Below are 53,401 nucleotides of genomic sequence, written 5' to 3'. Positions count from 1 at the left end.
CGAATGGACACGGGCCGCAATCGTCACCGTGACATAAGGGCCTGGGGTGATCCCTAGTCGCTTGATCGTGCCCGATTTGCCGCTTCCGGCGACATGAGCGAGATGATCCGCTCCAGGTCGTCCACGGAGCCGAACTCGACCACGATCCGGCCCTTCCGCTGCCCCAGTTCGACCTTCACGCGCGTGTCGAAGTTGTCCGACAACCGCTCGGCCAACTCCTGGAGGCCCGGCGCCTGCATCGGCTTGCGCCGCGCCTGCTTCGCCTTGGCCGGCTCGGCGCCCTTGGCCAGGGTCACCGCCTCCTCGGTCGCGCGGACCGACATGCCCTCCGCGACGATCCGGGTCGCCAGCTCCTCCTGCACGCCCGGGTCGTCCAGGCCGAGCAGCGCGCGGGCGTGCCCGGCGGACAGCACGCCCGCCGCCACCCGCCGCTGCACGGGGAGGGGGAGCTTGAGCAGCCGGATGGTGTTGGTGACCACCGGGCGGCTGCGGCCGATGCGGTCGGCCAGCTCCTCGTGCGTGACGCCGAACTCCTGCAGGAGCTGCTGGTAGGCCGCCGCCTCTTCGAGGGGGTTCAGCTGGACGCGGTGGATGTTCTCCAGCAGCGCGTCGCGCAGCATCACGTCGTCGGCCGTCTGCCGGACGATCGCCGGGATCGTCTTCAGCCCCGCGAGCTGCGTCGCCCGCCACCGCCGCTCGCCCATGACGAGCTCGTAGGTGTCCGGCCCGGTGGACCGCACCACGATCGGCTGCATGAGCCCGAACTCGCGGATGGAGTGCTCCAGCTCGCGCAGCGCCTCGTCGTCGAAGACCTGCCGCGGCTGCTTCGGGTTCGTGCGGATCGCGGTGACCGGCAGCTCCTGGTACACCGCCCCGGCCACCTCCCCGCTGGGCGCCGCGGGCTTGGCGGGCCAGGTGGTGTCGAGCACAGGGGTGGCCCCGCCGTTGGACGCCGACCGGGCCGGCGCCGGTGTGCCGGGCGGGGGACCGCTCGGGATCAGGGCCGCGAGACCTCGACCGAGGCCACCCTTGCGCTGTTCCGTCATGCCGACCTCATCTCCGCGCCGTACTCGGCGATCTCCCGTGCCGCGTCGAGGTAGCTCATCGCGCCCCGCGAACCGGGGTCGTAGGTGAGCACCGTCTGGCCGAACCCCGGCGCCTCGGACACCTTCACGCTGCGCGGGATGACCGTCTTGAGGACCGTGTCGCCGAAGTGGCCGCGCACCTCGCTGGTCACCTGGTCGGCCAGCTTCGTGCGGCCGTCGTACATGGTGAGCAGGATGGTGGACACGTTCAGCGTCGGGTTCAGGTGCGCCTGGACCAGCTCGATGTTGCGCAGCAGCTGCCCCAGGCCCTCCAGCGCGTAGTACTCGCACTGGATCGGGATCAGCACCTCCTGCGCCGCGACCATCGCGTTGACGGTCAGCAGGCCGAGCGACGGCGGGCAGTCGATGAACACGTAGTCCGGCTTGATCGGGTCCAGCGCCTCGGGGCTCAGCGCCTCCTTCAGGCGGGACTCGCGGGCCACCATCGACACCAGCTCGATCTCCGCGCCGGCGAGGTCGATCGTGGCCGGCACGCAGAAGAGGTTGGGGGACTGGTTGCTGACCTGGGCCGCCTCGGCGACGGACATCTCGCCGATGAGCACCTCGTAGACCGAGGGCGTGCCGGAGCGGTGTTCGATCGCCAGCGCGGTGCTCGCGTTGCCCTGCGGGTCGAGGTCGATGACGAGGACCTTGAGCCCGTGGATGGCGAGCGCGGCGGCCAGGTTCACCGTGCTGGTGGTCTTGCCCACGCCGCCCTTCTGGTTGGCGACGGTGAAGACGCGGCGACGCGCTGGGCGGGGGAGTTGGAGCGAGTCGGGGTGGAGGACGCGAGTCGCGCGTGCCGCTTCTTCCGCGATGGGAGTCCACACGGTGCTGTCTCCTGCCGGGTCCACGTTGTTTACCGGGTTCACGTTGCTCGCAGAGCGGAGCACTTCGCCTGCCCCCACCGTGCCGCCCGACTCGGTTTCACGTGGAACACCAGCCGCTCGGAACACCGGTTGCAGGGGGTCGGGGTACACGTTCACCGATCCTTCCTTCTGCGACGCGAGCCGTCACGGCCGCTCGCCTGGTCGTCGCGCTCCACGAGTACGACTGTCGTCGGCAGTTCGAGTACGTCGCCGCCGCAGGTGATGACGCGGGGGCGGACGCCTCCGGCCCTGCGCACCGCCTCGGCGTCGCGGGTCAGCTCCTCCTCGGCGCTCTCGCCCTTGAGAGCCACCAGGCGGCCGCCCGGCCGCAGCAGCGGCAGGCACCACCCGGCGAGCCGGTCGAGCGGGGCCACCGCGCGGGCCGTCACGACATCGCTGCCGGACAGCCGGTCGCGCACCGGCTTCTCCTCGGCCCGCCCCCGGAGCACGGTGACGTCCAGCCCGAGCGCCCCGACGCACTCGGTCAGCCACGCCACCCGGCGGGCCATCGGCTCCAGGAGGGTGAGGTCGAGGTCCGGCCGCGCGATCGCCAGGGGGAGGCCCGGCAGTCCCGCGCCCGAGCCCACGTCCACGACGCGGCTCCCCTGGGGGAGCAGCTCCGCGATGACGGCCGAGTTGAGGAGGTGGCGCTCCCAGAGGCGGTCGACCTCGCGAGGACCGATCAAGCCGCGCTCGACGCCGTGCTCGGTGAGCAGGTCCGCGAAAGCGGCGGCCTTCTCGTAGTGGTCACCGAACACCCGCTTCGCGCGGTCTTCCACCTCTTCGGCCATGACTCCGTCCGGGGCGTTTCACGTGAAACCGCACGCGCCTTCGGTGCGGTTGATGGGGGTCGGCATCTCGTCAGCGGGCGGCGCGCCCCGCGAGATGTGCCGGTGCCCACTATGACGGATCAACCCGGCGACACGCCAAACCGCCACGGCGAGTCCGCCGCGTTTCACGTGAAACCCGTCCTCGGCCGCCCTGTTCCACGTGAAACCGATGGCGCGTTTCACGTGGAACTGGCGATCCGCCCGTCGGCGGGTGACGACCGCAGGAGGGCGAGGGCGTAGTGGACGGACTCGACCGGATCCAGGCCGGGCACCTCGTCGAGCGGGAACCACGCCGCCTGGTCGGTCGAGCCGCCCACCTCGTAGGTCAGCTCGCCACCGACCACGTGCGCCTCGTACATGATCCGGATGCGGTGGTAGTCGTACTCGACGTCCTCGACCGCCAGCGGGCCGTGGATGTTCTGGATGCCCAGCAGCCGGTCCACCTCCGCGTGGTAGCCGGTCTCCTCGAAGACCTCCCGGATCACCGCGTCGTACGGGTCCTCACCGTGGTCGAGCCCGCCGCCGGGCAGGATCCACCGGGGACCGTTCGGACCGAGCCAGCGGGACAGCAGCATGCGGTCGTCCTCGATGATCACGGCGTAGGCGGCGACGCGGAGCCGGCGGATGATCTCGCTCATGCCGCGACCGTTTCACGTGAAACGCGCCGAGGGGAAGGGGTGTGCGATGTACGCGATCCGACCGGGGGTGCTGAGCACGATGGGGCACCCGCACGACCCAGGGCATCTCCACCGCCTGGCCGCCGCCGGGGTGGAGGTGATCGTCTGCGCGCTGACGCCGGACGAGCCGGCGGACCTGGACCTGGTCGACGCGGAGGAGGAGGCGCGTGACGCCGGCATGGCGTTCCACCGGGTGCCGATCCCGGACTTCGGCGTGCCCGGGGCGGAACCGGAACTGGACGAGGTGCTGGCCGCCATGCGGGCCGGGCGGCACGTGCTCGTGCACTGCCGGGGAGGGATCGGGCGGTCGTCGTTGTTGGCCGGCGCGCTGCTCGTGCTGGACGGCGCATCGCCGGAGGCGGCGTGGCAGGCGATCGCGCGGGCGTGCGGGCGGGACGTGCCGGAGACGGACGAGCAGCGGGCGTGGCTGAGCACGTTCGCCGCGCGGCGGTTCTGGGACGAGCAGGCGGCGGCGTTCGACGAGGAACCGGACCACGGCCTGCGCTCACCGACCGTGCGCCGGGCGTGGTCGGACCTGCTCCTGCCACTGCTGCCACCCGCGCCCGCGTCGGTGGCCGACCTCGGCTGCGGCACCGGCAGCCTGTCGGCCCTCGTCGCCGGGGCGGGGTACGAGGTGCGCGGGCTGGACCTGTCCGAGCGGATGGTCGAGGCGGCACGGGCGAAGGCGCCCGGCGTCGAGTTCCGCCAAGGGGACGCGTCGGCGCCGCCGTGGCCGCCGGGGACGTTCGACGTGGTGCTGGCGCGGCACGTGCTGTGGGCGCTGCCCGACCCGGCCGCCGCGCTGGAGCGGTGGCGGGCGCTGCTGAAGCCGGGCGGGCGGCTGCTGCTCGTCGAGGGCCGCTGGTCGACGGGCGCCGGGCTGACGGCGGACGAGTGCCTGGCGCTGGTGGGGGAGCGGCAGGCGGGGGAGCAGGGGAGGGCGGAGCGGGAGGTCGAGGTGCGGCGGTTGGTCGACCCGGCGCTGTGGGGCCGTGAGGTGACGGACGAGCGCTACCTGGTGGTCGCGCGCTGACGGCACCGGCGTCGCGGCAGCCACAGGAGCACCACCGACCGGACGGCAAAAACCACTCCTCCAGGTGAACTCCCACCGCCGCTCACCTGACCGCCGCCATCCGCCGCCCGCCCGGCCTGCCGCCTCCCGTGGCTGCCCGCCGGCTGCCCCGTCGCCGCCGCCCGGCCTGCGCGGCCACCGCCCCGCTTGCCGCGTCTGCCCGGCCCCCGGTCGCCTGTCCTCGCTCTGCCGGCCACCGCCCAGCCCGCCGTCACCCAGCCGGCCATCACCCCGCCGGCCATCACCCCGCCCACCGCCGGCCCCGAACGCCCGAAGGCCCCGGTTCCCAACCGGGAACCGGGGCCTTCCGGACCTCTGGCGCGTGAGCCCGCTCAGGACTTGAGCAGCACCACCACGCGGCGCTGCGGCTCCTCGCCCTCGCTCTCGCTGTGCACGCCCGCCACCGCGGCGACGGCGTCGTGGACGACCTTGCGCTCGAACGGCGTCATCGGCTGCAACCGCACCTTCTCACCGGTCGCCGCCACCTTCTCGGCCGTGGTGCGGCCCAGCTCGGCCAGCTCGGCCCGACGACCCGCGCGCCACCCGGCGATGTCCAGCATGAGCCGGCTGCGCACGCCCGTCTCCTGCTGCACGGCGAGCCGGGTCAGCTCCTGCAGCGACTCCAGCACGGTGCCGCGCGGGCCGACCAGCTTCTCCAGGTCGTCACCGCCGTCGATGCTGACGATCGCCCGACCGGCCTCGACGTCGAGGTCGATGTCGCCGTCGTAGTCGAGCAGGTCGAGCAGGCGCTCGAGGTAGTCCCCCGCGATGTCGCCCTCCTGGACGAGCAGGTCCTCCGAGTTCCCCGACCGACCCGCCGGTGCTTGCCCGGCTTCCGGCGCGTCCACGTCGGCCGCCTGCAACGTCTCCGACACGATGTCTCCTCTCCAGGGTCAACGACGCTTCTTGTTGCCCTGCTTCTTGCCCGCGGATCGGCCTGGGCTCAGGCCGGGAACTTCGGTGGACGGCTTGACGGCCCCGGTGGACCCGTTCGGCGCGTCCTGCTGGGTCGGCGGCTCGACGGCGGCCTGCTCGTCCGGCTTCTGCTTGGCGCCGGGCTGCGGCTTCGCGCCGGGCTGGGGCTTGGCGCCCGGCTTCGGCTTCTGCCCCGGCTTGGGGGCGAGCGCCTGGCGCTGCGCGGTCGCCGCGACCTTCTTGGCCTCTTCCTCGCGGTCGATGCGGTGGTACACCAGGTACTGCTGGCCCAGCGTCCACGCGTTGTTGCTCAGCCAGTACAGCAGGATCGCGACGGGGAAGAACAGACCACCGACGAGGACGCCCAGCGGGAAGATGTAGAGCGTCAGCTTGTTCATGATGGCGGTCTGCGGGTTGTCCGCGGCGGCCTGCGTCTGCCGCCGCACCGAGTGCCGCGCGGTGAAGTGCGTGGCGATCGACGCGATGATCATCAGCGGGATCGAGACCAGCAGCACCGCGTTGCGGTCGGTCGCGAACTTCGCCAGCTCCTCGGTGGGCATGGTGATGAACGTCGACAGGTTGGCGCCGAACAGCTTGGCCTCGACGAAGGACTTCACGCCGTCCGCGTCGAAGAAGTAGACCTCGCCCCAGCCGGGCCGGAACGAGCGCAGCACGTGGAACAGGCCGATGAACACCGGGATCTGCACCAGCATCGGCAGGCAGCCGCCCAGCGGGTTCACGCCGTGCTCGGCCTGGAGCTTCTGCATCTCCTGGGCCTGGCGCTGGCGGTCGTTCCCGTACTTCTTCTTGATCTTCTGGAGCTCGGGGGCGAACTCCTGCATCTTCCGCATCGACCGCACCTGGCCGACGAACGGCTTGAACAGCAGGGCGCGCAGGGTGAAGACCAGGAACACCACGGCCAGCGCCCACGCGAACCCGCTCGACTCGCCGAAGATGTGGCCGAACACCCAGTGCCAACACCACAGGATGAAGGACACCGGGTAGTAGATGAAGTTGAGCACTAGCTACTCCTCGGCAGGAAGGTCGGGGACCGCGTCCCGTCTGGGCGGAACCGGGTCCAGGCCACCAGGGTGCCAGGGGCCGCAGCGGCCCAGCCGGCGCAGGGTCAGCCAGGAACCGCGCAGCGCGCCGTGGACGGTCAGCGCCTCCACCGCGTACGCGCTGCAGGTGGGGTGGAAGCGGCAGGTCGGGGGCAGCGCGGGCGAGATGATCTTCCGGTAGAAGCGGACCGGGAGCAGCAGGACTCGCGCGGCGGGGCCCGCCTGGGAGGTCGTCATCGCAGCACCTTGCGCAGCGCCGCGTCGAGGTCGCGGCCGAGCTCGGCGCTGTCCGCGTCGGCCGACGGTGCCAACGCTCGGACCACCAGCGAAGTTCCGGGCGGGAGGAGGTTCAACCGATCGCGCACCACGTGGCGCAAACGGCGGCTCACCCGGTGTCGCACCACGGAGTTGCCCACGGCCTTGCTCACGACGAAGCCCACCTTGGAGGGTTCCAAGGTGGGCTGCGCCGACGTGCTCGTGCCCGCCGGGACCTGGGCGGGTGTCAGGACGTGCACCACCAGCCGGGGCCTGCCGGCCCGGCGGCCCCGGCGGACCACCAGGCCGAAGTCCTGGCTGCGGGTCAGCCGGTTGGCCGCGGGCAGCACGGCTCTGCGGCGATCAGGCGGACAGCTGCTTGCGGCCCTTGCTGCGGCGCGCGGCCAGGATGGCGCGACCGGCACGGGTGCGCATGCGCAGCCGGAAGCCGTGGGTCTTGGCACGGCGGCGGTTGTTGGGCTGGAAGGTGCGCTTACCCTTGCTCACGGTCGGACTCCCGGTGCTTAACTGCCAAGCAGGTCTGTGGTCGTCCCCTGCCTATCTTCAAGGCGCGCGAAGCAGCGCTCCGCGCGAGCGGGAGACGAGTACGAGGGTACGCAGCCCCGGGGGCGGGCTCCAAATCGGGGTCGCACCCGGGTGCGCCGCGCCACGGCAACGGGTGCCGGCCGAGCGGTGCGCGGGCGGTGGACCGGGGCCGAACCGGCGCTGAACGAGCACGTAAAACACTTGCGGCGCAGTACGTCTTGTGGCAGGGGCCGCACCCTTGTTAGCGTGCTGCCTTCGCTGGGAGGTGCGGGCCGGCGCGAAGGCCACCGCACACCACAAGGTGCTCGGAAAGCAACGGGGGGAGCCGCTGCGCTCCGACGCGCGTTCGTGCACAGTTGTGGATAACTCTGTGGATGCCTCTATTCTCCGTGTCCACGTCGTGGAAGTCCCCGGGGACTGACCGCGGGGGTAGTCACCGAGGGGAGGGGAGCGCGGAGGTGTCCGACCACCAGACCGATCTGGGTCTCGTGTGGGAGCAGGTCGTGCAGGAGTTGGCCGCCAGCACGCTGTCCCCGCAGCAACGCGCCTGGATGCGCGTGACAAGACCGATCGGGCTGCTCGACGGCACCGCGCTGCTGGCCGCGCCGAGCGACTTCGCCAAGGAGGCGATCGAGCGCGCGCTGCGCGAACCCATCACCGCCGCCCTGTCCCGCCGCCTCGGCCGGGCCGTGTCGCTGGCGGTGAAGGTGGACTCGCCGGACCCCGTGACCGCGCCGATCCCCGTGCACACCCCGACCCGCGTGCCCGGCGTCCTGCCGGGCGTCGGCCCGGTGCCCGGCGTGGTGCCGGGTCCGCCCGTGCCCGTGAGCGCCATGCCGGGCGGGGGCATGCCGGGCGGTGCCATGCCCGGGAGCCCCATGCCGGGGAACCCGGTGCCCGTCACCAACGGCGCGCCGCTGGTCGGCGCCGAGGGCGAGGCCGACGGTGAGACCGAGGGCGAGGGCGAGGAGGTCGACGAGCAGGCCGAGGCCCTGGCCGCCGTCACCGAGATCTGGCCCACGTTCGGCGGCGGTCAGCCGTCCGCGCCGAGCGGCACCCCGTACACCAGGCCCGCCAACCCGGTGGCCTCGCAGACCAGGCTGAACGAGAAGTACAACTTCGACACCTTCGTCATCGGCGCGTCCAACCGCTTCGCCCACGCGGCGGCGGTGGCCGTGGCCGAGGCGCCCGCCCGCGCGTACAACCCGCTGTTCATCTGGGGCGAGTCCGGGCTGGGCAAGACGCACCTGCTGCACGCCGTCGGGCACTACGCGCAGCGGCTGTTCCCCGGCATGCGCGTGCGGTACGTGTCGACGGAGGAGTTCACCAACGACTTCATCAACTCCCTGCGCGACGACCGCAAGGTCGCCTTCCAGCGCCGCTACCGGGACATCGACGTGCTCCTGGTCGACGACATCCAGTTCCTGGAGGGCAAGGAAGGCACGCAGGAGGAGTTCTTCCACACGTTCAACACGCTGCACAACTCCAACAAGCAGATCGTGGTGTCCTCCGACCGGCCGCCGAAGCGGCTGGAGACCCTGGAGGACCGGCTGCGCACCCGGTTCGAGTGGGGCCTGATCACCGACATCCAGCCGCCCGAGCTGGAGACGCGGATCGCGATCCTGCGGAAGAAGGCCGCCCAGGACCGGCTCGCCGCGCCCGCCGAGGTGCTGGAGTTCATCGCGGCGCGGATCGAGCGGAACATCCGGGAGCTGGAGGGCGCGCTGATCCGCGTGACGGCGTTCGCCTCCCTCAACCGGCAGCCGGTGGACGTGCAGCTGGCCGAGATAGTGCTCCGCGACCTGATCCCGGACTCGCACGCGCCGGAGATCACCGCGCCGACGATCATGGCGGTCACCGCCGAGTTCTTCAGCGTGTCGATCGACGACCTGTGCGGGCCGGGCAAGACCAAGGTGCTGGCGCAGGCGCGGCAGATCTCCATGTACCTGTGCCGCGAGCTGACGGACCTGTCGCTGCCGAAGATCGGCCAGACGTTCGGCGGGCGCGACCACACGACGGTCATGCACGCCGACAAGAAGATCCGCAAGGAGATGGCCGAGCGGCGGCGCGTGTACGAGCAGGTGCAGGAGCTGACCTCGCGCATCAAGCAGCGGGCGCGCCACACCCCCTGACCGGGGTCCCGCTCCCGACCCCCGACCCAGCGCCCCCTGGCGCAGCGCCTCCCGAGCCCGCCGGCAACGGCGGGCTCTTCGCTTGCCGGGCACCTCCTCGCCCGGCCCACCCCGGCCCGGCCCACCCCGGCCCGGCCGCCTCGGCCCAACCCAACCTCGCCCGGCCCGACCTACCCTCGTGCGGCCCCTCCCGGCCCGCCTCGGCCTGACCCCGGCCCTCTCGTCCGGCACGCCGCCCCCGGCCCCCTCCGCTGAAACCCCCGCGCCCGCCGGCCGGCACCGCGCTTCGCAGGGGTCCCCGCCCCCAGGGGGTCCCCTGGAATCAAGCCAACCACGCACCACCGACATTTCCCGGCGGGGAAGAGCCGGTCCCCCTCGCACCCCGCCCTCGCACCCCGCCCTCGCACCCACCCGTGCCGTCACTCGCACCCGTGCTCTCGCCCGACCCCACCCGCGCCCTCGCTCGCACCCGCACCCCCGCCCGAGCGCCGCCCGACCCTCCGCTCACACCTGGGTGCCGCCCGCCGCACCCGGGTGCCGCCCGCCGCACCTGGGGAACCGCCGCCCCGCACCCGGGGGCGCGCCGACCCGGCCGCCGGCGCGCCGTCCACACCCGGGTGCGGGCGCCGCGAACCCCTCCCGGCCCCCTCCGCACCCGGGTGCCCCGGCCGTTCGAGGGCCGTCCGGCGACAACCACCCGATCGGGACGGACGTGCCCGTTCGCCAAGGTCCTCAAGCCCGTCCGCCCAGGTCGGCACCCGGGGCCGCGGCGGCGAACAGCGGGTGAACCAGCGGGTTCGAGTTGTCCACAGGCCTGGTCACCTGCCCCGCGGGGGGAGATCCGCGCCACGATCACCCTGTGCAGCACCCGGGGAGAACTCGGCCCACACCCGGGGATTAACCCGGGGACAACTCGGCCTCCCTGTGGACCGAACGGAGCACGCCGGTAGTTCTCCCCAGGTGCGCCGACTTGTCCCCGGGTGACGACCCGTGTTCGTCCACACCTCCAAGTGGGCGACGAGCAGCGAGAACGGACGTTGTCCACACAATCCACAGCCCTTACTGCTGTTGCGGTTGTCTTCCCTTGAAGAAGTGAACAAACCAAAAACAGGCCCCGGGGACACCGGCTCCGCCCCGGGGCGGACCCGAGGTGACGAACCGCGCCCCGACGCTCTACGGTGGGACCTCCGCACCGAGGGTCGGAGACCGGTTCGGCACCGACCCGCGAGGGACGCGGCTCCCCAACCCCACCGCAACACGTGCTGTTGCCGCTCATGCCGACCTGAGGAAGGACCCCCTCATGAAGATCCGCGTCGAGCGCGACGGGCTGGCCGACGCCGTCGCCTGGGTCGCCCGCAGCCTGCCGTCGCGGCCGCCGGTGCCTGTGCTCGGTGGCGTGCTGCTCGACGCCGGGGCGGAGGACGGCTCGGGGGACGCGCTGACCGTCTCCGGGTTCGACTACGAGGTGTCCGCTCAGTGCGGTGTCCCGGCGACCATCGCGGACGGCGGCAGGGCGCTCGTGTCCGGTCGGCTCCTGGCCGACATCACCAAGGCGCTGCCGAACCACCCGGTGGAGATCGCGGTGGACGGCGCGCGGATGACGATCTCGTGCGGCAGCGCCCGGTTCTCCCTGCCGACCATGCCGGTCGAGGACTACCCGCAGCTGCCGACCATGCCCCAGCTCGCGGGCGAGCTGCCGGGCGAGGTGTTCGGCGAGGCCGTCTCCCAGGTCGCGGTCGCGGCGGGCAAGGACGACACGCTGCCGATGCTGACCGGCGTCCGCCTGGAGATCGGCGAGGGCAAGCTGACGCTGGTCGCGACCGACCGCTTCCGGCTGGCCATGCGCGAGTTCCCCTGGGAGCCGAACGAGTCGCTGGGCGAGGTCGCCGTCCTGGTCCCGGCCAAGACGCTCAACGACGCCGCGAAGACGCTGGGCGCGTCCGGCGCGAAGGTCGAGCTGTCGCTGGGCAACGACGGGCTGCTGGGCCTGTCCGGCGCCAACCGCCGCACGACCACGCGCCTGCTCGACGCCGACTTCCCCAAGTACCGCCAGCTGCTGCCCACCGAGCACTCGGCCGCCGCCGTCATCGAGGTCGACGCCCTGGTGCAGGCGATCAAGCGCGTGTCGCTGGTCGCCGAGCGCGGCACGCAGGTCCGGCTGGAGTTCGTGGACGCGGGCCTGCGCCTGTCCGCGGGTGGCGACGACGAGGGCAGCGCCGAGGAGGAGCTGCCGGTCGAGTACACCGGCGACGCGGTGACCATCGCGTTCAACCCCTCGTACCTGCTGGAGGGGCTCCAGGCGGTGCGCACGCCGCGGGCGCACTTGTCCTTCACCACACCCAGCCGGCCCGCGCTCCTCAAGCCGGTGGACGAAGATGGGAACGTGGCGCCCGGCTACCTCTACCTGCTGATGCCCGTGCGCCTGCCCGGCTGATCACCAAACAGACGTAGGGGAGACAACGACCGTGCAGCTCGGACTCGTGGGCCTCGGCAAGATGGGCTTCAACATGCGCGAGCGGATCCGCCGCGCCGGGCACGAGGTGGTCGGCTACGACCGCAACCCCGAAGTCACCGACGCCGACTCGCTCGCCGACATGGTCGGCAGGCTCAGCGCGCCGCGCGTGGTGTGGGTCATGGTGCCCGCCGGCGACATCACCCGGCAGACCATCGCCGACCTGGGCGACCTGCTGGAGCCCGGTGACCTCGTGATCGACGGCGGCAACTCGCGGTTCACCGACGACAAGCACAACGCCGAGGCGCTGGGCGCCAAGGGCGTCGGCTACCTGGACTGCGGCGTGTCCGGTGGCGTGTGGGGCCTGGAGAACGGCTACGGCCTGATGGTCGGCGGCGAGCCCGAGCACGTGGAGCGGGCCATGCCGATCTTCGACGCGCTGCGCCCGGAGGGGCCGCGCGAGCAGGGCTTCGCGCACGCGGGCCCGGTCGGCGCGGGCCACTTCGCGAAGATGGTGCACAACGGCATCGAGTACGGCCTGATGCAGGCGTACGCGGAGGGCTTCGAGCTGCTGGAGGCCTCCGAGCTGGTGCAGGACGTGCCGGCCACGATCAAGGCGTGGCAGCGCGGCACGGTCGTCCGCTCCTGGCTGCTGGACCTGCTGGTCCGCGCGCTGGAGTCGGACCCCGAGCTGGACGACCTGCGCGGGCACGTCGAGGACTCCGGCGAGGGCCGGTGGACCGTGGAGGAGGCGATCAACCACGCGGTGCCCGCGCCGGTGATCTCCGCCGCGCTGTTCGCCCGGTTCGCGTCGCGCCAGGAGGACTCGCCCGCGATGCGGGCCGTGGCGGCGCTGCGCAACCAGTTCGGCGGGCACGCCGTGCAGGTCGCCGGTCCCTCCTCCGGTTCCGGCTCCACCCAGAGCTGACCGTTGTACGTCCGGCACCTGCAGGTCACCGACTTCAGGTCGTGGGAGCACGCGGACCTGGCGTTCGAACCCGGGGTGAGCGTGCTGGTCGGGCGCAACGGCCAGGGCAAGACCAACCTGGTCGAGGCGCTCGGCTACGTGGCCACCCTGGGTTCGCACCGGGTGGCCACGGACGCGCCGCTGGTCAGGCACGGCGCGTCCCGCGCGGTGGTGCGGGCGGCGGTGGTCAACGAGGGGCGCGAGCTGCTGGTCGAGCTGGAGGTCACGCCGGGTCGGGCCAACCGGGCGCGGATCAACCGCGGTCCGGTGCCCCGCCCGCGCGACGTGCTGGGGATCCTGCGCACGGTGCTGTTCGCGCCGGAGGACCTGGCGCTGGTGCGCGGCGACCCCGGTGAGCGGCGGAGGTTCCTGGACGAGCTGCTCACCACCCGCGCGCCCCGGTACGCCGGTGTGCGCGGCGACTACGAGCGGGTGCTCAAGCAGCGGGGCGCGCTGTTGAAGAGCATGCGCGCGGTGCGCGGCGCGGACGGCACGACGCTGGACGTGTGGGACGGGCACCTGGCGCGGCACGGCGCGGAGCTGCTGGCCGCCCGGCTGGACCTGGTGGCGGACATCGCGCCGCACGTGGCCGCGGCGTACGCGGAGGTGGCGCCGGAGTCGCGGCCCGCGCGGATCGCGTACCGGTCGAGCCTGGGGGAGGCGTTCCCCGGTTCGCACGACCGGGAGGTGCTGGAGGACGCGCTGCTGGCGGAGCTGCACCGGGTGCGGTCGCAGGAGGTGGAGCGGGGCGTGTGCCTGGTCGGGCCGCACCGCGACGACCTGGAGCTGGCGCTCGGCGACCTGCCCGCGAAGGGCTACGCGAGCCACGGCGAGTCGTGGTCGTTCGCGCTGGCGCTGCGGCTGGGCGGGTACGAGCTGCTGCGCGCCGAGGGCGCCGAGCCGGTGCTGGTGCTGGACGACGTGTTCGCCGAGCTGGACCGGGGCCGGCGGCGGCAGCTCGCGAAGGTGGCGGCCGCCGCGGAGCAGGTGCTGATCACCGCCGCGGTCGAGGAGGACGTGCCGGAGGAGCTGGACGGGGTCCGCTTCGCGGTCGGCCACGGGGAGGTGCGTCGTGCCGGATGATGTCACCCGAATGGACGTGAATGGGTACACATCTGGGGACAAACCTGTGGATGGTGTGGATAACTCTGGGGTGGAATCGGACATATCCACAGGCGAGGTCCCTCAAGAGGGTGGCTTGCGGGGGTCCGACCTGGCCCGCGCCGCCCTGGAGGCCGCCCGCGCGTCGGCCAAGGAGCGGGGGGTGCGCGGTGTCCGCAAGGGCACCCGGAACGCCGCCGCCCGCCGTCGCCGCCGCTGGTCGGGCCCCGGCCCGGACGACCGCGACCCGCAGCCGCTGGGCAGGTTGGCGTCCAGGCTCGCCGCCGACCGGGGGTGGGCCGAGCGGCTGGCCGGCGGACAGGTGTTCGGCCGGTGGGCGAAGCTGGTCGGCGAGGACGTCGCCGAGCACGCCCAGCCGGTGGCGTTCCACGACGGCGAGCTGACCGTCCAGGCCGACTCCACGGCGTGGGCCACCCAGTTGCGGCTGCTCCAGCGCGAGCTGCTCAAGCGCATCGCCGCGGGCGTCGGCGACGGCGTGGTCAAGCGGTTGAAGGTGCAGGGCCCGGCGGCACCGAACTGGCGCTTCGGCCCCAGGCACGTGCCCGGCCGCGGGCCACGTGACACCTACGGGTGACCGCCGCCGAGGCCGCAGCGGCGATCCTGTGGCGCGATGAGCGCTCACCAGCCGATTTTCACCCCGCCGGCAGCCGGTCGGTCTCCCGGGCCTCCACTTCGGGCCGTCTGTGAGGAAGCCAGGGGGGTCCTCGACGCGTTTTTGTCGGTCCACCCCGGTAGAATCAAGGGGTAGCGCAAGCACGCGTTCGCCCGGCGACGGTCTCAAGTCGCTTTGAAGTCCTGAGGAGACACCAGGCCCGTGGCAGCCAAGAATGAGTACAGCGCGTCCTCGATCACCGTCCTCGAGGGCTTGGAGGCAGTCCGCAAGCGGCCCGGCATGTACATCGGCTCGACCGGCGAGCGCGGTCTGCACCACCTGATCCAGGAGGTCGTGGACAACTCCGTCGACGAGGCGATGGCCGGCCACGCGACCGTGGTCGACGTGACGCTGCTGGCCGACGGCGGCGTCCGGGTCATCGACGACGGCCGCGGCATCCCGATCGACATGCACCCGGTGGAGAAGCGGCCGACGCTGGAGGTCGTGCTGACCAAGCTGCACGCCGGCGGCAAGTTCGACAGCGACTCCTACGCGGTGTCCGGCGGCCTCCACGGCGTGGGCATCTCGGTGGTGAACGCGCTGTCCACGGCGGTGGACGTCGAGGTCAAGCGCCAGGGTTTCACGTGGAACCAGCGCTTCGAGCGGAGCAAGCCGGCCCACGAGCTGAGCAAGGGCGAGCCGACCTCCGACACCGGCACCTCGATCACGTTCTGGGCGGACCCGGAGATCTTCGAGACCACCGAGTACAACATCGAGACGATCTCCCGCCGCCTCCAGGAGATGGCCTTCCTCAACAAGGGCCTCACGATCATCCTGCGCGACGAGCGGGTGCAGGAGGCCGACGAGGAGGCCGACGCCGAGGGCCACGTGGCCGCCGTGCGCGAGCGCACCTTCCACTACCCGGGCGGCCTGGAGGACTTCGTCCGCCACCTCAACCACACGCGCGAGGCCGTCCACCAGAAGGTCGTCTCGTTCGAGGCGAAGGGCGAGGACCTCGAGGTCGAGGTCGCGATGCAGTGGAACACCGGCTACACGCCGTCGGTCTACACCTTCGCCAACACGATCAACACCCACGAGGGCGGCACCCACGAGGAGGGCTTCCGCGCCGCGCTGACCCGCGTGGTCAACGAGTACGCGCGCGACAAGAAGCTGCTCAAGGAGAAGGACTCCAACCTCACCGGCGACGACATCCGCGAGGGCCTGGCCGCGATCATCTCGGTCAAGCTCAAGGAGCCGCAGTTCGAGGGCCAGACCAAGACCAAGCTGGGCAACAGCGAGGCCAAGTCGTTCGTGCAGAAGTCGACCAACGAGCACCTGGCCGACTGGTTCGAGCGGCACCCCAACGAGGCCAGGACGATCGTCACCAAGGCGGTGTCCTCCGCCCAGGCGCGCATCGCCGCCCGCAAGGCCCGCGAGCTGGTCCGCCGCAAGGGCGCCCTCGACATCGGCGGCCTGCCCGGCAAGCTCAAGGACTGCCGCTCCACCAACCCGGAGGAGTGCGAGCTCTACATCGTGGAGGGCGACTCCGCGGGCGGCTCGGCCAAGGAGGGCCGGGACTCCATGTTCCAGGCGATCCTGCCGATCCGCGGCAAGATCATCAACGTGGAGAAGGCGCGCATCGACCGCGTGCTGAAGAACAACGAGGTCCAGTCGCTGATCACCGCGATGGGCACCGGCATCCACGAGGACTTCGACCTGTCGAAGCTGCGCTACCACAAGATCGTGCTGATGGCCGACGCCGACGTCGACGGCCAGCACATCCGCACCCTGCTGCTCACCCTGCTGTTCCGCTTCATGCGCCCGCTGATCGAGCACGGCCACGTCTACCTGGCGCAGCCGCCGCTCTACAAGATCAAGTGGCAGCGCGCCGAGCCGGAGTACGCCTACTCCGACCGCGAGCGCGACGGCCTGATCGAGCAGGGCCTCGCCGCGGGCAAGAAGATCGGCAAGGACGACAACATCCAGCGCTACAAGGGCCTCGGCGAGATGAACGCCGAGGAGCTGTGGGAGACGACCATGGACCCGGCCAACCGGGTGCTGCTCCAGGTCACGATGGACGACGCCGCGGCGGCCGACGAGCTGTTCAGCGTGCTGATGGGCGAGGACGTCGAAGCCCGCCGGTCGTTCATCACCCGCAACGCCAAGGGCGTGCGGTTCCTCGACGTCTGACCCACCTCCCCGGCTTTCTGAAGGAAGTGCACTGTGAGCGAGACGACGCTGCCCCCTGCCGGTGAGGACCGGACCGAGCCGCGCGACATCCAGCAGGAGATGCAGAACTCGTACATCGATTACGCGATGAGCGTGATCGTCGGCCGAGCCCTGCCCGACGTGCGCGACGGCCTCAAGCCGGTGCACGTGCGCGTGCTGTACTCGATGTTCGACTCGGGCTTCCGCCCGGACCGCAGCTACAACAAGTGCGCCCGCGTCGTCGGCGACGTGATGGGCAACTACCACCCGCACGGCGACTCGGCGATCTACGACGCGCTGGTCCGCCTGGCCCAGCCGTGGGCCCTGCGCTACCCGCTGATCGACGGCCAGGGCAACTTCGGCTCCCAGGGCAACGACCCGGCGGCCGCCATGAGGTACACCGAGTGCCGCCTCACGCCGTTGGCCATGCAGATGCTGGCCGACATCGAGGAAGACACCGTCGACTTCCGCGACAACTACGACGGTCGCATCCAGGAGCCGACGGTCCTGCCGTCACGCGTGCCGAACCTGCTGATCAACGGCAGCTCCGGCATCGCGGTCGGCATGGCGACCAACATCCCGCCGCACAACCTGCGCGAGGTCGCGGACGGCGTGGTGTGGGCGCTGGACAACCCCGACGCCTCCGACGAGGAGACGCTGGAGGCGCTGATCCAGCGGGTCAAGGGCCCCGACTTCCCGACCTACGGCCTGATCCTGGGCACCGCGGGCATCGAGGACGCCTACCGCACCGGTCGCGGCTCGGTGAAGATGCGCGCGGTCGTCGACGTGGACGAGGACGCCAAGGGGCGCACCATCCTGGTCGTCTCCGAGCTGCCCTACCAGGTCAACCCGGACAACCTGGTGGAGAGCATCGCCACGCTCGTCCGCGACGGCAAGCTGACCGGCATCGCCAACATCGCCGACGAGTCGAACCGCCGCGCCGGCATGCGCATCGTGATCACGCTCAAGCGCGACGCGGTGGCCAAGGTGGTGCTGAACAACCTCTACAAGCACACCCAGCTCCAGTACTCGTTCGGCGTGAACATGCTGTCCCTGGTCGACGGCGTGCCGCGCACGCTGCGGCTGGACCAGATGATCCGCCACTACGTGAAGCACCAGATCGAGGTCATCGTCCGGCGCACGCGGTTCCGGCTGCGCAAGGCCGAGGAGCGGGCCCACGTGCTGCGCGGCCTGGTCAAGGCGCTCGACCAGCTCGACGCGGTGATCGCCCTGATCCGCCGGTCGCCCACGCCCGAGGCGGCGCGCACCGGCCTGATGGAGCTGCTGGACGTCGACGAGATCCAGGCCAACGCGATCCTGGAGATGCAGCTCCGCCGCCTGGCGGCCCTGGAGCGGCAGAAGATCATCGACCAGCTGGCCGAGATCGAGGTCGAGATCGCGGACCTCAAGGACATCCTCGAGAAGCCGGAGCGGCAGCGCGCGATCGTGCGCGAAGAGCTGCTGGCGATCGTCGAGAAGCACGGTGACGACCGGCGCACCAAGATCGTGCCGTTCGACGGCGACGTGTCGCTGGAGGACCTGATCGCGGTCGAGGACGTCGTCGTGACGATCACTCGCACGGGTTACGCGAAGCGCACGAAGACCGACCTGTACCGCTCGCAGAAGCGCGGCGGCAAGGGCGTGCAGGGCGCGCAGCTCAAGCAGGACGACATCGTGCAGCACTTCTTCGTGTGCTCCACGCACGACTGGATCCTGTTCTTCACGAACAAGGGCCGGGTGTACCGGGCCAAGGCGTACGAGCTGCCCGAGGCCAACCGCAACGCGCGCGGCCAGCACGTGGCCAACCTCCTGGCGTTCCAGCCGGAGGAGGAGATCGCCCAGGTCATCCAGATCAAGAACTACCAGGTGGCGCCCTACCTGGTGCTGGCGACCAAGAAGGGCCTGGTCAAGAAGTCGAAGCTGTCGGACTTCGACTCGAACCGGTCCGGCGGCCTGATCGGCATCAACCTGCGCGACGACGACGAGCTGGTGGGCGCGGTGCTGTGCTCGGCCGACGACGACCTCCAGCTCATCTCGGCGGACGGCCAGTCGATCCGGTTCCACGCGAGCGACGAGGCGCTGCGGCCGATGGGCCGGGCCACCTCGGGCGTGCTGGGCATGCGCTTCAACACCGGTGACGAGCTGCTTTCGGTGGGCGTCGTCCAAGAGGGTCGGTTTGTTTTGGTGGCCACTGACGGTGGGTACGCCAAGCGCACGCCGATCGAGGACTACCCCGTTCAAGGTCGCGGTGGCAAGGGTGTGCTCACCATCCAGCACGACCGCAGGCGTGGGAGGCTTGTCGGCGCGCTCATCGTCGACGTCGACGACGAGCTGTACGCGATCACCTCTTCGGGTGGGGTCATCAGGACCAGCGCGAAGGAGGTGCGCAAGGCGGGCCGGCAGACGAAGGGCGTGCGGTTGATGAACCTCGGCGAAGGGACCACCCTGATCGCGGTGGCGCGCAACGCCGACGAGCCCACCGACGTCACCACTGGTGACGGCGGTTCGGTCGACCAGGCCGACCCCGCCAACTAGCGCGCGAACGAGAGGTTGAGGACTGCTCGTGACTCCACCCGAGAAGCAAGAGGACAAGACAGCGGTGATCACCCGTCCGGATGACGGGGCGACACCGGCGGACGTCGCCGAGCAGCCGGCGGCCGACGCCTCGGGGGCGTCCGAGCAGCCCACCCCGGCCGGGGACACCAAGGACAAGGCCGGGGACAAGGCGGGGGAGAAGGACGACCACCACACGGCCGCGCCGCCCCCCTGGCAGCGGGTGACCAGCGAGAACCAGTACGGCGAGGCCCAGCAGGTGGGGCCCGCCGACCTGGTGGCCGGTGCGGACGACCAGCCGACGGTGTCGGTGCGGTTGCCGGGGAACCCCGGTTCGCCGCCCGCGTACCCGGACACGGACCCGGACACGGTGTCCGTGGCCCGGCCGGTGGCGCCCGGCGCGTCCGCGCCGCGCACGCAGGTGAACCTGGGCGCGGCCGGCAGCAGGCCGCAGGCGTCGGCGTCGTCGGCGCGCCGCCCCGGCCGCGGGCCCCGGCGGGCGAGCCTCCAGGTGAAGCGGGTCGACCCGTGGTCGGTGCTGAAGCTCGCGCTGGTGCTGAGCGTGGCGCTGTTCTTCGTGTGGCTGGTGGCGGTCGGCGTGCTGTACGGCGTGCTGAACGGCATGGGCGTGTGGGACAAGATCAACAACACCGCCAACGACCTGCTCCAGGGCAACGAGCCCAGCGGTGACCCGTTGATCAGCGCCGGCCGCGTGTTCGGCGTGGCGGCGATCGTGGGCGCGGTGAACATCGTGCTGCTCACGGCCCTGGCGACGGTCGGCTCGTTCGTCTACAACGTGTCCGCCGACCTGGCCGGCGGCCTGGAGGTCACGCTGTCCGAGCGGGAGTGACCACCCGTTTTGGAGCCGCGATGGGGAGTGGGGTAAGGTTCTCGTCGTTGCTCCAAGGGCCTATAGCTCAGACGGTTAGAGCGCTTCGCTGATAACGAAGAGGTCGGAGGTTCGAGTCCTCCTAGGCCCACCGGAAGTGTCACAGGCATGCAGAGGGGAATCGCCGTGAAGAAGATCATCGCGCTCGTTGCGGTTGCCGGTGCGGTCTTGTTCTTCGTCAAGCGGACCCGCTCGGCCAAGGCCGACGCGGACCTGTGGCGCGAGGCCACCGCTCCCACCGTCTGACCCGCGAGGGCGGTCGATCTGCCGCCCCTCGTGAGGGGGACGTAGCTCAATTGGCAGAGCACCGCCTTTGCAAGGCGGGGGTTAGGGGTTCGATTCCCCTCGTCTCCACTCGACGACAGGCGAGGTGTGTTCGCGGAGAGCGCGAACCGCCTCGCCTGGTCGCATTTTGCGGGGGTGCGACCCCCGCACCCCGCCCGGCGGGGCTTCGCCCCCCGGACCCCCGATGCGGTGCTCGCGTTCCGTGCGACCGGTTCGCCCTATGCGGTGCTCGCGTTGGGTGCGGTCGGGTCTGCCCGGTGCGGTGCTCGTGGTGCGCGTGGTCGGGTTGGGATCCCTGGTATCGGTGGCCGCGCCGGCTCGGTGCGTGCGGGTGGCCCAGTGGTGGTGCGGCCGTGTGGGCCCGAGCCGAGTGGGCATTTCGGACACGGGACTTCGGGCGCTTCAGCCGGGTGATGGGGATCACGGGGGTTCTTCGTGTTTTACTGGGGGTGACCCCGTCATCCGTCCCACGTCTTGGACGCTCGGGACGTGGCGGTGACAGGGGTGAGGGCCCGCACCCAATGCCGCTGGGTGCGGGCCCTCGTCATGTGCCTCTGCCTTATGCGTTCGCGCCCACGAGCGGTGCCCGTTCCTGCTTGCGCGCGGCGATCACGTTGTCGACGGCCCAAGAGCCGGGACCGGTGAACGCCAGCAGCAGGAACACCCACGAGTACACCGCGGCCAGCTCGCCCTTGTTCTGGATGGGCAGGAGCCCGGCGGGCTGGTGAACCACGAAGTACGCGTAGGCCATCGCGCCCGAAGAGATCAGCGCGGCGACCCTGGTGCCGAGGCCGATGACGATCAACGCGCCACCGACGAACTCGATCAGACCGGCCGGGCCGGACGGCCAGTCGGTGATCGACACGGCACCCTTGGACCCCAGCACGCCGAACAGCTTCTGCGCTCCGTGGCACATGAACAACACGCCGACGACGATCCGGAAGACGGCGATGGCGTGGTCGCGACCGCGGTCAAGAAGAACGTTCATGCGAACTCAGTCCTTCACAGCAGGGGCGGCCGGCAGGGTATTAACACGCTAACCAACATGACGTTGCGTGCCTAGGTAGTCACCCTGTCGATTCCATGAGGGCCCATCTGGTTGACTTGCGCCCCTATGAACCGACTGCTGCTCACCGCACTGCCGTCCCTGCTGCTCCTCGGCGCGGTCACCGCCTGCGGCACGGACGAGCCCGTCGCCACCTCGACGACCACGAGCACCGCCACCACCACGGTGAACGCACCCGCCGGGCCGCCGCCCGCGCCGGAGCCGACCGTCGACGGCCAGTGCCCCTACCTGGGTACCTCGTTCGTGCAGGAGGCGAACGGGCAGCTCGTGCGGAAGGTTCGGTTGTCCGCCGACCAGCCCGACCCGGCGTGCTTCTTCTACGCGAACGCGACCGAGGTGCAGCTGTCCGTCTGGGTGTTCGACGGCGACCCGGAGACGGCGGAGGCCGTGGTCGACCGGGCCGCGCCGGTCGCCGACTCCAACCCGGCGACGGAACCCGCCGGCTGGGAGGGCGGGTCGCTCACGACCGACGGCGGCGCGGTCTACGCGGTGGCCAAGGGCGGCAGCGCCGTGGTGGTGACCAGCAACCAGAAGCAGACGATCAAGGCTCGCGAGGTCGTCAAGCAGGTCGTGGCCAACCTCGGCCTCTGAGCACGGCTTCGCGCCCGCCTGACGGGCAGGCGGGCGCGAGAACCCGGTCGGTCAGCTGCGGCTGTGGTCGGAGACCTGGCCGTTGCGGGCCGCGTGCGGCTGCACGGGCTCGGCGGGGGTGGTCCTGGTGGTGTCGGTCGTGGGCTCCACGACCTCCTCCTCCAGGTGCACCTCCTGCGGGCGCTTGGTCAGGGCGAGGTAGCCCGCCACCGCGGCGGCGGCGAGCACGCCCAGCACCCACGGCCAGCGACGCGGCCGGGGCGCGTTGGCCGCGGCCAGCTCCTTGCGCGCCTGCTTGGCGGCCTTGCGCACGTCCTTCGCGCGCACCTTGGCCTCCTTGCGGGCCCGCTCGGCGGCCTTGGCCAGGTCCTTGCGGACCACCTTCGCGCGCTTGGCGAGCTGCTTGCGGCTCCGGCGGGTCGACTTCTCGACCTCCTCGGCCTTCTCCACCAGCGCGCCCGCCTTGTCGGCGACGACAACGCGGACGTAGTCCCTGGTCACACCGCGCTCGGCGAGGGCGCCCTCGGCTCGTTCCGCGAGCTGGGCAGCGGCGCCCGCACCGGCGTGACCTGCGCGGACCGCACCGCGGCGGACCGCGCGCACCGCTTTGCCGACCGACTCCCCGGCTCGCTCCCCTGCCCGGGTCATGGCGTCCACCTCATCCATATCGCGCTCCAGAAGCTGTCGGTCAGTTCCCGTCGAGGCAATACCCATCCTGCCCCTTCCCCAACCACCTCGCCCGGTGATGGCACGATGGGTGCGTGGCTGACAGCAACGAATCGTTCGTCGGGACCAAGGTGACGGCGACCCTGCACACGTCGCAGGGAGACATCCGCATCAACCTGTTCCCCGACCACGCACCCAAGACGGTGGCCAACTTCGTCGGTCTGGCGGAGGGCACCAGGAACTACACCGAGCCGAACGCCAAGGGCGAGGCGTCGGGCCCGTTCTACGACGGTGCGATCTTCCACCGGGTGATCTCCGGCTTCATGCTCCAGGGCGGCGACCCGACCGGCACCGGCCGCGGCGGCCCCGGCTACAAGTTCGCCGACGAGTTCCACCCGGAGCTCCAGTTCAACAAGCCGTACCTGCTGGCCATGGCCAACGCCGGCCCCAACTCCAACGGCTCCCAGTTCTTCATCACGGTCGCGCCGACCACGTGGCTGAACTTCAAGCACACGATCTTCGGCGAGGTGGCCGACCAGGAGTCCCGCAACGTCGTGGACGCGATCGGCAGCACCCCGACCGGCGCCGGCGACCGCCCGGTGACCGACGTGGTGATCCAGAAGGTCTCGATCGAGCGAGGCTGAGTGGCCGACTCGCCGATCACCCCGCCGCCCGGTGACCCGATCGGGGTACCGCCCGGACCTCAGGTCTGCGCGCGCCACCCCGACCGGGCCACCGGCCTGCGGTGCACCCGCTGCGACCGGCCGGCGTGCCCGGAGTGCCTGCGCGAGGCGTCCGTCGGCTACCAGTGCGTCGACTGCGTGAACGAGGGCAGCCGCACCGTGCGCGCGCCGCGCACGTTCGCCGGCGCCGAGGTCACCGGCCGCAAGCTCGTCGTCACCCCGGTGCTGATCGCGGTCAACGTGCTGATGTACCTGCTCACGGCGTGGCAGGCGGGCAGCCTGGCGGCCAACAGCGGCGCGCGGCTGTTCGGCGACCTGGTGATGTGGACGCCGGGCGTCGCCGTCTACGACGAGTGGTGGCGGCTGGTGACGTCCGGGTTCCTGCACTACGGGCCCGCGCACCTCGGCCCGAACATGATCGCGCTGTACGTGCTCGGGCGTGACCTGGAACCCGCGTTCGGCAGGCTGCGGTACACCGCCGTGTACCTGGTGTCCCTGCTCGGCGGCGGCGTCGCGGTCTACCTGTTCGGGGCGATCAACACGCTCGTGGCGGGCGCCTCGGGCGCGGTGTACGGCCTGATGGGCGCGATGCTGGTGGCCGTCCTGCGGCTCCGGCTCAACGCCGGGCCCGCCCTCGGCGTGATCGGCCTGAACGTCGTCCTCAGCTTCACCCTCCCGGGTATTTCCCTGCTGGGGCACCTCGGCGGCCTGGTCGTGGGCGCGGCGGTGGCCGCGGGCCTGGTCTACGCGCCCCGGCAGAACCGGAACACCTACCAGCTCGTCGCGGTGGCGGGCGCGGTCCTGCTGCTGGTCGTCCTCACCGCCGTGCGCACCGGGCAGCTCCTCTGACCGGGACCGGCGGGCGAACCGCCCGGCTAGGGCCGCAGCGCGTGCAGGACGTCCGCGACGTCACGCGGGTCGGCGCCCAGGTCCACCCAGGTCAGCACGAACAGCCGCTCGTCCTCGCCGCGCTCCCAGTCCAGCTCCAGCGCCACGCTCTCCCGCCCCAACCGGCGGGTGTGCTCCAGCCGCACCTTGACCTCGTGCCACGGCAGCAGCCGGGCGCCGGCGAGCGTGCGCACCGTCAGCCCGGCGTCGTCCGCGGTCAGCCGGGGCCGCACGTGCGCGCCGTGCGCACCCAGCCCGACCAGCAACAACGTGGCCAGGCCCAGCAGCAGCCGGGTGGTCGCCTCCGAGCTGAGGACCGTGACCAGCAGCGATGCCGCGGCCAAGCCCCAGGCGAGGCCGACCAGGCCGGGTCGGGGCGACCAGGAACGGGGTTGGTTCACGCTGTCGGGCCTCCCGCGCTTGTGGACAACTGGAGCCCCGGACCGGCGCTTGTGCATTTTGTCGCAAAGTTGTCCACAGGAGTTGTCCCCATTGGGGATGACTTACAACGCTGTGCTTCGGTGACCGCGAGGTGAACGCGGTGAACGACCGGGTAACGCGGAACGGCCCGGACGTGGTGAACGTCCGGGCCGTCGGCCACGTGGCGTAGCGCGGTCAGCGCCACTTCATGGTCATCAGCAGGCCCACGATCATCAGGGCGAAGCCGATGGCGAAGTTCCAGGGACCGAGGTCCATCATGACGGGCACCTGCTCGCCCGCGATGTAGTTGACCACCAGCCACGCGAGCCCCAACAGCATCATGCCGAGCATCACGGCTACGTAGACGGGGTGCGACGGCCCCGCGGCCTTGACCTTCACCGGGGTGCGGCGATCGGCAGGCGCCGTGTAGGCGGCCTTCTTGCGGACCTTGGACTTGGGCATGACGTCCTCGCCTGACGGGTGGGTAGGTCTTCAGCGGGGTGAGTTCACGCCCACTGCTGGATGAACACGTTAACGTAACCAAGCAGGCTGCTAAAGCGCTGTGTAGTCCTGGAACGTTCGGCTTGGGAGGTCACCCGGTGAGCTACGACCCGCCTCCGCCGCAAGGCGGCCCGTCGGGCCGGCCGCCACGACCCGGACCGCAGCCGCCGCAGGCACCGGGCGAACAGGTCCCGCCGGGCGCCCGGCCGCCCACCCCGCCGGGCGGTTTCGACCGCCCGCGACCCGCGCCGCGCCACCTCGACCGCCCGCCCACGCCGCCGGGCGGCGTGCCCCGTCCGGCCACGCCACCAGCGGGTTTCCCCCCTCCCGGCGGTGTCGAGCGCCCCGGCGGTCCACCTCGGCCGGCCGGCGCGCCCCCCTTCCGCGGCGAGGCCGTCGACCGCTTCGGCGAGCCGGCGGGAGGCGTCGCGGGCGGCCGCCCGGCGACCCCGCCCGGCGGCTTCGACCGGCCCGGCCCGGCGGGCGGCGCGCCCGAGCGCCCGGCGACCCCACCCCGGGGATTCGGCCGACCGGGTGATCTTGTCACCGGTGAGCCGGGACCCGGCGCGGGGAGGCCCTTCGACGCGGACCCGCCGCCCGGTCGACGCGCGCCCCGGGAGGACGCCGACCCCTCGCACCGAGGTGCGTTCGAGGACCCGACCCCCGGTCGACGGGCGTTCGAGGACCAGCCCGGCCGACGCGCCTTCGAGGACCCGGCCGCCGGCCGGCGCGCCTTCGAGGACGCCGAACCCGGCGGCAGGCGTCGCGCCCCGGAGGCGCCGGAGCCCACCGGCCGCCGCCGCGCGCCCGAAGACCCGGAACCCGTCGGTCGCCGCCGCGCGCCCGAGCCCCCTCACGCCCCTGTGAGCACCCCTCAGGTCCCCGCGGGCGCCCGGGCCGAGCACAACCCCCGGACGGACCTCGGTGCCCGCCTGGGCGGCTCACCGCCCGGCGGCAGGCGTCCCCGCCCCGCGCCGGACCCCGACGCCACCCGGTACACCGCCCCGGTCCAGCCGAACGCGGACACCACCTACACCAACGCCTTCTCGGGCAGCCTCCAACCGGCGCCCGGCGCCCACCCCCGGGCGCCGCACCCGCAGCCGCCCGCGCCACCGGCGCACCACGCCCCGGCGCCTCACCCGCAGGCGCCTCACCCGCAGGCACCCCACCCGCAGGCACTCCGCCCCGGCGCGCCCCGCCCACCGCACCGCCCCCGTCCCGCGGACCCGCCCACGGAGGTCATCCCGGCCGTCGAGGACGACCTCCACGACCACGACGACCGCTACGAGGACGACGAGTACTACGACGAGGACGACGCCTACGAGCACGAGGGCCGGGACCGGGACGACGACGAGCACGAGGACGACCGCCCCGCCCTCCTCCCGGACACCCCGGGCCGCAAGGCCGTCCGCGCCTTCGGCGAGACGCTGATCACCCTGGGCCTGGTCATCCTCCTGTTCGTCGTCTACGAGGTCTACGTCACCGACCTCATCTCGGCGGGCAAGCAGGACGACGCCACCCAGGCCCTCGACGATCAGTGGGGCGCCAACACCGTCGAGGCGCCCGACCAGCAGCGCCAGGCCAAGTACGACCTGCTCGACGGCCAGGCGTTCGCCAAGATGTACATCCCGGCCTTCGGCCCGGACTACCGGTTCTCGATCGTCGAGGGCACCACGGACAAGGACCTGGAGATCGGTCCCGGCCACTACAAGAACACCGCGCTGCCGGGTGAGCCGGGCAACTTCTCCGTGGCCGGCCACCGCGTCGGCAAGGGCGCGCCGTTCAACGACCTGGACCTGCTCGGCTCGTGCGACGCCATCGTGGTCGAGACGCAGATCCAGTGGTTCGTCTACCGGGTGCTGCCGATGTCCGACGAACTGGGCGGCTGGGCGGAGAAGCAGGCCAACCCGAAGTGCCAGAAGGTCTCGCCGCTGGGCGCGCCCTACGACAGGACCTTCGGCCAGGAGATCGTGCTGCCCACCCAGGGCGAGGTGATCGCCCCGGTGCCCTACTTCGAGGGCGAGCTCGCCGCGGCGCAGCAGGCGTCGCTGATGACGCTGACGACCTGCCACCCGCGCTTCTCGGACAAGCAGCGGCTGATCGTGCACGCGGTGCTCACCGACAGCTACCCCAAGGCGCCCGACTTCGTGCCCGACGCGATGAAGGAGAGTTGATGTACGGCTGGATCTGGCGCCACCTGCCCGGCCCCCTGCCGGTGCGGGTCCTGGAGGCGCTGGTGCTCGTGTCCGGCGTGGTGGCGCTGCTGATGTTCGTCGTGTTCCCGTGGGCCGAGCCGAAGCTGCCGTTCAACAACGTCACGACGCCGCAGTGACGGGACGGGCCCCGGTGACCGGTCCGCGGTGACCGGCCACCGGGGCCCGCCCGGCGCGCTCAGCCCCGGCAGATGCCGGTCATCTCGTCGCGGCCCACGACCTTGACCCGCTGCCGGCCCCGCTCCGCGCCGAGCGCCACCTCGTGCGCGTCGAGCCGGAGCCAGCCCTCGTTCGTGGTGAACGGCACGGCCCGCTGCTCCAGGAACCGCACCACGGCCTCGGGCGCGGGCGCCGGCGCGGCCGGCAGCAGCGGCGCGTCGGCGAGCAGGCTGGTCACCGTCTCCAGCGCGTCGCCCTTGGTGTGCCCGATCAGCCCGATCGGCCCGCGCTTGACCCACCCGGTGACGTAGACGCCGGTCATCGGCTGCTCGTCCAGGTCGAGCACGCGGCCCGCCTGGTGCGGCACGGTGCCGGACGAGTGGTCGAACGGCAGGTCGGCCAGGTGCTCGGACAGGTAGCCCACCGCCCGGTACACGGCCTGCACGGGCCAGTCGGTGTGCTCGCCGGTGCCGCGCACCCCGCCGGAGCCGTCCAGCTCCATGCGCTCGGTGCGCAGCCCGGTCACCGAGCCGTCGGCGCCGAGCACCTCGACCGGCGCCTGGAGGAAGTGCAGGTGCAGCCGCCGGGGCCGGGAGCCGACGTCCCGGATCGCCCACTCCTGGAGCGTCCTGACCACCATCTCGACCTGCTTGTTGGACCGGATCAGCTCCACGCTCGCGGCGTCGAAGTCGATGCCCTCGGGGTGCACGACCACCTCGACGTTGGGCGAGTGGTCGAGTTCGCGCAGCTCCAGCGGGGTGAACTTGGCCTGCGCCGGGCCGCGCCTGCCGAACACGTGCACGTCGGTGACCGGGCTCGCCGCCAGGCCCTGGTGCACGTTGTCCGGGATCTCGGTGGTCAGCAGCTCGTCGGCGGTCTTGGCCAGGACGCGGGCCACGTCGAGCGCGACGTTGCCGACGCCGAGCACAGCCACCTCGCGGGCCCGCAGCGGCCAGGTGCGCGGCACGTCGGGGTGCCCGTCGTACCAGGAGACGAAGTCGGCCGCGCCGTACGAGCCGTCCAGGTCGATGCCGGGCACGTCCAGCGGCCGGTCCTTGTCGGCGCCGGTGGCGAAGACCACCGCGTCGTAGAACTGCCGCAGCTCGTCCAGCTTCACGTCGACGCCGTACTCGACGTTGCCGAAGAACCGCACCTCCGGCCGGTCCAGGACGCGCTGGAGCGCGGTGACGATGCCCTTGATGCGCGGGTGGTCCGGCGCGACGCCGTACCTGATCAGGCCGTACGGCGCGGGCAGCCGGTCGAGCAGGTCGACGCTGACCTCCACGTCGGACTTGAGCAGGGTGTCGGCGGCGTAGATGCCGGCGGGACCGGCGCCGACGACGGCGACGCGCAGAGAACGACTCATGCGTTCAAGATTAGGTTAGGCTAATCTCACTTAGCTGGAGAGGTTCGTCACGGCTACGCTGGCGGCATGCGCGTGCTCGTGGTCGACAACTACGACAGCTTCGTCTACAACCTCGTCCAGTACCTGGCCCAGCTCGGCGTCGAGTGCGTGGTCCGGCGCAACGACGTGGTCGAGCTGGACGAGGTCGACGACGTCGGCGGCGTCCTCGTCAGCCCCGGCCCCAGCACGCCCGAGAAGGCGGGCCGGAGCATGGACGTCATCCGCCACTGCGCGGACCGCGGCGTCCCGGTGCTCGGCGTGTGCCTCGGCCACCAGGCCATCGGCGCGGTGTGGGGCGGCACGGTCGACCTCGCCCCCGAGCTGCTGCACGGCAAGACCAGCGTCGTGCACCACCAGGGCGCGGGCGTGCTGGAGGGCGTGCCCAGCCCGTTCACCGCCACCCGCTACCACTCGCTGACCGTGCTGCCGGACACCATCCCGGCCGAGTTCGAGGTCACCGGCCTCACCGAGACCGGCGTGGTGATGGCGATGCGCCACCGCGAGCTGCCGGTGGAGGGCGTCCAGTTCCACCCCGAGTCCGTGCTCACCGAGGGCGGCCACCGGATGCTCGCCAACTGGCTCAGGACCTGCGGCCACGAGGTGCCCGAGACGACCGTCGCGCAGCTGGAGAACGGGATGCGGCAGCTCGCCGCGGCCGCCGGCCGGGTCTGAGGACCGGGCACGGCACGAGGAGGGGATCCCCGAGCGGCGAGCTGCGGGAACCCCCTCCTCGACCGGCTCAGCCGCGGGTCACAGCCCGCCGACGGCCCGGAAGGTGAACGGCACGATCTCGAAGCTGTTGGTCGCGATGACCATGTTCTGCCCGGTGCAGTCCGAGTGCTGCCACACCCGCTGCACCGTGTAGCTGTTGTTCACGATCGACCGGGCGTCGACCGAGATGCGCCAGCAGCTGCCGGACGACACGGGGTAGGAGAAGCGGTACTCCCCGTTGAACTCCGGGTACTGGTAGACGCAGACCTGCCCGCCGGGGCAGAGCGCCTGCGCGCCGACGCCCCCCGGTCCGGCCGCGTTCGCGACCGGGCCTCCCGCGAACAACGCCGCTCCCGCCGCCAAGGTGAGCGAAAAAATCGCAGCGAATTTCTTGAGCACCTTTCCCCCAACTGATCGATTAATGCTCGGTGCCGGGTCTGCCGGTGGGCTTAATAGCCGCCTCGGCCGCGGAAGGTGAACGGCACGATCTCGAAGCTGTTGGTTGCGATGACCATGTTCTGCCCGGTGCAGTTCGAGTGCTGCCACACCCGCTGCACCGTGTAGGTGTTGTTCACGATCGACCGGGCGTCGAAGCTGACCGGCCAGCAGTAACCCGAGCCGACGGCGTACCCGCTCGAGCTCATGCCGCCGAACTCCGTGGTCTGGTAAGAGCACACCTGGTCAGCGGGGCACAGCGCCTGCGCGCCGACCGGGCCCGGTTCCGCGGCGTTGGCCGCGGCTCCGTTCCCGAACAGCATCGCCCCCATTGTCGCGGCAGCCGAAAAAACCACAGCGATCTTCTTGCGCACTATTCCCCCAACCGGTGGTCCGTCTATCTCCGGGCTCGCCGCCGAACTCAACGTATTGAATCGGTGACCGAAGTGGATACCGCCGATCGGTTCAACGCGAAGGGCCCGTCCCGCCGGCGGGACGGGCCCTTCGCGAAAGGGCGTGGCTCACCTCGTCGTCGTAGGTCCGCCCCCGACGCTGAACTCCGCCTTCGTCACGTTGATCCGCGTGTTCTTGTTCGTCGGCGTGTTCGGCTGGATCTCCTGCTGGATGATCTTGTCCCGCTGCGAGATGTCCGTGGTCGGCTCCTCGGACACCACCAGCTCGCCGCCGGTCCACCCCGCCTGGTTGAGCTTGCTGCGGGCCTGGTTCTCGCTCATCCCGCGCAGGTCCGGCATGAGGAACAGGTTGTTCTTCGACACGCTCAGCGTGACCAGCGTGCCCTTCTCGGCCCGGCCCGGGTCCGGGTTCTGGGCGACGACCCGGCCCTGCTCCTCGGCGCTGTCGACGTCCTTGGTCTGGACCTTGAAGCCGTTGCCCTCGAGCGTGGCGCGGGCGTTGGCCACGGTCTGCCCGGTCACGTCCGGCAGCTGCACGGTGTCCGGCGCCCGGCCGATGGTCACGGTGATGGTGCTGCCCTTGGCCGCCGTGGTGCCCGCCTCCGGCGCCTGCGCGACCACCTTGCCGACCTGCGCCGGGTCCTCGACCTCGATGGTCTCGGTGGCCTGCTCGAAGCCCCACTTGTCGGCTTCCAGCTTCTTCTGCGCGTCCTGCGGGGTCAGGCCCTTCACGGTCGGGACCTCGATCTGCTCGGCGCTCTTGCCCACCAGGATGGTGATCTTGGCGCCCTTCTCCACCCCGGTGCCCACGGGCGGGTCGGTCGCCACGACCTTGCCGATGTCGGCCTCGGTGCACGCGGGCTCGGTGCCCGGCTGGCACGGCGTCTGCTCGACCGTCGAGTCCAGGCCCGCTTCCTGGAGCGCGCTGTGCGCCGCCGACTGGGTCATGCCCAGCACGGCGGGCACGTCGACCCTCTGCGGCGCGGTGTTGCCCGGGTCCTCGTCGTCGCCGCCGAGCCAGGTCGTGGTGATCCAGACGGCGAGCGCCAGCACGGCGACGCACAGCAGGACCACCAGGCCGATCATGAGCATCCTCTTGCGCCGGGCGCGCTGCTCCTCCTCCTCGTCGGTGAGCGCGTCGTACTCGGCGGCCTCCTGGCGCGACGGCTGCGACCGGTGCCGACCGCCGCCGCCGGACGCGACCTCGGTGCGCGGCGACTGGTTCATCACCGCCGTGCGGTGGTCCTCGGCCGTCATCACGGCGGGCGCGGACGGGCGCTGCCCGGACAGCACGCGCACCAGGTCCGCGCGCAGCTCGGCCGCCGACTGGTACCGGTTGGCCGGGCCCTTGGCCATCGCCTTGAGCACGATCGCGTCGAGCTGCGGCGTCACCTTCGGGTTGAGCGACGACGGCGGCTTCGGGTCCTCCCGCACGTGCTGGTACGCCACGGCCACCGGCGAGTCCCCGGTGAACGGCGGCTCGCCGGTCAGCAGCTCGAACAGCACGCACCCCGACGCGTACACGTCGGAGCGGCCGTCCACGGCCTCGCCGCGCGCCTGCTCCGGCGACAGGTACTGCGCCGTGCCGATCACCGCGGCGGTCTGGGTCACGGCGGCCTGGCCGTCGTGCACCGCGCGCGCGATGCCGAAGTCCATCACCTTCACCGCGCCCGAGCGGGTGATCATCACGTTCGCGGGCTTGACGTCCCGGTGCACGATGCCGTGCCGGTGGCTGAAGTCCAGCGCCGCCGAGACGTCGGCCATGACCTCCATGGCCCGCTTGCCCGTCAGCGGGCCCTGCGTCTTGACGATGTCGCGCAGCGTGCGGCCGTCGACGAACTCCATGACGATGTAGGGCAGCGGACCGTACTCGGTCTGGGTCTCGCCGGTGTCGTAGACCGCGACGATCGCGGGGTGGTTCAGCGCCGCGGAGTTCTGGGCCTCCCGCCGGAAGCGCTCCTGGAACTGGGCGTCGCGGGCGAGGTCGGCGCGCAGCACCTTGATGGCCACGTCGCGGCCGAGCCGGACGTCCCGGCCCTTGTGCACCTCCGACATACCGCCGTAGCCGAGCGTCTCACCCAGTTCGTAGCGGTTGGAGAGCAGTCGCGGAGTGCTCATCAGTGCTTCGTCCCGCTCCTCGTCAACGGTCTCACCATCAAGCCTTCAAGCCTTGCCTTCGTGCCGCTCGTTCCGTTCGCGCCCCGGGACGCCGCCAGTGCCGTCCGCGCCGCTCCGCGTTCATGTCGGCACGCACGTCACGGTGACCCGTGCGCCGACCGCGACCTCACCGGTCGGCGCCACGTCCGACACCAGGCACCGGTCCTGGTCCCGCGGCACACCCCCGTCGGCGGAGTGCACCTCGGTCTCCAGGCCGTAGCCGGAGAGCCGTTCGGCGACTTCGTCCACCGGCAGGTCGACGTAGTCCGACTTCGTGATCGTCACCTTCGGGGTGCCGGGGAGCCGATCGGTGGAGTCGTCGAGCCGGCGGGCGGTCGTGGTGCTCTGGTTCGCTCCGCCGGGCACCTCTTCGTCGCGCAACGCCCAGCGCAGGAGGACCACGCCGAGCACCAGCAGCGCGACCACCAGCACAGCGACCATAACCCACAGCACGGCGCGGTTGCGCCCCGGTGGGCCCGCTCCGGGCGGCAACGGACCGAAAGCGCCCGTGTGCGGACTGTTCACCGCTGGTGGGACCGGTTGCATGCCCGGACGGGAGCCCGGGTGGGTCACCGGGACGCCCGGGTGGGCGTGCTGACCCCGGGGCGGGCTCATCGGCTGGGGCACCTGCGACGGCACCTGCTGGGGCAGCGGACCGCCGCCGACGGCCATCGCCAGGCCGGACGGCGCGGGCAGGGGCTGACCGGCCCGGACCGCGCCCACGGCGGCGGCGAACTCGCCGCCGTTGCGGTAGCGCTGCCGGGGGTCCTTCACCAGGGTCGCCTCGATCAGCGCCCGCGGGCCCGGCGGCACGTCCGGCGGCAGCGGCGGCGCGATGTCCCGGATGTGCATCATCGCCACCGTCACCGCGTTCTCCGACAGGAACGGCCGGTGCCCGGTCAGGCACTCGTAACCGCACACGGCCAGCGCGTACACGTCGGAGGCGGGTTCGGCGGCGTGGCCCAGCGCCTGCTCGGGCGCGATGTAGTGGGCGGTGCCCATGACCATGCCGTTGTTGGTCACCGGCGCCGCGTCGGCGGCCTTCGCGATGCCGAAGTCGGTGATCTTCACCTTGCCCTCGGGCGTGACCAGGATGTTGCCCGGCTTCACGTCCCGGTGCACCAGGCCCCGCTCGTGCGCGGCCTGGAGCGCGTTGCCCGCCTGCTCCAGCACGTCCAGCGTGCGGTCCGCGCCCAGCCTGCCCCGGGCGATGATGGCGGCCAGCGGCTCACCCTCCACCAGCTCCATCACCAGGTAGGCGGTGTCCTCCGGCCCGTCCGGGATCGACGCGGTCTCGCCGTAGTCGTGCACGGCGGCGATGCCGGGGTGGTTCAGCGACGCGGTCGTGCGCGCCTCGATGCGGAACCGCTCCAGGAACTGCGAGTCGCCGCTCAGCTCCGCCTTCAGCACCTTCACCGCGACCCGGCGGTCGAGCCGGGTGTCGTCGCCCTCCCAGACCTCGCCCATGCCGCCGACCGCGATCCGCCTGGTCAGGCGGTACCGCTCGGCGAGCAACTGGCCGGAGGACAGCATCAGCGTCCCCCGAGGTAGGCGCCGATGACCGCGCGGCCGATCGGCGCGGCCACCCGGCCACCGGTGGCGAGCTGGCCCGCCTGGCCGCCGTTCTCCACGATCACCGCGATCGCGATCTCCGGCTCCTCGGCGGGCGCGAACGCCACGTACCAGGCGTGCGGCTTGGTGGTCCGGACGTCCACGCCGTGCTCGGCGGTGCCCGTCTTGGACGCGATGGTCACGCCGCTGAGCTTGCCGCCGCCCGCGGTGTTCTTCTCCGACTCGATCATCATGTCGCGCAGCTCACGGGCGTCGTCGGCGTCCATGGCCTCGTCGACCTCGTCCGGGTCGGTCTCGCTGATCGTCTGGAGGTTGGGCGCCAGGACCTTGCTCACCAGGTGCGGCTGCATGCGCACGCCGCCGTTGGCAATGGTCGCCGTCATGATCGCGTTGGCCAGCGGCGTCACCCGGACGTCCTTCTGGCCGATGCCCGTCTGGTACAGCGACGGCTTGTCCGAGATCGGGCCCAGCGTGGACGGCACCACCGACAGCGGGATGGTCAGGTCCTGCTCGCCGATGCCGAACTTGGCCGCCTGCTCGCGCAGCGCGTCCGCGCCCAGCTCGTTGGCCAGCACCGCGAACGCCGTGTTGCACGACTTGGCCAGCGCCTCCTGGAGGCTGGCCGTGGTGCCGTTGCCGCAGATCGTGTCGTTGAAGTTCGGCAGCTGGGTGTTCGTGCCCGGGAGCGTGATCGTCGGCCTGCCGTCGACCTCGCTGTTCCTGTCCTTGCCGTCGGCCAGCGCCGCGGCGGCCACCACCAGCTTGAACGTCGAACCGGGCGGGTAGATCTGGTGCACCGAGCGGTTCAGCATCGGCTCGGACTCGTCCTGCGTCAGCTCCAGCCAGGCCGTCTCCTGCGCGTCGCCGTCGTGGGTGGCGAGCCGGTTCGGGTCGTAGGACGGGGTGCTGGCCATGGCCAGGACCTCGCCGGTCTGCGGCCGGATCGCCACCACCGAGCCGGTCAGGCCCTGGCTCGCGAGCTGGTCGTACGCCACCTGCTGGAGCTTGGCGTCGATGGTCAGCTGGATGCTGCCGCCCTTGGGGTCGCGGCCGGTGATCAGGTCGGACACCCGGCGCGCGAACAGCCGGTCGTCCGAGCCGCTGAGCAGGTCGTCCTCGGCGCGCTCCAGGCCGCCGGTGCCGTAGATGAACGAGAAGTACCCGGTGACCGGCGCGTACACCGCGCCGTTGGCGTAGGTCCGCAGGTACTCCAGCCGGTCGTCGGTCTTCTGCACCGCAGCCAGCGGGGTGCCGTCGGAGGCGATGATCTGACCGCGCTCGCGCGAGTACTGGTCCAGCACCACCCGCTGGTTCAGCGGGTTCTTGCGGTAGTCGTCGGCCTTGATCACCTGCACGTACGTGGCGTTGCCCAGGAGCAGCAGGATCATCGCCATCATGGCGACGCCGACCCGTCGGAGCGGTGTGTTCATCGGGGACGCTCCACCATCACAGTGAACTGGTCGGCGATGGCGGGTTGCTGCGGCCGCGGCTTCGGGCCGGACTTCGGGCCGCGCGCCGCGTTGGAGATGCGCAGCAGCAGCGCCACCAGGATGTAGTTGGCCAGCAGCGACGAACCGCCCTTGGACAGGAACGGCGCGGTGATGCCGGTCATCGGGATCAGCTTGGTCACGCCGCCGACGACGATGAAGATCTGGAACGCCACCGCGAACGCCAGGCCGCCGCCGAGCAGCTTGCCGAACGTGTCGCGCACGGCGAGCGCGTTGCGCAGGCCGCGCAGCGCGAACACGGTGTAGAGCAGCAGCACCGCGGACAGGCCGACGAAGCCCAGCTCCTCGCCGATGACGGCGGTGATGAAGTCGGTGTTGGCCTCGGGGATCTCGTCCGGCCGCCCGCCGCCCAGGCCCGCGCCGAACAGGCCGCCGGTGCCCATGCCGAACAGCGACTGGAGGATCTGGTGGCCCGCGCCGTACGGGTCGACGAACGGGTCCAGCCAGTTCTGCACGCGGACCTGCACGTGGTAGAAGATCCGCCAGGCCAGGACGGCGGCGCCGGAGAACAGCACCACGCCCAGCACCACCCACGCGGCGCGCTCGGTCGCCACGTACAGCAGCACCAGCACGATGCCGAAGAACAGCAGCGACGAGCCCAGGTCCTTCTGGAGCACCATGATGCTGACCACGACGGCCCACGCGGCGAGCAGCGGGCCCAGGTCGCGGGCGCGCGGCAGGTCCAGGCCGATCACCCGGCGGCCGGCGATGGTGAACAGGTCGCGCTTGGAGACCAGGAACGCGGCGAAGAACACCATCAGCAGGATCTTGGCGAACTCGCCGGGCTGGATGGAGAACGCGCCGAAGCTCAGCCAGATCTTCGCGCCGTTGATCTCGGGCGCGATGAAGCTCGGCAGCACGCCGGGCAGCAGCAGCGCCACCAGGCCGAGGAAGCCGAACGTGTAGCCGTAGCGGGCCAGCGTGCGGTGGTCGGACAGCACCTTGAGCACCGTGCAGAACAGCACGACCGCGATGGCCGTCCAGAGCACCTGCTTCGACGCCGCCGGGTCCCACGTCTGCCCGCCGGGCAGCTTCACGTCCGCCATGGCCAGGTCGATCCGGTGGATCATGACCAGGCCCAGGCCGTTGAGCAGCGCGACGCACGGCAGGATCACCGGGTCCGCGTACGGCGCCCACCGGCGCACGGCGAGGTGGGCGACGGTCAGCAGGCCCAGGTAGGCCAGGCCCAACCACACGATGCGCATGGTCAGCTCCTGCTCCTGGTTCGCCTCGACCAGGATCAGGGCCGCCGTGACGATCGTGGCGGCGAACGCGAGCATGAAGATCTCGGTGCCCCGCTTCGTGGGCGGCCTCAACCCGGGCGACGTGCTGTTCGCCGCCGTGCTGCCCGTGCTCGCCGCGAGCGGTGCGCCCTCCGTGCCGGGGACCGGCGAACCCATGCGACTACTGACCCTTCCGGCAATCCGTGCCCGGCCTCGGCGCGGGCGTGGTGAGGGGCGTTCCCTCCGGGGTGGTGGACGTGGGCGGCGCCGCCTGGGACGCCGACTGGTCCGGGTTGGTGGTGGTGGTCGTGGTGGGCGCCGTGGTGGTCCCGGCGGGCGGGGTGGCCCCGGTGGTCGCGGTGCTCTCCTGCGGGCACAGCTGGAGCGTCTGCTCGGTCCGCAGCTGGCGGATCGCCTCGCGCGCGTCCTCCAGGCCGTCCACGTCGGTGATGCCGTTGCGCACCACGTCGCGGGCGGAGACCTTCAGGTCGTCGACGGTGATCGGCTCGCACGCCTGCGCGCCCGGCGAGCACGAGCCCTCCACCAGCCGGTGCAGGTCGAACCCGAGGACGCTCCCGGTGACGCCCTGGAACACCGAGATCTCGTTGTTGTCGCCGACGCCGACGTAGTACTGGCGCAGCACGTACCAGCGGGTGGCCAGGCCCGCGGCGGCCAGCATGAGCAGCAGGAACACCACGAGGGCCAGCGCCTTGAGCTTCGCGCCGCGCGACCGGCGGGGGCTCGGCGGCGCGGCCGGCGGCGGGTCCACCCGCTGCGGCACGGGCCGGGGCCCGGTGATGGAACTCGCCCGCGAGGCGGGCGAGTCGGGTGGTAGCGGGTCCTCGCTGCCGTCGCCGGCCGCGCCGCCCACTATCGGCGCGTTCTCGCCGAAGTCCACGTCGACCACGTCGGCGACGACGACCGTCACGTTGTCGGGTCCACCGCCCTTGAGGGCCAGCTCGATCATCCGGTCCGCGCACGCCTGCGGGTCCGGGATGCGGATGGCCTCCTCCAGCGTCTCCATGCTGACCACGCCGGACAGGCCGTCCGAGCACAGCAGGTAGCGGTCGCCCGGCCGGGCCTCCCGCACCATCAGCCTGGGCTCCACCTCGTGGCCGGTCAGCGCGCGCAGCAGCAGCGACCGCTGCGGGTGCGTGGCCGCCTCCTCCTCGGTGATGCGGCCCTCGTCGATCAGCGACTGGACGAACGTGTCGTCGTGCGTGATCTGCGTGAACACCCCGTTGCGCAGCATGTACGCGCGGGAGTCGCCGATGTGCACCATGCCCAGCCGCGTGCCCGCGAACAGCACGGCGGTGAGCGTGGTGCCCATGCCGTCCAGGTCGGGGTCGCTCTGCACGAGCTCGGAGATCGCGCCGTTGCCCGCGATCACCGCGTCGCGGAGCTGGCCGAGCAGGTCGTCGCCGGGCTCGTCGTCGTCGAGCGGGGCCAGGGCGGCGATGACCACCTTGCTGGCGACCTCGCCGGCGGCGTGGCCGCCCATGCCGTCGGCGAGCGCGAGCAGGCGGGGACCCGCGTACACGGAGTCCTGGTTGTTCGAGCGCACCAGGCCCCGGTCGCTGCGGGCCGCGTATCGAAGGACGAGGGTCATGAGCGCAGCTCGATCACCGTTTTGCCGATCCGGATCGGGGAGCCGAGCGGGACCCGCGTCGGGGCCGTGACTTTCGCCCGGTCGAGGTAGGTGCCGTTCGTGGACCCCAGGTCTTCCACGAACCAGTCGGTGCCGCGCAGGGACAGCCGCGCGTGCCTGGTCGACGCGAAGTCGTCGTCCAGCACCAGCGTGGAGTCGTCGGCGCGGCCGATCAGGATCGGCCTGCCGTCCAGGGAGATCCGGGTGCCCGCCAGCGCGCCGTGCGTGACGACGAGTTGCCGGGCGACCTTCGCGCCCTTGGCGCTCTTCTTCTCGCCGCCCCGGCCGAACTTCGGCGTCGGGACGCGCAGCCCCGACGCCGCGTACAGGTCGGAGCGGACCACTCGAAGCGCAGCCAACACGAACAACCAGAGCAGGATGAGGAAACCTGCTCTGGTCAGCTGCATCACCAGCTCTGGCACCGGTTGTAACCGCTCCTGACTTGAGTGCCTTGAGTGCCGTCACGCCACGTCGGAACCCGAGACGTGCTCGGATCGACCCGTCGGCCCCCGGGTGATCATCCCGGGTCGGTCGGACCCGGGCTGAACGCCCCCGGTTGGAGCAACCCCGGCCGGTCGGCTCTGGCCGGTCGGGGTCGGCCGGTCAGCCCTGGGTGCGGAAGACCAGCGAGGAGTGGCCGATGCGGACGACGTCGCCCTCCGCGAGCTGCCAAGTCTGCACCGGGGTGCCGTTCACCGTGGTGCCGTTTGTCGAACCGAGATCAGCGAGCATGGCACTGTGCCCGTCCCAGGTGATCTCCAGGTGCCTCCTGGAGACGCCGGTGTCGGGGAGCCGGAAGTCGGCTTCCTGGCCGCGGCCGACCACGTTGCCGCCCTGCTTGAGGTTGTAGGTGCGGTTCGAGCCGTCGTCCAGGTGGAGCGTGGCGTTCAGCTGGCGCGGACCGGACTGGACCGCCGGCGGGGCGTAGCCGCCCTGCGCCGGGTCGCCGTAACCGGCCTGGCCGTAGCCCTGGTCGTAGCCGGGCTGGCCGTAACCGGGCTGCTGGCCGTAGCCCTGGTCGTAGCCCTGCTGCTGACCGCCGCCGTAGCCCTGGTCGTAGCCCTGCTGGCCGTAGCCCTGGTCGTAGCCGGGCTGGCCGTAGCCGGGCTGCTGGCCGCCACCGCCGTAACCCTGGTCGTAGCCCTGCTGGCCGTAGCCCTGGTCGTAGCCCTGCTGCTGGCCGTAACCCTGCTGCTGGTCGTAGCCGGGCTGGCCGTAACCGGGCTGCTGGTCGTAGCCGGGCTGGCCGTAACCCTGCTGCTGGTCGTAGCCCTGCTGGCCGTAGCCGCCCTGCGCATAGGGGTCGTAGCCGGGCTGGCCCTGTCCTTGTCCGTAGCCGGGAGGCTGGCTCATGGATCCGTCTCCTGCAGTGCGAGGTGGTGCTGACCGTCGGCTGGCAACTTTCACGTCGGGGTCGACGGACGAGCTGGTTCGGAACTGTCCGGTGTGCAGCGCGTCGGAGCGCTCCAGGGAGACTACGACGTCACCATAGGTATCCCATCCGCTCTCTTCGAGGTGCTCCCGGATGGAGTCCCCGAGAAGCTGGGTGATGCGTAGTTCATCCTGACCGTCCCCGGCAAGCCGATCGTGGTCCTGCGGACCCAGCAGGACCTTGAAGTGGTTCGGCGCGAGCAACCTGCCACCCGCCAACTCGCGGATGTTGCTCTCCGCCTCCCGCTGCAGTGCCTGGGCCACTTCCTGCGGGACGACGTTGCCGCCGAACACACGCGCGAAGGTGTTGCCCACGATGCCTTCGAGACGGCGCTCGAAGCGCTGTACGAGGCCCACGGCAACCCTCCGACTCGGTCGACTTCTACTACCGATCGTATCCGGGGTGACGTGCCGGTACACGGGGCGATTGGTAACTCGGTAGGAGGCCGTGCTAGTGTTCCTCTCGTCGCTCAGGGCGAGTGGCGGAATGGCAGACGCGCACGGTTCAGGTCCGTGTGTCCGAAAGGACGTGGGGGTTCAACTCCCCCCTCGCCCACGTAACACCGAGGCCCCGCAGATCGTTGCGGGGCCTCGGTGCTTTTTGGCATCGCTCCGGCGATTGTCCGCCGGCGGCCGTGTGTCGGTGAGCTACATCACTCGCTCGGCCTAGCGGGTTCACCCGGTGCGTTGGCACCCATCCGTGGCGCGGACCGACGGTCAAACCGCCTCGTGGTCGCGGAGCGTGTGACGCGCCTTACTCCACTTCGGGATGGCGCAAGCCGATCGAGGCCCGCAGCCGGGGCCGGACGCCTCCCCGTCGCCGGGCTCCGACGCCTCCCCGGAGCGCGCCGCCGAGCCGCGCGCCGGCACGCGCGCCACCGTGTGAGCCAGGCCACACGTGCTGGTGGCGGCCGTGCCCGGGGCCGGGTTGGTCGGTCGTTCTGGTGCGGCGAGCGGTCGGTGATGCGGTCGCCGGTGTCGGTTTCGGGGGCGGCGCAGGGGGTATTCCAGGCGTCGCTCGCGCACTCTGGGCAGTGATTCGCGGGTGTCGGGCGCCGCGGGGTCACCCAGACGGCAGCACCGCCGGGCCGAAGTCGGCCGGTCGGCCACCGACCGGTTACCGACCGCTCGACGCCGCCGATCGCAGGAGCCCCGTCGAGCCGCGAGGCGGGCCGGGGTCACCTGGTACGCCTTATCCAGAGCACGAGTCGAAACGCGGCGGGCACCCGCCGTGGTTGCCGAGGAGGCCCTGGCGTGAGCAGCACCCCAGCACGGATCGCGGACACCGACGACGCCCGGACGCTGTCGGCCACCGCGATCCCGGTTCCCGAACTGCCCGGCTCCGCCGAGGAGCTGGCCGCCTCGGCGGCGGTCCGCCTCGGCTGGCACGGCGTGGTGCTGCCGGAGATGGTCCTCATGGGTCGCCGGGTGATCGTGGTGGCCGAGCTGCTGGCCGACGCGCACGCCGAGCGGGTGTGCGTGGGCGCCGGGCCCGAGTCGGACCGCACCACGGTGTCCACCTGGGTGTGGCCGGAGATGGACGGTCGGGTGCCGCCGGCGGCGGTGCGGATCGTCGGCGTGCTGGCGGTGGCCCGCCACTGGCGGACCGCGCTGGCCTCGGCGGTGCCGTTCGCCCGGTTCGGCAACGCCGCGGCGGTGCTGCCGTCCTCGGTCGCGTTCACCCACGACTACCTGGCCAACTGCCTGCCGCGGGTGCGGCGCCACGGGGTGTCGGTGCTGCTCGCCGACGACGAGCTGAACCTGTCCACGGACGTGGCCGGCCGCAACGAGACGGTGCCCGTCGAGGACACCGCCACCACCCGTTGGGTGAACGAGCTGGTCTACGAGCAGGTGCTGGCGACCGCGTCCTGATCTACGGTCTCACCATGCGGGTGGTGATCGCGGGAGGACACGGCAAGATCGCGTTGTCGACGCAGCGGCTGTTGGCCGCGCGGGGTGACGGGGCCACGGCGCTGGTGCGCAACCCCGACCACTTCGACGACGTGCGGGCAGCGGGCGGGGACCCCGTGCTGTGCGACCTGGAGGCGGCGGACGTCGCCTCGGTCGCCGGGCACCTGGCGGGCGCGGACGCGGTGCTGTTCGCCGCCGGCGCGGGGCCGGGCAGCGGGGTGGCGCGCAAGGACACCGTCGACCGGGCCGCCTCGGCGTTGTTGGCCGACGCCGCCGAACGGGCGGGCGTGCGGCGGTTCGTGCAGATCAGCAGCACCGGTATCGGGCGGACCACGGGTGACGAGGTGTTCGACGCCTACCTCAGGGCGAAGGGCGCCGCGGAGGACGACCTGCGCGAGCGGGACCTCGACTGGACGATCCTGCGCCCCGGTCGGCTGACCGACGACGAGCCCACCGGGTTGGTGGCGCTGTCCGAGGAGCCGGTGCGCGGCGACGTGCCGCGCGCCGACGTGGCCGCCGTGGTGGTGGCGATCCTCGACCGGCCCGGCACGGTGCGGCGCACCTACGAACTGGTCTCCGGGGACGTCCCGATCGCGGACGCGTTCTAGCCGAGCACCCGGACCAGGTGGTCGTTGGCGAACTTGCCGGTGGGGTCCACCTCGTCCCGGACCCGGCGGAAGTCGTCGAAGCGCGGGTAGCGCCCGCGCAGGGTGTCGGCGGTCAGCGAGTGCAGCTTGCCCCAGTGGGGCCGCCCGCCGACGGCGTTCGCGATCCGCTCGAACGCGTCGAAGTACTGCCGGTGCGGCATCCCCAGGTACTGGTGGACGGCGACGTAGGCGGTGTCGCGCCCGTGCGCGGTGGACAGCCAGATGTCGTCGGCGCGGGCGACCCGGACCTCGACCGGCACGATCACGCCGTGGTCCAGGCGGGGCACGAGGGCCCGCAGCTCGCGCAGCACGTCGTGCAGCGCGGCCCGCGGCACGGCGTACTCGGTCTCGACGAAGCGGACGCGGCGGGGCGTGACGAACACGCGGTGGGAGACGTCCCGGTAGACGCGTTCGGAGACCACGGCGCCGCAGAGGCGGTTGAGGGTCCGGGTGGTGGCGGGCACGGCCCTGGCCAGGCGGCAGACCAGGCCGAACGCGCCGTTCTCCACGACCTCGTACTCGTAGAGGCGGCGGGCCGCCGAGAGGGGCGCCGCCGGCTCGTCCGTGCGGTTGTTGCGCTTGAGGATGACCCGGTCGGCGTGCGGGAACCAGTGGAACTCCACGTGGTCCTCGGTGGCCGTGAGGTGGTCGAACTCCTCCAGCACGGCGTCGAGGCGGGCCGGCGACTCGCGGGCGTGCAGCACGAAGGCGGGCACGCAGCGCAGGGTGACCGCGCTGATCACGCCCAGCGCGCCCAGGCCGACGCGGGCGGCGTGGAACAGGTCGGGGTCCTGCTCGGCGGAGCAGGTGGCGATCGTGCCGTCGGCCAGCACGAGTTCGAGCGCGGCCACCTGGGTGGCCAGGCCGCCCAGCGCCGCGCCGGTGCCGTGGGTGCCGGTGGAGATGGCGCCCGCGACGGTCTGGGCGTCGATGTCGCCGAGGTTGGGCAGGGCCAGGCCGAGGTGGTCGAGCAGGGCGTTGAGCTGCCGCAGCGTGGTACCCGAGCGGACCGTGACGAGGTCGCCGGACACGTCGGTGATGCCGGTCCAGTCGGTCAGGTCCACGGCGACGCCGGGCGCCACCGCGATGGCGGTGAACGAGTGCCCGCTGCCGCGGGGGCGCACGGCGGACGCCCCCGCGACCACCTCGGCCAGCTCGTCCCGGCTCGCCGGGCGCTCCACGCGGTGCGGGTTCGCGGACGCCGTGCGCGCCCAGTTGGTCCACGGTGTCCCCACGTCCCACCTCCGGGTTGTCACCGTAGGTGAATGGCTTTCACCTTTCAAGTACGGTAGGTCCATGCGCACGTCCTTTGATGCCGCGACCAAGGGGTTCGACCCGCCGTTCGCGGTCGTGGACCTGGACGCCTTCGACCACAACGCGGACGACCTCGTGCGCCGCGCCGGCGGTCGCCCCATCCGGGTGGCCAGCAAGTCGGTGCGGGTGCGCGCGCTGCTGGAACGGGTGCTCGCGCGGCCCGGGTACGCGGGGGTGATGTGCTACTCGCTGCCCGAGGCGCTGTGGCTGTCGGACGAGGACCTGTCCGACGACCTGCTGGTCGCCTACCCGACCGTGGACGTCGAGGCGCTGCGGCGGCTGGCCGCGGACGACAAGGCGCGGGCGCGGGTCACGGTCGTGGTGGACTCGGTCGAGCACCTGGACGTCGTGCGGGCCGCGCTGGGCGCGGACCACCCCGAGGTCCGGGTCTGCCTGGAGCTGGACGTGTCCTGGCGCCCGCTGCCGGGCCTGCACGTCGGGCCCCGGCGCTCGCCCGTGCACACCGCGCGCGACGCGGGCGCGCTGGCCCGGGAGATCGTGCGGCGGAAGGGGTTCCGGCTGGTCGGGGTGATGGCCTACGAGGGCCAGGTAGCCGGGCTGGGCGACCGGCCGCCGGGCAAGCCGGTGCGCGGCGCGGTCCTGCGGTGGATGCAGCGGCGCTCGGTCGACGAGCTGGTCGAGCGGCGCTCGGCTGCGGTGCGCGCGGTGCGCTCGGTCGCCGACCTGGAGTTCGTCAACGGCGGCGGCACGGGCAGCCTGGAGGTCACGGCCGCGGACCCCGCGGTGACCGAGCTGGCCGCCGGGTCGGGGCTGATCGGGCCGACGCTGTTCGACGGCTACCGGGGGTTCCGGCCGCGGCCCGCGGCGCTGTTCGCGCTGCCCGTGGTGCGGAGGCCGGCGCCCGGGGTGGCCACGCTGTTCGCGGGCGGCTACGTCGCGTCGGGCACGGCGACCGCCGACCGCCAGCCCACCCCGTACCTGCCGGTGGGGCTGAAGCTGCTGCCGCTGGAGGGCGCGGGCGAGGTGCAGACCCCGGTGGTCGGCCGGGCGGCGGACTCGCTGCGCCCCGGCGACCGGGTGTGGTTGCGGCACGCCAAGGCGGGCGAGCTGGCGGAGCGCTTCACCCACTACCACCTCGTGCGAGGCGACGTGGTCGAGCGGACCGTGCCCACCTACCGGGGCGAGGGGCGGTGCTTCGGCTAGGCCGGCATCCGGGTCGACAGGTAGCCCCGGACCATGGCCTTGGCCTCGTCCAGGATCTTCGGGTCGCCCGCGGCGTCCCGGCGGAACGCCAGGTTCAGCACGCCGTCCGCGGCCTCGACCGCGATGGAGATCGGCAGCTGGATCTCGTCGAGCGGGATCCCGAACTTCGCCGAGATCATCTCGGCGATGCGGTCGGAGATGACGGTGTTGTTGTCGCGGCGGTCGTCCAGCAGCCGCATGTCGACCACGTCGCCGAAGTGCAGCCGGGAGAACGCGGGCACCTCGCGGTGCATCTGGACGTAGACGTCGAAGATCGAGTCGACGGCGTCCCACCAGTGCTCCAGCGTGGTCGAGCCGAAGCGACCGTCCACCGTCTGGATGAACTTCTCCAGGTTGCGCAGGGTCAGCGCCTGCACGACGGCCCGCTTGTCGGGGAAGAACTGGTACAGCGAGCCGACCGCGACGCCCGCGCGTTCGGCGATCAGTGTCGTGGTCACCCCGTCGTAGCCGACCTCCTCGATGAGCTGGGCGCAGGCTTCGAGCATGCGCTCGACGCGCTTGGCGCTGCGCTGCTGCACCGGTTGGCGGCGCAGCGGGGTCGTACTGGTCACGGCGACTCCTGCGAAATGGACTGCGGGATTCCATAGTGCCCGCTTCGGGCCGCGCGCACTTCACTTCGCGGCGCAACACGCCTACGATCCGAATCACTTTCATGTTTGGGAGGCCCGAGTGACCCTGCCCGACGAGTTCCTGTGGGGTGTGTCGACGTCGGCGTTCCAGGTCGAGGGCGCGTTCACCGCGGCGGGCAGGCGGCCGTCGGTGTGGGACGCGTTCCCCGCGGCCGGGGGCCGGGACGCCTCGGTCGCCTGCGACCACTACCACCGCTACCGCGAGGACGTCGCGCTCATGAGGTCGCTGGGCGTCGGCGCCTACCGGTTCTCGATCTCCTGGCCCCGCGTGCTGGCCGGTGACCTGGGGTTCTACGACCGGCTCGTGGACGAGCTGCTGGCGGCCGGCATCGCGCCGGTGGTCACGCTGTACCACTGGGACACGCCGGTCGAGGTCGAGGAGGCGGGCGGGTGGTTGTCGCGGGACACCACCGGGCGGTTCGCCGACTTCGCGACCGAGGTCGGCGAGCGGCTGGCCGACCGGGTGGCGCTGTGGATCCCGGTCAACGAACCGGCCATGGTCACCCTGCTGGGCTACGCCACCGGGCAGCACGCGCCGGGCAAGGCGCTGCTGTTCGACGCGCTGCCCGTCGCGCACCACCTCAACCTGGGGCACGGCCTGGCCGTGGCCGCGCTGCGCGCCGCCGGCGCCCGCGCCGTGGGCACGGCCAACAACCACACGCCGGTGTGGGGCGACGACGAGCCCGCCGTCGCGGCCTACTCCGACCTGCACAACTGGCTGTTCGCCGACCCGCTGCTGGCCGGCCGGTACCCCGCGTGGCTCGCCGAGCTGATGCCCGTGCGCGACGGCGACCTGGAGGTCACGTCCGCGCCGCTCGACTTCTACGGGGTGAACTACTACAACCCGACGCGCGTGCGGGCGCCCTCCGGGGGCAACCCGCTGCCGTTCGAGCTGGTGGACATCACCGAGCACCCGCGGACCGGGTTCGGGTGGCCGGTGGTGCCCTCGGGGCTCACCGAGATGATCACTTTGTTGCGGAATCGCTTTGTCGACTTGCCTCCCGTCTACGTGACCGAGAGCGGGTGCAGCTACGAGCACTCGATCGAGGACGCCGAGCGGATCGCATACCTGGAGGGGCACGTGGACGCCGCGCTGGAGGCGGGCGTGCGCGGCTACTTCGTGTGGTCGCTGATGGACAACTTCGAGTGGGACTCCGGGTACTCGCAGCGGTTCGGCCTGGTCCACGTCGACTACGAGACCCTCGAACGCACCCCGCGCGCCTCCTTCGGGTGGTACCGCGATCGGATCCGGCGGTGACCACGGAGGCGCTGGCCGAACCGGTCGCCCCCGTCCGCCGGTCCTGGATGGCGCTGCTGTTCCTGGCCAACCTCGGGCTGTGGCTGGCGATCTACGCGCCGATCCAGGTGCTGCTGCCGCGCCAGGCCGAGCTGCTCGACGCCGGGGCCAAGGAGGCGGTGTTCGGGCTGGTCACCGGCGTGGGCGCGATGGTGGCGCTGGTGGCGAACCCGCTGGTCGGCCTGGCCTCGGACCGCACCACGTCCCGGTTCGGCAGGCGGCACCCCTGGACGCTGGCCGGCGCGCTGGTCGGCGCGACCGGCCTGGTCGTGCTGGCCTCGGCGGCGTCGATCGCGGCGGTCGCGGTGGGGTGGTGCCTGGTGCAGGCGGGCCTGAACGGGATGCTCGCGTCGCTGACCTCGGCCGTGCCCGACCGGGTGCCGGTGCGGCAGCGGGCGAAGGTCGGCGGGCTGGTCGGCGTCTCGCAGATGCTCGGCACCGTGCTGGGCGCGGTCGTGGTGACCGCGCTGGTCACCGGCCTGGGCGCGGGCTACCTGGCGTGCGCCGCGGTCGTGGTGGCGGGCGCGCTCGCGTTCGTGCTGGTCACGCCCGACGTGCGGCTGCCGGCCGGCCACCGGCCCCCGCTGCGGTGGCGCGAGCTGTGGGTCTCGCCCCGCGCGCACCGGGACTTCGCGTGGGCGTGGTGCGCGCACTTCACGATCAACCTCGGGAACGCGTTCGGCACCCTGTACCTGCTGTACTTCCTCGACGACGTGGTGCGCCACCCGTCGCCCGAGGACGGCCTGCTGGTGCTGATGCTGCTCTACGGCGTCGCGCTCGCCGCGGGCGCGTGGTGGTTCGGCGTGCGCTCCGACCGCACCGGCCGCCGCCGGCCCTACGTGCTGGTGTCGGCCGGCGTGATGGCGGTGGCGGCGCTGCTGCTGGCCGCCTGGCCGACGTGGGTGGCGGCGCTGGTCGCCGCGCCGCTGCTCGGCGTCGGGTTCGGCGGGTACTGGGCGGTCGCGCTGGCCCTGCTCACCCAGGTGCTGCCGGCCGCGACCGACCGGGCCAAGGACCTCGGCGTGCTCAACATCGCGAACTCGCTGCCCCAGGTCCTGGCACCGCTGCTGGCCACCGCGATCCTGGGCGCGACGGCCGGCTACCGCGGCTTGTTCGCGGCCTCGGCGGTCGCCACGCTGTGCGCGGCCGCGTTCGTGACCCGGGTCCGTTCGGTGGCGTGAAAGGGGACAGGCGTGAGGTTGACCGGCAGGACCGTCCTGGTGACGGGCGCGTCGCAGGGCATCGGCCTCGCGACCGCGCGGACGCTCGCGAGGAGCGGTTCGGTTGCACTGCTCGTGGCCCGCGGCGCCGAAGCGCTCGACGAGCAGGTCGAGCGGATCACCGCGATCGGCGGCCGTGCCGCCGCGCTGCCCGCCGACCTCGCGGACACCGCCCAGGTCGACGCGCTCGTCGCACGGGTCCTGCGCGAGTACGGGCCGCCGGACGTGCTGGTCAACAACGCGGGTGTCGGCCGCTGGCTGTTCCTCGACGACACCCCGGCCGCGGAGCTGACCGGCATGATCGCCCTCCCGTTCGGGGCGGCATTGCACCTGACCAGGGCTTTCCTGCCCGGGATGCGGGCGCGGGGCAGCGGTCGGGTCGTCGTGGTGAACTCGCCGGTGTCCCGGCTGCCGATCCCCGGCGCCACCGGCTACGCCGCGTCCCGCTACGCCCTGCGCGGGCTCACCGCCGCGCTCCGGCTCGACCTGCGCGGCACCGGCGTCGGCGTGACCGAGGTGATCCCCGGCAAGGTGAGCAGCCGCTACTTCGCCAACAACCCCGGTGCGGAGGAGCGCATCCCCCTCGTCGCCCGGCTCATCCCGACCGTGTCGCCCGAAGAGGTGGCATCGCGGATCGCGCGGGCGGTCGAGCGGGAGCGCGACGAGGTGGTCTTCCCCTGGCAGTTGAAGGCGTTCGAGGTGAGCGGGCGGCTGTTCCCCGGCCTGACGTCCTACCTGGCCTGGCGCACCGGGACGCGCCGCTAGCGCTCCCGCATCGCGGGACCCGGCGACCGCCCGTCGCTCGAAAACGGTCGCTCGTCGCATCGAAACCGGAATTTCGCCCTCGGGCGAACCAGCCGGACGTGGAACCGGCCCCGATGCCCGCGCGGGTGGAGCGGACATCGGGGCCGACGTGGTGCCCGCGGACCAGTGCCGGTCGGGGAGGGAAGGTGTGCACAACACCGGCCCGCGGATGTCTGTGGGGTCGTACCCGGTTCAGTTGTTTCGGCCGGCCGGCGGTCCGTTCGTCGCGGTCGGGGGTTCGCACGTCCCGGACCGCCGGCCAGTAGGCGGGTGCTCGACCTGGTCGCGTCGGGGGAACGACAGGTCGGGGCCGCCCGTCAGTGGGCTCGGGCGATCACCCCGCGGCGCGACCGGGTGACAGGAGGCGTCACCGGCGCCGACCGGAGGTGCCGAGCCGGGCGCGGGGCCAAACCGCCCGCGACCAGGTGTTCGTACGCGGCGCGCCACACCGAGCAAGGGCTCTTCTGCTGCCGCCACCGTCCGGAGCACTCGGGGCAGTTGCCCTTCTCGTCCGGTTCGTGCGCGGCGAGCAGGGCCCGCCACCCCTCGGTCAGCCGGGGGAGCTCGGACCGGGCCACCGACAGGAGGGACGGGGCGTCGGCCTCGTTGGCCAGCTCGGTGAGCAGGTCCAAGCGTTCCCACACCGCGTTGCGAAGAACTTGTCCGAGGATCTCGTCCACCGAAACGTCACCGTCACCTTTCCGCCTGCTCGGCGGCCTCACGCAGCGCGGCCCTGAGCTGTACGAGTTGATCGGCCGACAGCACCGCCGTCTCCCCGGGAGGGCCGACCAGGACCACGCGGCCCCGGTCGACCATCACGGTGAGGCAGCGCTCCCGGTCGACCACGTCACTGCAGCGAACCCGCCACCAGTGACGTCGCCCGGTCGTGCCGCGCCATCCGGAGCCGAGGTCGGTCGGCCCCTGGACGGACGTCGGAGCCGGAGCGGGAACGGTCGTGGTGGCGGCGCGCGCGGACCGACCTGTGGTGGTCCCCGTCCGCTCGACCAGCTCCACGACGTTTCCTCTCCGTGCTCGCTCGCTTACCGGAACCCAGATTGCGAGAATTCAAGCCGGATCGGGATGTCACAGCGCTGGCCGGTGGCCGTTCCACGGTGAACGGTCAGCGGAGTTCGGCAGGGCCGATCAGCCTCGCCGATCGGTACTTCTCGCGGTTGGGGGAGTCCCCTACTCTGCCGTTGACGCCCAAAGGACTGTGAGGGGGCGCAATTGAACACCATCGGTTCGCCGAGCTCTCCTGTTACACCAGACGTCTGGGACCAGCAGGAGATGCGGGACGCGCTGGCCAAGCGCGAGATCAGCACGGTCTACCGGCTGCTCCGCAGGCACGGCGTGTCGCAGCGCCAGATCGCGGCGCTGACGGGCCAGTCGCAGTCCGAGGTCTCGGAGATCCTCAAGGGACGACAGGTCATGGCCTACGACGTCCTCGCGCGGATCGCCCAGGGCCTGGGCGTCCCCAGGGGGTACATGGGTCTCGCTTACGACGAGGCCACGGCAGTGCGGGTGGCCGCCACGGCGGACTCACCCCATTCTGAGGAGGACGAGTCGGTGAAGCGAAGGAAGTTCCTCGCGCACGCCGCCGCCATCACCGTCGGCGCGGCCGTGTTCGGTACGGACTCCGGGTCTTGGGCTTCATCGCCCGCGCAGACACCGGCCCCAGGCCGCATCGGCATGACCGACGTCCGGCAGGTGGAGGCCGCGACGCGAGCCCTGCGCACGCTCGACTACCAGTACGGCGGCGGCTCGTGCCGCGACGCCGTGGTCGCCCAGCTCTCGTGGGGCCAGCAGATGCTCGGCGCCAACGCCACCGAGCTGGTCAAGGAGCGCCTCTACGTCGCCCTCGCCGACCTGCACAACCTCGCCGGCTGGACGTCCTTCGACACCGGTCTGTACGACTCGGCCCGCAACCACTTCGGCCAGGCGCTCGGGCTCGCCAAGCAGGGCAAGAAGGAAGAGCTGGTCGCCAACATCCTCTACCGGATGGGCCGCGTCTACCTGCACCAGGACGCGCCCGACGACGCGCTGAAGGTGTTCCAGCTCGGCCAGCTCGCCGCGCAGAACTCCGGCTCGGAGCTGGCGGTGGGCATCCTGTGCGCCAACGAGGCGTGGGCCTACGCGAAGATGGGCTCCGACGACCAGGCGCTCAAGCTGCTCGGCCGGGCGCGCGACGAGTTCGCCCGCGCCAACGTCGCCGAGGCGCCCGCGTGGGCCAAGTTCTTCGACGCCAACGACCTGTCCGCGATGATCGGCACGGTCCACACCGAGCTGGCGCAGATGGTCGACGCGAAGAAGTACACCCGCACCGCGATCCCCGCCCTGACCAAGGCGATCAGCGGCTACGGCGAGGACATGAGCCGCAGCCGGTCGTTCAACCTCACCTCGCTGTCGATCAACCACCTGCTCGACGGCGACATCGACCACGGCGCCCGCCTCGGCCGGCAGGCGATCGAGCTGTCCGAGGGCCTCAAGTCCGTGCGGACCAAGGACCGGATGAAGCCGCTCCTGCGCGAGGCCGAGAAGCGGCGGAACAACCCCAATGCCCGCGAGCTGGCTGAACGCGTCGCCAGGTTCACCGGCAGCGACAGCGCTGCCTGAACCGCGGCACGCGGCCCCGGACGGCAGGTTCACCCATGCCGCGCTGACCGACGTGCTGCGGCGGCTGTGCGAGCGGCTGGGCCTGGCGCACCGGGACGCGCGGCTGGTCAAGTTCACCAGCAACGCGGTGTTCGAGCTGCCCCGCGACCGGGTCGTGGTGCGGATCATCGGGTCGATGAAGCTGCGCCACCGCGCGCACAAGGTGGTCGAGGTCGCGCGGTGGCTCGCGGCCCACGACGTGCCCGCGGTGCGCCTGGTCGAGGGCGTCCACCAGCCGTTGGCCGTCGGCGAGCACCTGGCCACCGTCTGGCACACCGTGCCCGCGTCCGGCCCGCCGGTCGACGGCCGCGACCTGGGGCGGGTGCTGCGCCAGGTCCACGCGCTGCCCGAACCCGGGTTCGACCTGCCGCGGTGGGCGCCGCTGGACGACGTGCGCAGGCGCATCGCCGACGCCGAGGAGCTGGCCGACGACGACCGCCGGTTCCTGGAGGACCGGGTCGCCGAGCTGGAGGACCGCCTGGTCGACCTGCGGACGGCGCTGCCCCAGGGCGTGCTGCACGGCGACGCGCACCTGGGCAACCTCATCCCCAGCCCGTCCGGGCCGGTGATCTGCGACTTCGACTCCACCAGCATCGGCCCGCGCGAGTGGGACCTGAGCACCCTGCCGGTCGGCGTCGCCCGCTTCGGGCACCCCGCCGAGTGGTACCGGCAACTGGCCGACGAGTACGGCTTCGACGTCGTCCGGTGGGCCGGGTTCCCGGTGTTGCGCGAGGTCAGGGAGCTGAAGTTGACCACGAGCGTGCTGCCGATCATGCGCAGCCACCCGGACGTGGCCCCGGAGCTGAAGTCCCGGCTCAGGGCGTTGCGCCGGGGCGACACCACGACCCCCTGGACGCCATACCGCTGATGACCGGGGCGTGGGGGAACGAACCGGTAACGCTCGCGGCTCGTGTTGCGACCAAGGCAACGACGGGATTGCGGGACGGGGGGCGACGTGGTCGGAAACCTGCCGGTGGTGAAGCGCCGGCGCGCGAGGCGGGCCCTGAAGGCCGCCCGCATGATCGACGAGGTCGTCGACACCCAGCTGCCGCTGCTCGCCTCGTTCGACGAGGAGCGCCGCCGCCGCTCGGCCGACTACCTGGCGGAGCTGGTCAAGCTCGCCCAGGACTACCGCTACTTCGCCAACGGCTGGATCGACGCGGCCGAACTGGACCGCCGAGGCCGCCGCACCGTGACCCAGCTCACCGAACTCCGCGCGAACCCTTCACGGCGACTGATCGCCGACTAGGTCGTTCGGCGCAGCTCGGCGCGCTGAACGGACCACTCACCGACGCGGCGCCGACACGGCACCGGCTCGGCCCAGTCCCAGGCCGACCCTTGGCCTCAGACCGGCCCCGGCCTTAGGGCGGCCTCAGGCCGGCCCAGCGCCAGCCCCGGACCGGCCAGCCCCAGCGCCGGCCTGGCCCAGCGCCGGCCTGGCCCAGCGCCGGCCTGGCCCAGCGCCGGCCTGGCCCAGCGCCGGCCTGGCCCAGCGCCGGCCTG

At 72.0% G+C, this 53,401-nt stretch carries 50 protein-coding genes, 3 tRNA genes and 2 pseudogenes; 28 read left to right on the top strand and 27 right to left on the bottom strand.

The features are described from left to right. Nucleotides 1–53: 53 nt before the first annotated feature. The 4 genes from ACFV4N_RS00900 to ACFV4N_RS00885 form a co-directional block, all read right to left on the bottom strand. Complete coding sequence (locus ACFV4N_RS00900) at nucleotides 54–1,046, bottom strand: ParB/RepB/Spo0J family partition protein (RefSeq protein WP_499670408.1); 993 nt, start codon at nucleotides 1,044–1,046, stop codon at nucleotides 54–56. After that, the gene (locus ACFV4N_RS00895; protein WP_499670413.1) at nucleotides 1,043–1,957 is read right to left on the bottom strand and encodes a ParA family protein; all 915 of its coding nucleotides are present in this window, start codon (nucleotides 1,955–1,957) and stop codon (nucleotides 1,043–1,045) included. Before ACFV4N_RS00895 ends, ACFV4N_RS00900 begins: the two co-directional genes overlap by 4 nt. A 110-nt stretch (nucleotides 1,958–2,067) precedes the next feature. Then, the gene (gene rsmG / locus ACFV4N_RS00890) at nucleotides 2,068–2,745 is read right to left on the bottom strand and encodes a 16S rRNA (guanine(527)-N(7))-methyltransferase RsmG (RefSeq protein WP_499670407.1); all 678 of its coding nucleotides are present in this window, start codon (nucleotides 2,743–2,745) and stop codon (nucleotides 2,068–2,070) included. A gap of 218 nt (nucleotides 2,746–2,963) precedes the next feature. Continuing rightward, nucleotides 2,964–3,422, bottom strand: coding sequence for an NUDIX hydrolase (locus ACFV4N_RS00885; RefSeq protein ID WP_499670406.1), 459 nt, complete (start codon nucleotides 3,420–3,422; stop codon nucleotides 2,964–2,966). A gap of 46 nt (nucleotides 3,423–3,468) precedes the next feature. On the opposite strand from ACFV4N_RS00885, the gene ACFV4N_RS00880 reads away from it, so the two are divergent. Further along, a complete protein-coding gene (locus ACFV4N_RS00880; protein ID WP_499670405.1) occupies nucleotides 3,469–4,494 on the top strand; it encodes a methyltransferase domain-containing protein in 1,026 nt (341 codons plus the stop codon). Between the two features lie 371 nt (nucleotides 4,495–4,865). Here the strand turns inward: ACFV4N_RS00880 and ACFV4N_RS00875 are convergent, their stop codons facing one another. From ACFV4N_RS00875 to rpmH, 5 genes are read right to left on the bottom strand one after another with little or no spacing between them, the layout of a single operon-like run. Then, on the bottom strand, nucleotides 4,866–5,381 hold the full coding sequence (locus ACFV4N_RS00875; protein WP_499670412.1) for a Jag family protein: 516 nt from the start codon (nucleotides 5,379–5,381) through the stop codon (nucleotides 4,866–4,868). Nucleotides 5,382–5,426: 45 nt separating this feature from the next. Beyond that, the gene (gene yidC / locus ACFV4N_RS00870) at nucleotides 5,427–6,470 is read right to left on the bottom strand and encodes a membrane protein insertase YidC (protein ID WP_499670404.1); all 1,044 of its coding nucleotides are present in this window, start codon (nucleotides 6,468–6,470) and stop codon (nucleotides 5,427–5,429) included. A gap of 3 nt (nucleotides 6,471–6,473) precedes the next feature. After that, on the bottom strand, nucleotides 6,474–6,746 hold the full coding sequence (gene yidD / locus ACFV4N_RS00865; RefSeq protein ID WP_499670403.1) for a membrane protein insertion efficiency factor YidD: 273 nt from the start codon (nucleotides 6,744–6,746) through the stop codon (nucleotides 6,474–6,476). Next, a complete protein-coding gene (gene rnpA / locus ACFV4N_RS00860; RefSeq protein WP_499670402.1) occupies nucleotides 6,743–7,114 on the bottom strand; it encodes a ribonuclease P protein component in 372 nt (123 codons plus the stop codon). Before rnpA ends, yidD begins: the two co-directional genes overlap by 4 nt. 13 nt (nucleotides 7,115–7,127) lie before the next feature. Beyond that, nucleotides 7,128–7,271 carry a 50S ribosomal protein L34 gene (gene rpmH / locus ACFV4N_RS00855; RefSeq protein WP_033428178.1) on the bottom strand — a complete coding sequence of 48 codons (144 nt, stop codon included), beginning with the start codon at nucleotides 7,269–7,271 and terminating at the stop codon, nucleotides 7,128–7,130. A gap of 497 nt (nucleotides 7,272–7,768) precedes the next feature. On the opposite strand from rpmH, the gene dnaA reads away from it, so the two are divergent. The 11 genes and pseudogenes from dnaA to ACFV4N_RS00800 all read left to right on the top strand — a co-directional run bounded on the left by dnaA (nucleotide 7,769) and on the right by ACFV4N_RS00800 (nucleotide 20,579). Next, nucleotides 7,769–9,442: a chromosomal replication initiator protein DnaA gene (dnaA, locus tag ACFV4N_RS00850; protein WP_499670401.1), complete on the top strand. Its 1,674-nt coding sequence runs from the start codon at nucleotides 7,769–7,771 to the stop codon at nucleotides 9,440–9,442. Between the two features lie 1,300 nt (nucleotides 9,443–10,742). Next, the gene (gene dnaN, locus ACFV4N_RS00845; RefSeq protein ID WP_499670400.1) at nucleotides 10,743–11,876 is read left to right on the top strand and encodes a DNA polymerase III subunit beta; all 1,134 of its coding nucleotides are present in this window, start codon (nucleotides 10,743–10,745) and stop codon (nucleotides 11,874–11,876) included. A gap of 28 nt (nucleotides 11,877–11,904) precedes the next feature. Beyond that, nucleotides 11,905–12,822: pseudogene (gene gnd / locus ACFV4N_RS00840) on the top strand (phosphogluconate dehydrogenase (NAD(+)-dependent, decarboxylating)); the annotation flags it as partial. Between the two features lie 3 nt (nucleotides 12,823–12,825). Next, entirely contained in the window at nucleotides 12,826–13,944 is a 1,119-nt protein-coding gene (gene recF / locus ACFV4N_RS00835; protein ID WP_499670399.1) for a DNA replication/repair protein RecF, read from the top strand. A 115-nt stretch (nucleotides 13,945–14,059) separates the two neighbouring features. Then, nucleotides 14,060–14,557 (top strand): DciA family protein, encoded by a 498-nt coding sequence (locus tag ACFV4N_RS00830; RefSeq protein WP_499670398.1) that lies wholly within the window; start codon nucleotides 14,060–14,062, stop codon nucleotides 14,555–14,557. A gap of 240 nt (nucleotides 14,558–14,797) precedes the next feature. Then, entirely contained in the window at nucleotides 14,798–16,765 is a 1,968-nt protein-coding gene (gene gyrB, locus ACFV4N_RS00825) for a DNA topoisomerase (ATP-hydrolyzing) subunit B (protein ID WP_499670397.1), read from the top strand. Between the two features lie 33 nt (nucleotides 16,766–16,798). Then, nucleotides 16,799–19,318: a DNA gyrase subunit A gene (gyrA, locus tag ACFV4N_RS00820; RefSeq protein WP_499670396.1), complete on the top strand. Its 2,520-nt coding sequence runs from the start codon at nucleotides 16,799–16,801 to the stop codon at nucleotides 19,316–19,318. Nucleotides 19,319–19,346: 28 nt separating this feature from the next. Further along, on the top strand, nucleotides 19,347–20,186 hold the full coding sequence (locus ACFV4N_RS00815; protein WP_499670395.1) for a DUF3566 domain-containing protein: 840 nt from the start codon (nucleotides 19,347–19,349) through the stop codon (nucleotides 20,184–20,186). 56 nt (nucleotides 20,187–20,242) lie between these two features. Then, a tRNA-Ile gene (locus ACFV4N_RS00810) sits at nucleotides 20,243–20,316 on the top strand. A gap of 35 nt (nucleotides 20,317–20,351) precedes the next feature. Beyond that, a pseudogene (locus ACFV4N_RS00805) lies at nucleotides 20,352–20,465 on the top strand (DLW-39 family protein); the annotation flags it as partial. A gap of 41 nt (nucleotides 20,466–20,506) precedes the next feature. Then, nucleotides 20,507–20,579 (top strand) — tRNA-Ala (locus ACFV4N_RS00800). 490 nt (nucleotides 20,580–21,069) lie between these two features. Here the strand turns inward: ACFV4N_RS00800 and ACFV4N_RS00795 are convergent. After that, nucleotides 21,070–21,498, bottom strand: a complete 429-nt coding sequence (locus tag ACFV4N_RS00795; protein ID WP_499670394.1) for a DoxX family protein — start codon at nucleotides 21,496–21,498, stop codon at nucleotides 21,070–21,072. Nucleotides 21,499–21,624: 126 nt separating this feature from the next. On the opposite strand from ACFV4N_RS00795, the gene ACFV4N_RS00790 reads away from it, so the two are divergent. Next, on the top strand, nucleotides 21,625–22,167 hold the full coding sequence (locus ACFV4N_RS00790; protein ID WP_499670393.1) for a DUF2020 domain-containing protein: 543 nt from the start codon (nucleotides 21,625–21,627) through the stop codon (nucleotides 22,165–22,167). A 51-nt stretch (nucleotides 22,168–22,218) separates the two neighbouring features. Here the strand turns inward: ACFV4N_RS00790 and ACFV4N_RS00785 are convergent, their stop codons facing one another. Next, nucleotides 22,219–22,815 carry a hypothetical protein gene (locus ACFV4N_RS00785; protein WP_499670392.1) on the bottom strand — a complete coding sequence of 199 codons (597 nt, stop codon included), beginning with the start codon at nucleotides 22,813–22,815 and terminating at the stop codon, nucleotides 22,219–22,221. A 113-nt stretch (nucleotides 22,816–22,928) separates the two neighbouring features. Between ACFV4N_RS00785 and ACFV4N_RS00780 the strand changes: the two genes are divergently transcribed. Next, the gene (locus ACFV4N_RS00780) at nucleotides 22,929–23,477 is read left to right on the top strand and encodes a peptidylprolyl isomerase (protein ID WP_499670391.1); all 549 of its coding nucleotides are present in this window, start codon (nucleotides 22,929–22,931) and stop codon (nucleotides 23,475–23,477) included. Continuing rightward, on the top strand, nucleotides 23,478–24,365 hold the full coding sequence (locus ACFV4N_RS00775; RefSeq protein WP_499670390.1) for a rhomboid family intramembrane serine protease: 888 nt from the start codon (nucleotides 23,478–23,480) through the stop codon (nucleotides 24,363–24,365). Nucleotides 24,366–24,391: 26 nt separating this feature from the next. Here ACFV4N_RS00775 and ACFV4N_RS00770 read toward each other — a convergent pair whose 3' ends face one another. Together ACFV4N_RS00770 and crgA are read right to left on the bottom strand one after the other, a co-directional pair. Then, nucleotides 24,392–24,805 (bottom strand): PH domain-containing protein, encoded by a 414-nt coding sequence (locus tag ACFV4N_RS00770; protein ID WP_499670389.1) that lies wholly within the window; start codon nucleotides 24,803–24,805, stop codon nucleotides 24,392–24,394. Between the two features lie 214 nt (nucleotides 24,806–25,019). Beyond that, complete coding sequence (crgA, locus tag ACFV4N_RS00765; protein ID WP_499670388.1) at nucleotides 25,020–25,286, bottom strand: cell division protein CrgA; 267 nt, start codon at nucleotides 25,284–25,286, stop codon at nucleotides 25,020–25,022. Between the two features lie 137 nt (nucleotides 25,287–25,423). On the opposite strand from crgA, the gene ACFV4N_RS00760 reads away from it, so the two are divergent. Beyond that, nucleotides 25,424–27,499: a class E sortase gene (locus tag ACFV4N_RS00760; RefSeq protein WP_499670387.1), complete on the top strand. Its 2,076-nt coding sequence runs from the start codon at nucleotides 25,424–25,426 to the stop codon at nucleotides 27,497–27,499. Then, nucleotides 27,499–27,657, top strand: coding sequence for a hypothetical protein (locus tag ACFV4N_RS00755; protein WP_344034424.1), 159 nt, complete (start codon nucleotides 27,499–27,501; stop codon nucleotides 27,655–27,657). The genes ACFV4N_RS00760 and ACFV4N_RS00755 overlap by 1 nt, the downstream gene beginning before the upstream one ends. A 59-nt stretch (nucleotides 27,658–27,716) precedes the next feature. Here the strand turns inward: ACFV4N_RS00755 and ACFV4N_RS00750 are convergent, their stop codons facing one another. Further along, nucleotides 27,717–29,063 carry an FAD-dependent oxidoreductase gene (locus tag ACFV4N_RS00750; protein WP_499670386.1) on the bottom strand — a complete coding sequence of 449 codons (1,347 nt, stop codon included), beginning with the start codon at nucleotides 29,061–29,063 and terminating at the stop codon, nucleotides 27,717–27,719. Between the two features lie 66 nt (nucleotides 29,064–29,129). Here ACFV4N_RS00750 and ACFV4N_RS00745 point away from each other — a divergent pair, with 66 nt between their 5' ends. Then, the gene (locus ACFV4N_RS00745) at nucleotides 29,130–29,774 is read left to right on the top strand and encodes an aminodeoxychorismate/anthranilate synthase component II (RefSeq protein WP_499670385.1); all 645 of its coding nucleotides are present in this window, start codon (nucleotides 29,130–29,132) and stop codon (nucleotides 29,772–29,774) included. Nucleotides 29,775–29,852: 78 nt separating this feature from the next. Here ACFV4N_RS00745 and ACFV4N_RS00740 read toward each other — a convergent pair whose 3' ends face one another. The 9 genes from ACFV4N_RS00740 to ACFV4N_RS00700 all read right to left on the bottom strand — a co-directional run bounded on the left by ACFV4N_RS00740 (nucleotide 29,853) and on the right by ACFV4N_RS00700 (nucleotide 40,557). Continuing rightward, complete coding sequence (locus ACFV4N_RS00740; RefSeq protein ID WP_499670384.1) at nucleotides 29,853–30,212, bottom strand: peptidase inhibitor family I36 protein; 360 nt, start codon at nucleotides 30,210–30,212, stop codon at nucleotides 29,853–29,855. Between the two features lie 50 nt (nucleotides 30,213–30,262). Next, the gene (locus ACFV4N_RS00735) at nucleotides 30,263–30,622 is read right to left on the bottom strand and encodes a peptidase inhibitor family I36 protein (protein ID WP_499670383.1); all 360 of its coding nucleotides are present in this window, start codon (nucleotides 30,620–30,622) and stop codon (nucleotides 30,263–30,265) included. Between the two features lie 147 nt (nucleotides 30,623–30,769). Continuing rightward, on the bottom strand, nucleotides 30,770–32,779 hold the full coding sequence (gene pknB / locus ACFV4N_RS00730) for a Stk1 family PASTA domain-containing Ser/Thr kinase (RefSeq protein ID WP_499670382.1): 2,010 nt from the start codon (nucleotides 32,777–32,779) through the stop codon (nucleotides 30,770–30,772). Nucleotides 32,780–32,899: 120 nt separating this feature from the next. Continuing rightward, nucleotides 32,900–34,351 (bottom strand): serine/threonine-protein kinase, encoded by a 1,452-nt coding sequence (locus ACFV4N_RS00725; RefSeq protein ID WP_499670381.1) that lies wholly within the window; start codon nucleotides 34,349–34,351, stop codon nucleotides 32,900–32,902. Next, entirely contained in the window at nucleotides 34,351–35,820 is a 1,470-nt protein-coding gene (locus ACFV4N_RS00720) for a peptidoglycan D,D-transpeptidase FtsI family protein (protein WP_499670380.1), read from the bottom strand. The genes ACFV4N_RS00725 and ACFV4N_RS00720 overlap by 1 nt, the downstream gene beginning before the upstream one ends. Beyond that, nucleotides 35,817–37,298: an FtsW/RodA/SpoVE family cell cycle protein gene (locus tag ACFV4N_RS00715; protein ID WP_499670379.1), complete on the bottom strand. Its 1,482-nt coding sequence runs from the start codon at nucleotides 37,296–37,298 to the stop codon at nucleotides 35,817–35,819. The genes ACFV4N_RS00720 and ACFV4N_RS00715 overlap by 4 nt, the downstream gene beginning before the upstream one ends. A gap of 4 nt (nucleotides 37,299–37,302) precedes the next feature. After that, a complete protein-coding gene (locus tag ACFV4N_RS00710) occupies nucleotides 37,303–38,730 on the bottom strand; it encodes a PP2C family protein-serine/threonine phosphatase (RefSeq protein ID WP_499670378.1) in 1,428 nt (475 codons plus the stop codon). Beyond that, nucleotides 38,727–39,191, bottom strand: a complete 465-nt coding sequence (locus tag ACFV4N_RS00705; RefSeq protein WP_499670377.1) for an FHA domain-containing protein FhaB/FipA — start codon at nucleotides 39,189–39,191, stop codon at nucleotides 38,727–38,729. The genes ACFV4N_RS00710 and ACFV4N_RS00705 overlap by 4 nt, the downstream gene beginning before the upstream one ends. A gap of 181 nt (nucleotides 39,192–39,372) precedes the next feature. After that, nucleotides 39,373–40,557, bottom strand: coding sequence for an FHA domain-containing protein (locus ACFV4N_RS00700; RefSeq protein ID WP_499670376.1), 1,185 nt, complete (start codon nucleotides 40,555–40,557; stop codon nucleotides 39,373–39,375). 116 nt (nucleotides 40,558–40,673) lie between these two features. Between ACFV4N_RS00700 and ACFV4N_RS00695 the strand changes: the two genes are divergently transcribed. The 3 genes from ACFV4N_RS00695 to ACFV4N_RS00685 all read left to right on the top strand — a co-directional run bounded on the left by ACFV4N_RS00695 (nucleotide 40,674) and on the right by ACFV4N_RS00685 (nucleotide 42,719). Continuing rightward, nucleotides 40,674–40,756: transfer RNA gene (locus tag ACFV4N_RS00695), tRNA-Leu, on the top strand. A gap of 698 nt (nucleotides 40,757–41,454) precedes the next feature. Further along, the gene (locus ACFV4N_RS00690) at nucleotides 41,455–42,072 is read left to right on the top strand and encodes a hypothetical protein (protein WP_499670375.1); all 618 of its coding nucleotides are present in this window, start codon (nucleotides 41,455–41,457) and stop codon (nucleotides 42,070–42,072) included. A gap of 14 nt (nucleotides 42,073–42,086) precedes the next feature. Then, nucleotides 42,087–42,719, top strand: coding sequence for an NAD(P)H-binding protein (locus ACFV4N_RS00685; protein ID WP_499670374.1), 633 nt, complete (start codon nucleotides 42,087–42,089; stop codon nucleotides 42,717–42,719). Here ACFV4N_RS00685 and ACFV4N_RS00680 read toward each other — a convergent pair. Next, a complete protein-coding gene (locus ACFV4N_RS00680; protein ID WP_499670373.1) occupies nucleotides 42,716–43,993 on the bottom strand; it encodes a D-arabinono-1,4-lactone oxidase in 1,278 nt (425 codons plus the stop codon). The genes ACFV4N_RS00685 and ACFV4N_RS00680 overlap by 4 nt on opposite strands. A gap of 61 nt (nucleotides 43,994–44,054) precedes the next feature. Here ACFV4N_RS00680 and ACFV4N_RS00675 point away from each other — a divergent pair, with 61 nt between their 5' ends. Further along, the gene (locus ACFV4N_RS00675; protein WP_499670372.1) at nucleotides 44,055–45,236 is read left to right on the top strand and encodes an amino acid deaminase/aldolase; all 1,182 of its coding nucleotides are present in this window, start codon (nucleotides 44,055–44,057) and stop codon (nucleotides 45,234–45,236) included. Here ACFV4N_RS00675 and ACFV4N_RS00670 read toward each other — a convergent pair. Continuing rightward, nucleotides 45,233–45,847 carry a TetR/AcrR family transcriptional regulator gene (locus tag ACFV4N_RS00670; protein WP_499670371.1) on the bottom strand — a complete coding sequence of 205 codons (615 nt, stop codon included), beginning with the start codon at nucleotides 45,845–45,847 and terminating at the stop codon, nucleotides 45,233–45,235. The two genes, ACFV4N_RS00675 and ACFV4N_RS00670, sit on opposite strands and share 4 nt — an antisense overlap. A gap of 118 nt (nucleotides 45,848–45,965) precedes the next feature. Between ACFV4N_RS00670 and ACFV4N_RS00665 the strand changes: the two genes are divergently transcribed. The 3 genes from ACFV4N_RS00665 to ACFV4N_RS00655 are packed head-to-tail and all read left to right on the top strand — an operon-like array spanning nucleotide 45,966 to nucleotide 49,207. Continuing rightward, nucleotides 45,966–47,183 (top strand): glycoside hydrolase family 1 protein, encoded by a 1,218-nt coding sequence (locus tag ACFV4N_RS00665; RefSeq protein WP_499670370.1) that lies wholly within the window; start codon nucleotides 45,966–45,968, stop codon nucleotides 47,181–47,183. A gap of 47 nt (nucleotides 47,184–47,230) precedes the next feature. Then, complete coding sequence (locus ACFV4N_RS00660) at nucleotides 47,231–48,403, top strand: MFS transporter (protein WP_499670411.1); 1,173 nt, start codon at nucleotides 47,231–47,233, stop codon at nucleotides 48,401–48,403. 12 nt (nucleotides 48,404–48,415) lie between these two features. Beyond that, nucleotides 48,416–49,207, top strand: coding sequence for an SDR family NAD(P)-dependent oxidoreductase (locus ACFV4N_RS00655; protein WP_499670369.1), 792 nt, complete (start codon nucleotides 48,416–48,418; stop codon nucleotides 49,205–49,207). A 356-nt stretch (nucleotides 49,208–49,563) separates the two neighbouring features. Here ACFV4N_RS00655 and ACFV4N_RS00650 read toward each other — a convergent pair whose 3' ends face one another. Together ACFV4N_RS00650 and ACFV4N_RS00645 are read right to left on the bottom strand one after the other, a co-directional pair. Beyond that, entirely contained in the window at nucleotides 49,564–49,926 is a 363-nt protein-coding gene (locus tag ACFV4N_RS00650) for a hypothetical protein (RefSeq protein WP_380632765.1), read from the bottom strand. Between the two features lie 13 nt (nucleotides 49,927–49,939). After that, nucleotides 49,940–50,092 (bottom strand): hypothetical protein, encoded by a 153-nt coding sequence (locus ACFV4N_RS00645; RefSeq protein WP_499670368.1) that lies wholly within the window; start codon nucleotides 50,090–50,092, stop codon nucleotides 49,940–49,942. A gap of 441 nt (nucleotides 50,093–50,533) precedes the next feature. On the opposite strand from ACFV4N_RS00645, the gene ACFV4N_RS00640 reads away from it, so the two are divergent. From ACFV4N_RS00640 to ACFV4N_RS00630, 3 genes are all read left to right on the top strand, one after another. Further along, nucleotides 50,534–51,859 (top strand): NsdA family TPR-like regulatory protein, encoded by a 1,326-nt coding sequence (locus tag ACFV4N_RS00640; RefSeq protein ID WP_499670367.1) that lies wholly within the window; start codon nucleotides 50,534–50,536, stop codon nucleotides 51,857–51,859. A gap of 52 nt (nucleotides 51,860–51,911) precedes the next feature. Further along, nucleotides 51,912–52,766 (top strand): aminoglycoside phosphotransferase family protein, encoded by an 855-nt coding sequence (locus ACFV4N_RS00635; protein ID WP_499670366.1) that lies wholly within the window; start codon nucleotides 51,912–51,914, stop codon nucleotides 52,764–52,766. An 87-nt stretch (nucleotides 52,767–52,853) separates the two neighbouring features. Further along, the gene (locus ACFV4N_RS00630) at nucleotides 52,854–53,147 is read left to right on the top strand and encodes a hypothetical protein (RefSeq protein WP_499670365.1); all 294 of its coding nucleotides are present in this window, start codon (nucleotides 52,854–52,856) and stop codon (nucleotides 53,145–53,147) included. Nucleotides 53,148–53,401: the final 254 nt, after the last annotated feature.

This window comes from Actinosynnema sp. NPDC059797 (assembly GCF_042732085.1).
GTDB lineage: Bacteria > Actinomycetota > Actinomycetes > Mycobacteriales > Pseudonocardiaceae > Actinosynnema.
The sequence above is the reverse complement of the archived record's forward strand: the minus strand, read 5'-3'. Positions and strand labels throughout refer to the sequence as shown.

Coding starts and splice junctions, on each gene's coding strand:
- ACFV4N_RS00900 (WP_499670408.1), bottom strand. CDS start 1,046: ATGACGGAACAGCGCAAGGGTGGCCTCGGTCGAGGTCTCGCGGCCCTG.
- rsmG (WP_499670407.1), bottom strand. CDS start 2,745: ATGGCCGAAGAGGTGGAAGACCGCGCGAAGCGGGTGTTCGGTGACCAC.
- ACFV4N_RS00885 (WP_499670406.1), bottom strand. CDS start 3,422: ATGAGCGAGATCATCCGCCGGCTCCGCGTCGCCGCCTACGCCGTGATC.
- ACFV4N_RS00880 (WP_499670405.1), top strand. CDS start 3,469: ATGTACGCGATCCGACCGGGGGTGCTGAGCACGATGGGGCACCCGCAC.
- yidD (WP_499670403.1), bottom strand. CDS start 6,746: ATGACGACCTCCCAGGCGGGCCCCGCCGCGCGAGTCCTGCTGCTCCCG.
- dnaN (WP_499670400.1), top strand. CDS start 10,743: ATGAAGATCCGCGTCGAGCGCGACGGGCTGGCCGACGCCGTCGCCTGG.
- ACFV4N_RS00795 (WP_499670394.1), bottom strand. CDS start 21,498: ATGAACGTTCTTCTTGACCGCGGTCGCGACCACGCCATCGCCGTCTTC.
- ACFV4N_RS00790 (WP_499670393.1), top strand. CDS start 21,625: ATGAACCGACTGCTGCTCACCGCACTGCCGTCCCTGCTGCTCCTCGGC.
- ACFV4N_RS00785 (WP_499670392.1), bottom strand. CDS start 22,815: ATGACCCGGGCAGGGGAGCGAGCCGGGGAGTCGGTCGGCAAAGCGGTG.
- crgA (WP_499670388.1), bottom strand. CDS start 25,286: ATGCCCAAGTCCAAGGTCCGCAAGAAGGCCGCCTACACGGCGCCTGCC.
- ACFV4N_RS00755 (WP_344034424.1), top strand. CDS start 27,499: ATGTACGGCTGGATCTGGCGCCACCTGCCCGGCCCCCTGCCGGTGCGG.
- ACFV4N_RS00750 (WP_499670386.1), bottom strand. CDS start 29,063: ATGAGTCGTTCTCTGCGCGTCGCCGTCGTCGGCGCCGGTCCCGCCGGC.
- ACFV4N_RS00745 (WP_499670385.1), top strand. CDS start 29,130: ATGCGCGTGCTCGTGGTCGACAACTACGACAGCTTCGTCTACAACCTC.
- pknB (WP_499670382.1), bottom strand. CDS start 32,779: ATGAGCACTCCGCGACTGCTCTCCAACCGCTACGAACTGGGTGAGACG.
- ACFV4N_RS00725 (WP_499670381.1), bottom strand. CDS start 34,351: ATGCTGTCCTCCGGCCAGTTGCTCGCCGAGCGGTACCGCCTGACCAGG.
- ACFV4N_RS00720 (WP_499670380.1), bottom strand. CDS start 35,820: ATGAACACACCGCTCCGACGGGTCGGCGTCGCCATGATGGCGATGATC.
- ACFV4N_RS00715 (WP_499670379.1), bottom strand. CDS start 37,298: ATGGGTTCGCCGGTCCCCGGCACGGAGGGCGCACCGCTCGCGGCGAGC.
- ACFV4N_RS00710 (WP_499670378.1), bottom strand. CDS start 38,730: ATGACCCTCGTCCTTCGATACGCGGCCCGCAGCGACCGGGGCCTGGTG.
- ACFV4N_RS00685 (WP_499670374.1), top strand. CDS start 42,087: ATGCGGGTGGTGATCGCGGGAGGACACGGCAAGATCGCGTTGTCGACG.
- ACFV4N_RS00675 (WP_499670372.1), top strand. CDS start 44,055: ATGCGCACGTCCTTTGATGCCGCGACCAAGGGGTTCGACCCGCCGTTC.
- ACFV4N_RS00660 (WP_499670411.1), top strand. CDS start 47,231: ATGGCGCTGCTGTTCCTGGCCAACCTCGGGCTGTGGCTGGCGATCTAC.
- ACFV4N_RS00640 (WP_499670367.1), top strand. CDS start 50,534: ATGCGGGACGCGCTGGCCAAGCGCGAGATCAGCACGGTCTACCGGCTG.